The sequence below is a fragment of the Solibacillus sp. GQ1 genome (assembly GCF_059758555.1).
In genome coordinates, this window is record NZ_JCAXEX010000006.1 from 1 (window position 1) to 57,671 (window position 57,671).

62 protein-coding genes and 6 tRNA genes (1 of these 68 running past the window's edge) are annotated in these 57,671 nt (G+C 37.7%); 56 read left to right on the plus strand and 12 right to left on the minus strand.

Annotation, left to right across the window (positions count from 1 at the left end):
* Positions 1–271: 271 nt before the first annotated feature.
* The 27 genes from AC6CH1_RS17210 to AC6CH1_RS17340 all read left to right on the plus strand — a co-directional run bounded on the left by AC6CH1_RS17210 (position 272) and on the right by AC6CH1_RS17340 (position 20,441).
* Entirely contained in the window at positions 272–904 is a 633-nt protein-coding gene (locus tag AC6CH1_RS17210) for a FusB/FusC family EF-G-binding protein (RefSeq protein WP_251691076.1), read from the plus strand.
* A gap of 97 nt (positions 905–1,001) precedes the next feature.
* Positions 1,002–2,288 carry an alpha/beta fold hydrolase gene (locus AC6CH1_RS17215; protein WP_251691078.1) on the plus strand — a complete coding sequence of 429 codons (1,287 nt, stop codon included), beginning with the start codon at positions 1,002–1,004 and terminating at the stop codon, positions 2,286–2,288.
* A 163-nt stretch (positions 2,289–2,451) separates the two neighbouring features.
* Positions 2,452–2,527 (plus strand) — tRNA-Asn (locus tag AC6CH1_RS17220).
* Positions 2,528–2,656: 129 nt separating this feature from the next.
* Positions 2,657–2,731 (plus strand) — tRNA-Glu (locus AC6CH1_RS17225).
* A 45-nt stretch (positions 2,732–2,776) separates the two neighbouring features.
* Positions 2,777–2,852: transfer RNA gene (locus AC6CH1_RS17230), tRNA-Val, on the plus strand.
* Positions 2,853–2,882: 30 nt separating this feature from the next.
* Positions 2,883–2,966: transfer RNA gene (locus AC6CH1_RS17235), tRNA-Tyr, on the plus strand.
* A 13-nt stretch (positions 2,967–2,979) separates the two neighbouring features.
* Positions 2,980–3,054, plus strand: a tRNA-Gln gene (locus AC6CH1_RS17240).
* 16 nt (positions 3,055–3,070) lie between these two features.
* Positions 3,071–3,143, plus strand: a tRNA-Lys gene (locus tag AC6CH1_RS17245).
* 193 nt (positions 3,144–3,336) lie between these two features.
* A complete protein-coding gene (rocF, locus tag AC6CH1_RS17250; RefSeq protein WP_251691326.1) occupies positions 3,337–4,239 on the plus strand; it encodes an arginase in 903 nt (300 codons plus the stop codon).
* Between the two features lie 150 nt (positions 4,240–4,389).
* Complete coding sequence (sigW, locus tag AC6CH1_RS17255; RefSeq protein WP_251691080.1) at positions 4,390–4,953, plus strand: RNA polymerase sigma factor SigW; 564 nt, start codon at positions 4,390–4,392, stop codon at positions 4,951–4,953.
* A 13-nt stretch (positions 4,954–4,966) separates the two neighbouring features.
* Complete coding sequence (locus AC6CH1_RS17260) at positions 4,967–5,581, plus strand: anti-sigma factor family protein (RefSeq protein ID WP_251691082.1); 615 nt, start codon at positions 4,967–4,969, stop codon at positions 5,579–5,581.
* A 207-nt stretch (positions 5,582–5,788) separates the two neighbouring features.
* Positions 5,789–6,625 carry a diadenylate cyclase CdaA gene (cdaA, locus tag AC6CH1_RS17265; RefSeq protein ID WP_251691084.1) on the plus strand — a complete coding sequence of 279 codons (837 nt, stop codon included), beginning with the start codon at positions 5,789–5,791 and terminating at the stop codon, positions 6,623–6,625.
* Positions 6,618–7,634: a CdaR family protein gene (locus tag AC6CH1_RS17270; RefSeq protein ID WP_251691086.1), complete on the plus strand. Its 1,017-nt coding sequence runs from the start codon at positions 6,618–6,620 to the stop codon at positions 7,632–7,634. Before cdaA ends, AC6CH1_RS17270 begins: the two co-directional genes overlap by 8 nt.
* 83 nt (positions 7,635–7,717) lie before the next feature.
* Positions 7,718–9,070 carry a phosphoglucosamine mutase gene (gene glmM / locus AC6CH1_RS17275; RefSeq protein WP_251691088.1) on the plus strand — a complete coding sequence of 451 codons (1,353 nt, stop codon included), beginning with the start codon at positions 7,718–7,720 and terminating at the stop codon, positions 9,068–9,070.
* A 446-nt stretch (positions 9,071–9,516) separates the two neighbouring features.
* On the plus strand, positions 9,517–10,041 hold the full coding sequence (locus AC6CH1_RS17280; protein WP_251691090.1) for a type 1 glutamine amidotransferase domain-containing protein: 525 nt from the start codon (positions 9,517–9,519) through the stop codon (positions 10,039–10,041).
* A gap of 706 nt (positions 10,042–10,747) precedes the next feature.
* Positions 10,748–12,547: a glutamine--fructose-6-phosphate transaminase (isomerizing) gene (gene glmS, locus AC6CH1_RS17285; protein ID WP_251691092.1), complete on the plus strand. Its 1,800-nt coding sequence runs from the start codon at positions 10,748–10,750 to the stop codon at positions 12,545–12,547.
* A 307-nt stretch (positions 12,548–12,854) separates the two neighbouring features.
* Positions 12,855–13,967 carry an ABC transporter permease gene (locus AC6CH1_RS17290; protein ID WP_251691094.1) on the plus strand — a complete coding sequence of 371 codons (1,113 nt, stop codon included), beginning with the start codon at positions 12,855–12,857 and terminating at the stop codon, positions 13,965–13,967.
* On the plus strand, positions 13,968–14,645 hold the full coding sequence (locus tag AC6CH1_RS17295) for an ABC transporter ATP-binding protein (RefSeq protein WP_498318612.1): 678 nt from the start codon (positions 13,968–13,970) through the stop codon (positions 14,643–14,645). It abuts the gene before it with no gap.
* Between the two features lie 117 nt (positions 14,646–14,762).
* Positions 14,763–15,470 carry a ZIP family metal transporter gene (locus AC6CH1_RS17300; protein WP_498318614.1) on the plus strand — a complete coding sequence of 236 codons (708 nt, stop codon included), beginning with the start codon at positions 14,763–14,765 and terminating at the stop codon, positions 15,468–15,470.
* 92 nt (positions 15,471–15,562) lie between these two features.
* On the plus strand, positions 15,563–16,468 hold the full coding sequence (locus AC6CH1_RS17305) for an aminoglycoside phosphotransferase family protein (RefSeq protein WP_498318615.1): 906 nt from the start codon (positions 15,563–15,565) through the stop codon (positions 16,466–16,468).
* A gap of 45 nt (positions 16,469–16,513) precedes the next feature.
* Positions 16,514–16,723, plus strand: coding sequence for an ATPase (locus AC6CH1_RS17310; RefSeq protein ID WP_498318617.1), 210 nt, complete (start codon positions 16,514–16,516; stop codon positions 16,721–16,723).
* Positions 16,720–17,433: a class I SAM-dependent methyltransferase gene (locus AC6CH1_RS17315; RefSeq protein ID WP_498318619.1), complete on the plus strand. Its 714-nt coding sequence runs from the start codon at positions 16,720–16,722 to the stop codon at positions 17,431–17,433. The genes AC6CH1_RS17310 and AC6CH1_RS17315 overlap by 4 nt, the downstream gene beginning before the upstream one ends.
* Before the next feature lie 369 nt (positions 17,434–17,802).
* Entirely contained in the window at positions 17,803–18,135 is a 333-nt protein-coding gene (locus tag AC6CH1_RS17320) for an aminotransferase yhxA (protein WP_427713978.1), read from the plus strand.
* Positions 18,136–18,150: 15 nt separating this feature from the next.
* On the plus strand, positions 18,151–18,549 hold the full coding sequence (locus tag AC6CH1_RS17325; protein ID WP_251691109.1) for a DUF350 domain-containing protein: 399 nt from the start codon (positions 18,151–18,153) through the stop codon (positions 18,547–18,549).
* 17 nt (positions 18,550–18,566) lie between these two features.
* The gene (locus AC6CH1_RS17330) at positions 18,567–19,022 is read left to right on the plus strand and encodes an RNA helicase (RefSeq protein ID WP_498318621.1); all 456 of its coding nucleotides are present in this window, start codon (positions 18,567–18,569) and stop codon (positions 19,020–19,022) included.
* Positions 19,023–19,029: 7 nt separating this feature from the next.
* Positions 19,030–20,247 carry a glutathionylspermidine synthase family protein gene (locus AC6CH1_RS17335; RefSeq protein WP_498318622.1) on the plus strand — a complete coding sequence of 406 codons (1,218 nt, stop codon included), beginning with the start codon at positions 19,030–19,032 and terminating at the stop codon, positions 20,245–20,247.
* A 14-nt stretch (positions 20,248–20,261) separates the two neighbouring features.
* Positions 20,262–20,441 (plus strand): hypothetical protein, encoded by a 180-nt coding sequence (locus AC6CH1_RS17340; protein ID WP_427713970.1) that lies wholly within the window; start codon positions 20,262–20,264, stop codon positions 20,439–20,441.
* A 45-nt stretch (positions 20,442–20,486) separates the two neighbouring features.
* Here the strand turns inward: AC6CH1_RS17340 and AC6CH1_RS17345 are convergent, their stop codons facing one another.
* Positions 20,487–21,254 carry a sulfite exporter TauE/SafE family protein gene (locus AC6CH1_RS17345; protein ID WP_251691117.1) on the minus strand — a complete coding sequence of 256 codons (768 nt, stop codon included), beginning with the start codon at positions 21,252–21,254 and terminating at the stop codon, positions 20,487–20,489.
* 98 nt (positions 21,255–21,352) lie between these two features.
* On the opposite strand from AC6CH1_RS17345, the gene AC6CH1_RS17350 reads away from it, so the two are divergent.
* Both AC6CH1_RS17350 and psiE read left to right on the plus strand, forming a co-directional pair.
* Positions 21,353–22,240: a LysR family transcriptional regulator gene (locus AC6CH1_RS17350; protein ID WP_427713967.1), complete on the plus strand. Its 888-nt coding sequence runs from the start codon at positions 21,353–21,355 to the stop codon at positions 22,238–22,240.
* A gap of 112 nt (positions 22,241–22,352) precedes the next feature.
* Positions 22,353–22,781, plus strand: coding sequence for a phosphate-starvation-inducible protein PsiE (gene psiE, locus AC6CH1_RS17355; protein ID WP_251691121.1), 429 nt, complete (start codon positions 22,353–22,355; stop codon positions 22,779–22,781).
* A gap of 64 nt (positions 22,782–22,845) precedes the next feature.
* On the opposite strand, the gene AC6CH1_RS17360 is transcribed toward psiE, so the two are convergent.
* Both AC6CH1_RS17360 and AC6CH1_RS17365 read right to left on the minus strand, forming a co-directional pair.
* On the minus strand, positions 22,846–23,790 hold the full coding sequence (locus AC6CH1_RS17360) for an S-layer homology domain-containing protein (protein WP_427713965.1): 945 nt from the start codon (positions 23,788–23,790) through the stop codon (positions 22,846–22,848).
* 155 nt (positions 23,791–23,945) lie between these two features.
* Positions 23,946–24,914 (minus strand): DMT family transporter, encoded by a 969-nt coding sequence (locus AC6CH1_RS17365; protein ID WP_427713963.1) that lies wholly within the window; start codon positions 24,912–24,914, stop codon positions 23,946–23,948.
* 148 nt (positions 24,915–25,062) lie between these two features.
* Between AC6CH1_RS17365 and AC6CH1_RS17370 the strand changes: the two genes are divergently transcribed.
* The 9 genes from AC6CH1_RS17370 to AC6CH1_RS17410 all read left to right on the plus strand — a co-directional run bounded on the left by AC6CH1_RS17370 (position 25,063) and on the right by AC6CH1_RS17410 (position 35,173).
* Positions 25,063–25,923: a LysR family transcriptional regulator gene (locus AC6CH1_RS17370; protein WP_498318625.1), complete on the plus strand. Its 861-nt coding sequence runs from the start codon at positions 25,063–25,065 to the stop codon at positions 25,921–25,923.
* Positions 25,924–25,983: 60 nt separating this feature from the next.
* Complete coding sequence (locus tag AC6CH1_RS17375; protein WP_498318627.1) at positions 25,984–26,394, plus strand: hypothetical protein; 411 nt, start codon at positions 25,984–25,986, stop codon at positions 26,392–26,394.
* A gap of 60 nt (positions 26,395–26,454) precedes the next feature.
* Entirely contained in the window at positions 26,455–28,323 is a 1,869-nt protein-coding gene (locus AC6CH1_RS17380) for a helix-turn-helix domain-containing protein (protein ID WP_498318628.1), read from the plus strand.
* Positions 28,324–28,651: 328 nt separating this feature from the next.
* Positions 28,652–30,037, plus strand: coding sequence for an MFS transporter (locus AC6CH1_RS17385; protein ID WP_498318716.1), 1,386 nt, complete (start codon positions 28,652–28,654; stop codon positions 30,035–30,037).
* A 74-nt stretch (positions 30,038–30,111) separates the two neighbouring features.
* Positions 30,112–31,299 carry an amidohydrolase gene (locus AC6CH1_RS17390; RefSeq protein ID WP_498318630.1) on the plus strand — a complete coding sequence of 396 codons (1,188 nt, stop codon included), beginning with the start codon at positions 30,112–30,114 and terminating at the stop codon, positions 31,297–31,299.
* 130 nt (positions 31,300–31,429) lie between these two features.
* Positions 31,430–32,611, plus strand: a complete 1,182-nt coding sequence (locus AC6CH1_RS17395) for a M20 metallopeptidase family protein (protein ID WP_427713953.1) — start codon at positions 31,430–31,432, stop codon at positions 32,609–32,611.
* A 75-nt stretch (positions 32,612–32,686) separates the two neighbouring features.
* On the plus strand, positions 32,687–32,980 hold the full coding sequence (locus tag AC6CH1_RS17400) for a DUF5316 domain-containing protein (RefSeq protein WP_251691136.1): 294 nt from the start codon (positions 32,687–32,689) through the stop codon (positions 32,978–32,980).
* 104 nt (positions 32,981–33,084) lie between these two features.
* Positions 33,085–34,215 carry an S-layer homology domain-containing protein gene (locus AC6CH1_RS17405; RefSeq protein WP_498318632.1) on the plus strand — a complete coding sequence of 377 codons (1,131 nt, stop codon included), beginning with the start codon at positions 33,085–33,087 and terminating at the stop codon, positions 34,213–34,215.
* 136 nt (positions 34,216–34,351) lie between these two features.
* Positions 34,352–35,173: a methyl-accepting chemotaxis protein gene (locus AC6CH1_RS17410; protein WP_251691139.1), complete on the plus strand. Its 822-nt coding sequence runs from the start codon at positions 34,352–34,354 to the stop codon at positions 35,171–35,173.
* A 45-nt stretch (positions 35,174–35,218) separates the two neighbouring features.
* Here AC6CH1_RS17410 and AC6CH1_RS17415 read toward each other — a convergent pair whose 3' ends face one another.
* On the minus strand, positions 35,219–35,677 hold the full coding sequence (locus AC6CH1_RS17415; RefSeq protein ID WP_498318635.1) for a DUF2975 domain-containing protein: 459 nt from the start codon (positions 35,675–35,677) through the stop codon (positions 35,219–35,221).
* A 132-nt stretch (positions 35,678–35,809) separates the two neighbouring features.
* Between AC6CH1_RS17415 and AC6CH1_RS17420 the strand changes: the two genes are divergently transcribed.
* The 5 genes from AC6CH1_RS17420 to AC6CH1_RS17440 all read left to right on the plus strand — a co-directional run bounded on the left by AC6CH1_RS17420 (position 35,810) and on the right by AC6CH1_RS17440 (position 38,021).
* A complete protein-coding gene (locus AC6CH1_RS17420) occupies positions 35,810–36,229 on the plus strand; it encodes an ABC transporter permease (protein ID WP_498318637.1) in 420 nt (139 codons plus the stop codon).
* A gap of 34 nt (positions 36,230–36,263) precedes the next feature.
* The gene (locus AC6CH1_RS17425) at positions 36,264–36,713 is read left to right on the plus strand and encodes a GNAT family N-acetyltransferase (protein WP_251691145.1); all 450 of its coding nucleotides are present in this window, start codon (positions 36,264–36,266) and stop codon (positions 36,711–36,713) included.
* Between the two features lie 16 nt (positions 36,714–36,729).
* Positions 36,730–37,269, plus strand: a complete 540-nt coding sequence (locus tag AC6CH1_RS17430; RefSeq protein ID WP_498318638.1) for a GNAT family N-acetyltransferase — start codon at positions 36,730–36,732, stop codon at positions 37,267–37,269.
* Positions 37,270–37,351: 82 nt separating this feature from the next.
* Positions 37,352–37,483, plus strand: a complete 132-nt coding sequence (locus AC6CH1_RS17435; protein ID WP_498318717.1) for a DUF3953 domain-containing protein — start codon at positions 37,352–37,354, stop codon at positions 37,481–37,483.
* Positions 37,484–37,583: 100 nt separating this feature from the next.
* Positions 37,584–38,021 carry an NUDIX hydrolase gene (locus tag AC6CH1_RS17440; protein WP_498318640.1) on the plus strand — a complete coding sequence of 146 codons (438 nt, stop codon included), beginning with the start codon at positions 37,584–37,586 and terminating at the stop codon, positions 38,019–38,021.
* A gap of 195 nt (positions 38,022–38,216) precedes the next feature.
* Here AC6CH1_RS17440 and lepB read toward each other — a convergent pair whose 3' ends face one another.
* Genes lepB through AC6CH1_RS17455 form a run of 3 tightly spaced genes read right to left on the minus strand, consistent with a single transcriptional unit; the run spans position 38,217 to position 40,554 of the window.
* Complete coding sequence (gene lepB, locus AC6CH1_RS17445; RefSeq protein ID WP_498318642.1) at positions 38,217–38,777, minus strand: signal peptidase I; 561 nt, start codon at positions 38,775–38,777, stop codon at positions 38,217–38,219.
* A gap of 42 nt (positions 38,778–38,819) precedes the next feature.
* Complete coding sequence (locus AC6CH1_RS17450) at positions 38,820–39,992, minus strand: M20 metallopeptidase family protein (RefSeq protein ID WP_498318644.1); 1,173 nt, start codon at positions 39,990–39,992, stop codon at positions 38,820–38,822.
* Positions 39,993–40,011: 19 nt separating this feature from the next.
* Complete coding sequence (locus AC6CH1_RS17455; protein ID WP_427713933.1) at positions 40,012–40,554, minus strand: GNAT family N-acetyltransferase; 543 nt, start codon at positions 40,552–40,554, stop codon at positions 40,012–40,014.
* A 391-nt stretch (positions 40,555–40,945) separates the two neighbouring features.
* Between AC6CH1_RS17455 and AC6CH1_RS17460 the strand changes: the two genes are divergently transcribed.
* The gene (locus tag AC6CH1_RS17460; RefSeq protein ID WP_427713930.1) at positions 40,946–42,649 is read left to right on the plus strand and encodes a sensor domain-containing protein; all 1,704 of its coding nucleotides are present in this window, start codon (positions 40,946–40,948) and stop codon (positions 42,647–42,649) included.
* Positions 42,650–42,690: 41 nt separating this feature from the next.
* Here AC6CH1_RS17460 and AC6CH1_RS17465 read toward each other — a convergent pair whose 3' ends face one another.
* A complete protein-coding gene (locus AC6CH1_RS17465) occupies positions 42,691–43,092 on the minus strand; it encodes a PH domain-containing protein (RefSeq protein ID WP_427713927.1) in 402 nt (133 codons plus the stop codon).
* A gap of 80 nt (positions 43,093–43,172) precedes the next feature.
* Positions 43,173–44,384 carry an NAD(P)/FAD-dependent oxidoreductase gene (locus AC6CH1_RS17470; RefSeq protein ID WP_427713924.1) on the minus strand — a complete coding sequence of 404 codons (1,212 nt, stop codon included), beginning with the start codon at positions 44,382–44,384 and terminating at the stop codon, positions 43,173–43,175.
* Between the two features lie 123 nt (positions 44,385–44,507).
* Between AC6CH1_RS17470 and AC6CH1_RS17475 the strand changes: the two genes are divergently transcribed.
* The 4 genes from AC6CH1_RS17475 (at position 44,508) to AC6CH1_RS17490 (ending at position 47,087) form a co-directional block, all read left to right on the plus strand.
* Entirely contained in the window at positions 44,508–45,167 is a 660-nt protein-coding gene (locus AC6CH1_RS17475) for a phospholipid phosphatase (protein WP_251691164.1), read from the plus strand.
* 123 nt (positions 45,168–45,290) lie between these two features.
* On the plus strand, positions 45,291–45,605 hold the full coding sequence (locus tag AC6CH1_RS17480; protein WP_008405902.1) for a PadR family transcriptional regulator: 315 nt from the start codon (positions 45,291–45,293) through the stop codon (positions 45,603–45,605).
* 2 nt (positions 45,606–45,607) lie between these two features.
* Positions 45,608–46,654 carry a DUF4097 family beta strand repeat-containing protein gene (locus AC6CH1_RS17485; RefSeq protein ID WP_498318646.1) on the plus strand — a complete coding sequence of 349 codons (1,047 nt, stop codon included), beginning with the start codon at positions 45,608–45,610 and terminating at the stop codon, positions 46,652–46,654.
* Positions 46,655–46,730: 76 nt separating this feature from the next.
* Positions 46,731–47,087, plus strand: a complete 357-nt coding sequence (locus AC6CH1_RS17490; protein ID WP_498318648.1) for a hypothetical protein — start codon at positions 46,731–46,733, stop codon at positions 47,085–47,087.
* Between the two features lie 95 nt (positions 47,088–47,182).
* Here the strand turns inward: AC6CH1_RS17490 and AC6CH1_RS17495 are convergent, their stop codons facing one another.
* On the minus strand, positions 47,183–48,895 hold the full coding sequence (locus AC6CH1_RS17495; RefSeq protein ID WP_498318649.1) for an ABC transporter ATP-binding protein: 1,713 nt from the start codon (positions 48,893–48,895) through the stop codon (positions 47,183–47,185).
* Positions 48,892–49,626, minus strand: coding sequence for a MerR family transcriptional regulator (locus AC6CH1_RS17500; protein WP_251691172.1), 735 nt, complete (start codon positions 49,624–49,626; stop codon positions 48,892–48,894). The genes AC6CH1_RS17495 and AC6CH1_RS17500 overlap by 4 nt, the downstream gene beginning before the upstream one ends.
* Positions 49,627–49,973: 347 nt before the next feature.
* Between AC6CH1_RS17500 and AC6CH1_RS17505 the strand changes: the two genes are divergently transcribed.
* The 7 genes from AC6CH1_RS17505 (at position 49,974) to AC6CH1_RS17535 (ending at position 56,161) form a co-directional block, all read left to right on the plus strand.
* The gene (locus AC6CH1_RS17505; protein WP_498318650.1) at positions 49,974–51,527 is read left to right on the plus strand and encodes an NlpC/P60 family protein; all 1,554 of its coding nucleotides are present in this window, start codon (positions 49,974–49,976) and stop codon (positions 51,525–51,527) included.
* 127 nt (positions 51,528–51,654) lie between these two features.
* Positions 51,655–52,056, plus strand: coding sequence for a DUF948 domain-containing protein (locus AC6CH1_RS17510; protein ID WP_427713905.1), 402 nt, complete (start codon positions 51,655–51,657; stop codon positions 52,054–52,056).
* 355 nt (positions 52,057–52,411) lie between these two features.
* The gene (locus AC6CH1_RS17515) at positions 52,412–52,534 is read left to right on the plus strand and encodes a hypothetical protein (RefSeq protein WP_285848962.1); all 123 of its coding nucleotides are present in this window, start codon (positions 52,412–52,414) and stop codon (positions 52,532–52,534) included.
* Between the two features lie 593 nt (positions 52,535–53,127).
* Positions 53,128–53,691 (plus strand): alkyl hydroperoxide reductase subunit C, encoded by a 564-nt coding sequence (gene ahpC, locus AC6CH1_RS17520; RefSeq protein ID WP_087618112.1) that lies wholly within the window; start codon positions 53,128–53,130, stop codon positions 53,689–53,691.
* A 210-nt stretch (positions 53,692–53,901) separates the two neighbouring features.
* A complete protein-coding gene (gene ahpF / locus AC6CH1_RS17525) occupies positions 53,902–55,458 on the plus strand; it encodes an alkyl hydroperoxide reductase subunit F (protein ID WP_353056587.1) in 1,557 nt (518 codons plus the stop codon).
* Between the two features lie 100 nt (positions 55,459–55,558).
* Positions 55,559–55,852 carry an RNA polymerase alpha subunit C-terminal domain-containing protein gene (locus tag AC6CH1_RS17530; protein WP_427713899.1) on the plus strand — a complete coding sequence of 98 codons (294 nt, stop codon included), beginning with the start codon at positions 55,559–55,561 and terminating at the stop codon, positions 55,850–55,852.
* An 87-nt stretch (positions 55,853–55,939) separates the two neighbouring features.
* Entirely contained in the window at positions 55,940–56,161 is a 222-nt protein-coding gene (locus AC6CH1_RS17535) for a YczO family protein (RefSeq protein WP_251691182.1), read from the plus strand.
* A gap of 133 nt (positions 56,162–56,294) precedes the next feature.
* On the opposite strand, the gene AC6CH1_RS17540 is transcribed toward AC6CH1_RS17535, so the two are convergent.
* A complete protein-coding gene (locus AC6CH1_RS17540) occupies positions 56,295–57,167 on the minus strand; it encodes a MerR family transcriptional regulator (protein WP_251691184.1) in 873 nt (290 codons plus the stop codon).
* A gap of 177 nt (positions 57,168–57,344) precedes the next feature.
* Between AC6CH1_RS17540 and AC6CH1_RS17545 the strand changes: the two genes are divergently transcribed.
* A protein-coding gene (locus tag AC6CH1_RS17545; protein ID WP_498318652.1) for an MMPL family transporter crosses the window boundary here: on the plus strand, positions 57,345–57,671 show its beginning. It continues 1,875 nt past the right edge of the window; only the first 327 of its 2,202 coding nucleotides appear in the window; the start codon lies at positions 57,345–57,347; the stop codon falls past the right edge of the window.

Sequence of the window (57,671 nt, forward strand, 5' to 3'; positions counted from 1 at the left end):
CAAAAAGTCGCTGCTGATTTAGTCAGTAGTGGCTTTTTTATATTATTGAAGATAATATATATGGTATAAACAATATAAAGAGTAAACTCATAACACAATAAACCAAAGATGGAGTCTTAAATAATGACTGCCTTCTTTGGTTTTTTATTTGAATTAAATTATTTTGCATGCCTTATAAGAGAATTGCTTTAGTAGTTGACCATTAAAGCTGAAAGAAATACGATTAATGAATGTAAAAGTTCTTACAAGGCGAAACATTGGAGGAAGTAACATGACAGCACCATTTTTAACAGTAGTGGACTTACGATTAATCGAGCAACAAGTAAATAAGATACTGAAGGCAAAGCTAACATCGAATGACAAGAAAATTGTAGCGGCTATACGGGAACTGGCAATTACAGAGCTAAGAGGAAAACTGACGCATGTAAATGAAGATATTATTAAAGAAGTGGAAACGGTTGAGGATACTATCGGTGCAGAACTATTTTTCCAAAGCATAAAGTCGTATACTATTCCGTTTAAGTCAATTTCCGAGCAAGGTTTGCAAAAGCTATTTAAAAAGGATAAAAAGTTGAAGTTACCTAAACTAGAAATGATTGATTGGCAAGCAATCAGTTATCTGTCCTGGGTTGATAAAGGAACAAACCGCCAATACATTGTACTGGAAAAGGAAGGTCAATACACGGCATTGCGTGGGGTTGTAGACGCCCATAACCCTATAAAAGGTGTCTGTGCGATTTGTAATCAGCATAGTGCTGTTCATTTGTTTACAGCTACAGTAAAGGGCAATGGTGATAATTATACATCTTACAGTAACTACATTTGTGAAGACTCACAACTATGTAATCAAAAGGTCAGTGATTATGAAAAACTTCAGGATTTTGTTGCCCGTAATTTAATATGAAAGTAAAAGTCATCTTTATTGGTGGCTTTTTATTTTGAAACTTTTTCCTGTTCTAACCGTAAAGGGAATTAAGAACCGAATCGGGGAGGATAGAGCCGTGCGAAAGATTGCTTATAGTTTAGCTATTGTGTTATTGCTGGCAGCTTGTAGTAGTGAAAGTACAGATAAGTCAACAGCGGAGGAACAAACGAAGCAGGAGGTTGTGCATATGGAGGAAGCATTATTAGGAAAATGGCGGGGGATGATTGAAATTCCGCAGTCACCTCTTGAAATTATTTTAAATTTGAAAGAGTCGAGTGGAAGTCTTTCTGTACCAGCACAAGGAATCAGTGATTTTGCATTTGAATCAATTAAGTATAATGAGTCGGATGTGGCCATCACCATTAATTTAGGCGGATCTCTAATTAAAATTGCAGGGAAGCTAAAAAATGAAACGATAGAGGGAACGTTTACGCAAAATGGACAATCCTATCCTATTACGTTGAAGGCTTATACAGAGACACCTGTTACGTATGAGAAGCTATTGATTCCTGTTGCAGGCGGAGAGCTTAAAGCAGCATTGCAAATGCCGGATAAAGGAACGGGAGAACTTGTTATAATACATGCAGGGTCAGGCCCTACAAATAAAGACGGCAATACAATAGGAGCTGGTTCGAATAATAGTTTAAAGATGATTGCAGAGAGCTTAGCGGAGAAAGGGATTGCTTCTATTCGTTTCGATAAGCGTGGAATCGGTGATAATACGGCATTAATTAAAAAAGAAGAGGAATTAACATTTGATCTGTATGTAGAAGATGTTAAAGCAATTATTGATTATGCTAAAAAGGATGACCGCTTTAATGAAATTCATCTACTAGGTCATAGTGAAGGTGCTTTGATAATGACAGTTGCTTCACAGCAAAATGACGTGGCATCTCTTATTTCGATTGCAGGTATTGGCAGACCGGCAGATGAAGTTTTAATGGAACAATTGTCAGCAAGCTTACCTCCGAATTTATTAGTGGAATCGGAAAAAGCATTGCAGCAATTAAAAGCAGGCAAAAAAGTAGAGACAGTATCTGGACAGCTCCAATCATTATTTAGACCGTCTGTTCAACCATATATGATTTCATGGCTTAAATACGATCCCCAGCATGAAATAAGCAATGTTAACGTTCCAATTATCATCCTTCAAGGAAAAAAAGATATTCAAGTAACAGAAAAAGATGCAGAAAACTTATATGCAGCAAATAATCATGCCACAGTCCATTATTTTGATAAGATGAATCATGTGTTAAAAGATGTAGAAGGCGATCGAGACCAAAATCTTGCGAGCTACTACAACCCTGATTTACCGCTAACAAATGGTCTGATCGAGGAAATTACTAAGTTTATAAAGCAGTAATGGACGACAAATATTCATTAATATGAGGTTTTTTCAATGGAAGAGAAACATAATAAATAAAATGTTCAAATTATTTCAAAAAACTACTTGTATAAATTTAAAACGTTGCTATAATAATAAATGTACGAAAGATGCCTTGTACATCACTGTATAATAGTAGCGTTCCGAAGTAGCTCAGTTGGTAGAGCATCCGGCTGTTAACCGGCAGGTCGCAGGTTCGAGTCCTGCCTTCGGAGCCATTTTTTTGCCTTTTTACTATTACTTAATAAACAATAAAACTTTTTTAAAAAAGTTTTCGAAAAAGGCTTGCACTATATAAAAAATGATGATATTATAAATCTTGTCTTAAAGAGAACTTCTTATATAACGGCCCGTTGGTCAAGTGGTTAAGACACCGCCCTTTCACGGCGGTAACACGGGTTCGAATCCCGTACGGGTCACCATTTAAGGCTTCATAAAAAAATAAAGCAGTAACACTTGTTATGTATGGAGGATTAGCTCAGCTGGGAGAGCACCTGCCTTACAAGCAGGGGGTCGGCGGTTCGAGCCCGTCATCCTCCACCATTCAACTTTAACAGTGTTGCATCATTTGTCGGAGGGGTAGCGAAGTGGCTAAACGCGGCGGACTGTAAATCCGCTCCTTAGGGTTCGGCGGTTCGAATCCGTCCCCCTCCACCATCTATAAAATGTTTGGGGTATAGCCAAGCGGTAAGGCAACGGATTTTGATTCCGTCATGCCCTGGTTCGAATCCAGGTACCCCAGCCATTTTTTTATTTTTTATGAGCCATTAGCTCAGTTGGTAGAGCATCTGACTTTTAATCAGAGGGTCGAAGGTTCGAGTCCTTCATGGCTCACTTTTATTTTATAAACTTAGAAGTGTACTTAAATATCAAATAACAATCCTTTACTTATTCATAAGTAAAGGATTTTTTGCGTATAAAAAGGGAAAATCGTTTAGTTGCTCGAAATTTCTATAGGAGGGTGAGCGGAGAAGAGAAAAGAATAGAATAGGAAAAATTATATGACATGTTAGGGGATGCAGAAATGATGAATAAGAAAATTTCAATTGTAGGGGTACCATGTGATTATGGACAACAGCGCCGTGGGGTAGATATGGGGCCAAGTGCCATTAGATATGCAGGGCTGCAGCAGCGTTTGGCTGATCTTGGATATGAAGTCGAAGATGAAGGGAATATACAAGTTATTGAGGGGGATGCAGCTGTACATAAAGATGAAAAGCTGCTTAATCTGGAAGAAGTTATTAAGGTCAATACAGCACTTGCCGAAAAAGTATTGAGTGTTGTAAAAAAGGATTACATACCGCTTGTATTAGGAGGCGACCATAGTATTGCAATTGGCACATTGGCAGGTCTCTCGATGAAATATAAAAATCAGGGCATTATCTGGTTTGATGCCCATGCAGATTTAAATACACCGGAAACAACGCCATCCGGAAATATTCATGGGATGCCCTTAGCAACAAGTATTGGGCTAGGACATGAAAGGCTAACATCAATTTTACATGCAGAACCTAAAATCAAAGCCGAAAATATTGTTATAATTGGCGGACGTTCTATCGATGAAGGCGAACGGGAGCTAATTAAGTCCAGAGGCATTAAAATTTACACTATGCATGAAATCGATCGCCTTGGAATGACATATGTAATGGAAGAAACTCTAAAATATTTTAAACAATTGCAAATAGACGGTCTTCATTTATCACTTGATTTGGACGCATTAGATCCTTTATATACTCCTGGGGTGGGAACACCTGTAGCAGGTGGAATCACTTATCGGGAAAGTCATTTAGCAATGGAAATGATCCAGGAATCCGGCTTAATGACATCGGCAGAGTTTGTAGAGGTGAATCCTATATTAGATGAACGAAATAAAACAGCAGATGTAGCGGTTGCCTTAATCGGCTCTTTATTTGGCGAAACTTTAGTATGATTATTACGAAAAAATTCGATTGGTCGTTACGAAGTTTGTTATAATAAAGGCACATATTTATGGGTGGAAAAAATTTTTTAGAGAAAATGAAACCTTTTAAAAAGCAATCCGTATATATAGAACAGCTGAAAAGGTGGAGAGGAAAGACAAATGGATGCGTTAGTTAATAAAAGAATAAAGCAAGTGCTTAAAGGTGACCAAAACGCATATGCCGACATCGTTAACCTCTACCAGCACAAGCTGTATCAAGTGTGCTATCGAATGCTTGGAAATAAACAGGAGGCTGAAGATATTGCACAGGAGGCATTCATACGTGCCTATATTAATTTACATTCGTATGATCAAAATCGAAAATTTTCAACATGGCTTTACCGAATTGGAACAAATCTTTGCATTGACCGAATTCGTAAAAAGAAGCCCGATTATTACTTAGATGCGGAGGTAGCAGGAACAGAAGGGCTGGATATGTATTCGCAAATTGCCGCAGAGGAGCAGTTGCCGGAAGAGGCCGTTGAGCAGATGGAGCTTCAGGACCGAATACAATATGAAATCAGCCGCCTTCCCGATAAGTATCGATCGGTTATTGTATTAAAATATATTGAAGAACTGTCCCTACAGGAAATAAGTGAAATATTGGATATGCCTTTAGGAACAGTTAAAACGCGGATTCACCGTGGCCGTGAAGCGTTAAGAAAGCAGCTAAACAATTTGTAGGAGGAAGATACGCATGAAAACGTGTGCATCAGAATTCGTGGATTATATGCACGAATATTTAGATGGTGATATTAGTCGTGAGCATGAACAAATATTGAAGCAGCATATACAAACATGCCCTGATTGCCAACAACATATGCATGAATTAAGTGACACGGTTGCGTTTATCAAGAGTGCAGCACATATTACTGCCCCTCCGCGCTTTGAGGATCTAGTGATAAGTCGTTTACCGAAACGCAAAAGTTCTGCTGGCATCAAACGTTGGTTCCGTCAGCATCCTGTACTTGTAGCTGCAGCAGTATTCTTATTATGTATGAGTGCCACATTGTTAGGCAGTTTTCCGAATGATAATCAATTCTCTGTGACGAAACAGCCTAATTTAGTCGTTGAAGGGCAAACGGTGACAGTGCCGGTCGGTGAAGTTGTTAAAGGTGACATCGTTGTGAAGAATGGAGATATTATTGTCGAAGGGGAAGTGGACGGCAATATTACAGTTATCAATGGCAACTACATGGCATCTACGGCAGTTGTTACAGGGCAAGTAGAGGAAATTGATGAAATGTTCGAATGGCTTTGGTACAAAATTAAAGTTGGCTTCAATAAAGCGATTGCTGTTCTTAATGAATAATAACTTAGAACTATCATCACGGTAATTACAATAAGAAATAATATTTTCTTAATAAATCGGAACTTTTCCCAAAAAAATCCGTTCTAGTATAGAAAGAAAAGTCTACTCGTTCGGGTAGACTTTTTTCTGTTAGGAAAGTTAATCACTGACAGAATTGTGCTATACTAAAATCAAGATGGAATAGCAAGTAAAGGTGGGGGATGCCACATGCAAATAATTGAGCAATTTACAGACATTGCTGCTGTAGATATGATTTTTAAAGTACTGGACGTACTGCTCGTATGGTACGTAGTTTATAAAGCATTGACCCTCATTAAAGGAACGAAAGCCGTTCAATTATTGAAAGGGTTATTAATTGTGGTGTTAGCGAAATTTGCTACCTACGTTTTCGGTTTAGACACCCTTGATTGGTTACTACAAGAAGTAATTGATTGGGGTTTCTTAGCCATTATTATAATATTCCAGCCGGAAATCCGCCGAGCCCTTGAGCAGATAGGACGGGGTAAGATTTTCCAACGAACGAATAACCAGCAGGAAGATGAGCAGACACGCTTAGTCGAGGCGATGAAAAAATCTGTAAGTTATATGGCGAAACGTCGAATTGGAGCACTTATTTCAATTGAAAAAGATACAGGATTAAATGAATATGTAGAAACGGGCATCAAGATGGATGCCGCAATTTCTTCTGAATTAATGATTAATATTTTCATCCCAAATACACCGTTACATGACGGGGCCGTAATTATACAGAAAAACCAAATAGCCGCTTCGGCATGTTACTTGCCATTATCAGAAAGTGCATTTATTTCCAAAGAACTAGGTACTCGTCACCGGGCAGCACTTGGGTTAAGTGAAGTAACAGATGCAATTACAATTGTTGTATCCGAAGAAACAGGTGCGATTAGTATAACAGCTAATGGTAATTTACACCGTAATCTCACTATTGCAGAATTTGAAGAATTACTGCGTAAACTGTGGTTTGGTCCTGAACAAGATTCTAACTTAGCATCTAAGTGGACTTGGGGAGGGAAAAAGAATGGATAAAATATTTGATAGCTCATGGATGCTCCGTTTAACCGCTTTGTTTTTAGCAGTGGCACTATTCTTGTATATTCAAACAGAAGAAAAACGTGAAACGGACTCGAGCACATCCAATGAAACAGATGTCATCACAAATGTGCCATTGGAAGTGTATTATGATTCTGATAACTTATTTGTGACAGGGCTCCCTGAAACGGTCGATGTGAAAATTTCAGGACCGAAACAAATTGTAATGAAAACAAAGCTTGAAAAGGATTTCAAACTTTTTGTCGATTTAAACTCATTGTTAATTGGTGAACATAGCGTTACAATACATCAAGAAAACTTTTCGGAAAAACTGGATGTATCAATTGAACCAAGAATAATTAATATAACAATTGAGGAAAAGGTTACTGAACAGTTTCGCGTAGAGCCGGAAATGAATAACCGTCTTTTAGCTGAGAACTTCGTACTGAACGAGATGACGGCAGAACCGTCAAAAGTAGCGGTAACAGGAGCGAAAAGCGTCATTGATAACATAAGTTATGTAAAGGCGACGGTTTCAGGCGAGAAAGATGTGAATAAATCATTTGAGCAGGAAGCGGCTGTAAAGGTACTCGACCGTGATCTGAATAAGCTCGATGTCAGCATTAATCCGGATAAGGTCAATGTAAAAGTAGAAATTAATGAATATAGTAAAGAAGTCCCGATTAAGATAAACGAAATTGGGGAACCAGTAGAGGGGCTTACAATTGACAGTTTATCCCCGGAAAAATCTAACATAACGGTATATGGTTCGAAATCTGTAGTGGATTCATTAAAAGAAGTTGTCGTAGACGTGGATGTTTCAAAAATAAAAAAATCCGGTCCATACGAATTTAAAGTTGAGCTTCCAACAGGGGCTACCAAGTTATCTCAAGAAAAACTAACGGTACGCGCAAATGTGAGTGGAGAGCCGGTTCGTGAAAAGGAAAAAGATAGTGAAACAAAAACAGATGCAGATTCTAATGGTGAAGATACAGATGGAAACTAACTATCAATAAAACAAGCAATCCACTTTAGGTGGTAAATTTAAAAACGTATGGTATTTCAAGCGTTGAAGGAGAGAAAAAGTAAATGGGTAAATATTTCGGAACAGATGGCGTTCGCGGTGTCGCAAATAGTGAACTAACACCAGAGTTGGCATTTAAACTAGGCCGTATTGGCGGCTATGTGCTGACGAAGGATGCTAAAGATCGCCCGAAAGTATTAATTGGACGTGATACACGTATTTCTGGGGAAATGTTGGAAGGTGCACTTGTTGCAGGTCTTCTTTCAATTGGGGCAGAAGTTATGCGTTTAGGTGTAATTAGTACACCAGGTGTTGCGTATCTTACACGTGTTATGAATGCTGAAGCAGGTGTTATGATTTCAGCATCTCATAATCCTGTTGCAGATAACGGCATTAAATTTTTCGGTCCAGACGGCTTTAAATTAACGGATGCACAAGAAGAAGAGATTGAACGTATTCTTGATGCAGAAGAAGATACATTACCACGCCCAGTAGGTGCTGCTGTTGGTTCAGTAACAGACTACTTTGAAGGTGGACAAAAATATATTTCATACTTAAAACAAACAGTTGAAGAAGATTTTGAAGGATTACATGTGGCATTAGATTGTGCGCATGGTGCGACTTCTTCTTTAGCAACACATTTATTCGCAGATTTAGAGGCAGATATTTCAACAATGGGTGCTTCACCGGATGGACTGAACATCAATGAAGGTGTCGGTTCAACACATCCTGAAAAATTAGCTGCATTTGTCGAGGAGCGCGGCGCAGATGTTGGTTTAGCATTTGATGGAGATGGAGATCGTTTAATCGCTGTAGATGAGAACGGTACGATTGTTGACGGTGACCAGATTATGTTCATCATCGGAAAATATTTACACGGAAAAGGCCGCTTAAATAAAGGTACGATTGTTTCTACAGTTATGAGTAACATGGGCTTCTACAAAGCGCTTGAAGACAACGAAATGACAAGTGTTCAAACAGCAGTTGGAGACCGCTATGTTGTGGAAGAAATGCGTGCAAATGATTATAACTTAGGTGGCGAACAATCAGGTCACATCGTATTTTTAGATTACAATACAACAGGCGACGGTTTGCTAACAGGTATTCAGTTAGTGAATATTATGAAAGCAACAGGCAAAAAACTTTCTGAACTTGCAGGCGAAATGACGATTTACCCGCAAAAGTTAGTGAACGTGCGTGTAACAGATAAACATGCTGTAACACAAAATGAAAAGGTTGCCGCTGTCATCGCTGAAGTAGAAGCGGAAATGGCAGGCAATGGTCGTGTATTAGTACGCCCTTCAGGTACAGAGCCTTTAGTGCGCGTTATGGTAGAAGCAGCTTCTGAAGAGGCTTGCGAAAACTATGTAGCACGCATTGCAGATGTAGTACGTACAGAAATGGGTTTAGCTGAATAAATCAAATAAACACCACCGGTAGTGATGGAGACATTGCTATCGGTGTTTTTTTGTGATGGTTTTTCTAATATCGGGCTTAGAAAGTTCTAATAAAAAGGCGTTCTTCTAATAAAACTACCCAATGTTCCAAATGTTATCCAAGTATTTAAATATCCATATGAAACTTTCGAATATCGAATGCAATTCTTCTAATATCACCTATTGTTCTAATAAAAGAAGCATTAGATTAGCTCAAAACGACAAAACAACCTTTTTACCGCTTAAACCCAGTTATAAATTTTACCATTCTAATGAATACTGAACCTGTTCTACTATTTGCGGAAACCGATCTAAAACTACTTACATTTGTTCTAATAAAAGAACATAACTCATGTAAATATGTTTCATTTTCAAGAATTCGGGGAAACAAAATAAAGTATCCTAATAAGACGAAGGAGTGTTTTACATTGGCTAAAATTGCAACATTAATTACTGACAAGTTTGAAGATGTGGAGTTCACAAGTCCGAAACAGGCACTAGAGGCTGCAGGGCATACAATTGTAACAATCGATAAAGAAGGTAATAAATCGGTTACAGGTAAAAATGGCGAAGCAACAGTTCAGATTGATAAAGGGGTAGCAGAAGCAAACCCGCAGGACTTTGATGCGTTATTTATTCCAGGTGGTTTTTCACCGGATTTACTGCGTGATGATGAACGCGTTGTAGCATTTGCAAAGTATTTTATGGATGAAAAGAAACCAGTCTTTGCAATTTGCCATGGACCACAGCTGCTAATTACAGCGAAGTCATTAGAGGGACGAGATGCGACAGGTTATAAATCGATTAAAGTCGATATGGAATATGCAGGGGTAAAATTCCATGATGAAGAAGTATTTGTTTGTCAAAAACAGCTTGTAACAAGCCGTACACCGGATGATTTACCTGCATTTAACCGAGAAATTGTAAATTTATTGGAAGAGAAGGGGCTTTAATCGAGCTCTTTGCATACGATAGAAAATAGTGCATATCCCGTTTTGATGTCATGTGGAATGAGTCTTGTAATCAGTGGGAATGACAACGTTACTGCTGTTACAAACTTCATTTCCCAAATCAAAACGGGATGTTTTTCTTATGGGGAGAAATTCACATATGTAAGGCAACAGCCGCACTATTTTTAAGAAAAATTTTTTTCTGTGAAGCGCTTACAATGATAGCGTAGGATTGACGGTGAAATTGTTTATGTGTATGATGTAAATGCTCAGCAAATGGAAATCGTTGAGCTGCGCAAAAGGAGAGAAAATCGCGCATACAAAATCGGAAAACAATTATAGCGCCAGAACTAAGGAAATCGAGCGGACATAATCCTTAGTTGACGAGGTGGAGGTTTATCGAAATTTCGGCGGATGCCTCCCGATCGCACATGCCCGGTTGTAAATTTCGTTTTAAAACAGAGAAGTGATTTTCTGGACAGAAAAGCGAAACGGCATACAATTTAAAATAATATTTAGCTACATCACCTTTTTAAAAAAAGAGCAGGAATGTTACCGATGCGTGCTAGCTTTGCTAAACGAGAGCAAACATCACCTTCAGATTAACTTACCATAAAGTGCACTAGGAGAAAAAAGGTAGATTTCGTAGTCTACTTTTGTGTTGCCAAAATGTACTTTGATGTAGCAATTACATTGGAGGAAACGGATTATGTGTGGAATTGTAGGATATAACGGCGTATTGGACGCTAAAGAGATTTTATTAAAAGGTTTAGAGAAACTAGAGTACCGTGGCTATGATTCTGCAGGGATTGCTGTACACAATGAAGAAGGCGTAACAGTATTCAAAGAAAAAGGACGTATTGCAGATTTACGTAAAGCAGTTGATGGCGATGTGGAAGCAGCTGTAGGAATTGGTCATACACGTTGGGCAACTCACGGTGTACCAAACCGCTTAAATGCCCACCCTCATACAAGTGCTTCAGGCCGTTATACGCTTGTACACAACGGGGTTATCGAAAACTATCACTTATTACAAAAAGCTTATCTTAAAGGAATTCAGATGAACTCGGATACTGATACAGAAGTTATCGTACAGTTAATCGATTTATTTGCGAAAGAGGGCTTATCTACATTAGAAGCATTCCGTAAAACATTATCGTTAGTGCACGGATCTTATGCATTAGCGCTTTTAGATAATGAAGATGTGGAAACGATTTACGTTGCGAAAAACAAATCACCGTTATTAGTAGGTGTGGGTGAAGACTTCAACGTTATTGCTTCAGACGCAATGGCGATGCTGCAAGTAACTGACCAGTTTATCGAATTACATGATAAAGAAGTTGTAATCGTTCGTAAAGATAAAGTTGAAATTACAACATTAAATGGACGCATTATTGAGCGTGCACCATATACAGCACAATTAGATGCTTCTGATATCGAAAAGGGAACATACCCTCACTATATGTTAAAAGAAATGGATGAACAGCCAACTGTTATCCGCAAAATTATTCAAGCATATGAACAGGGTGAAGATGTTACGGTTGATGCAGAGATTCTAAAAGCAATTGCGGAAGCTGACCGTCTTTATATTATTGCGGCAGGTACTAGTTACCATGCAGGCTTAATCGGGAAACAGTATTTCGAGAAAATTGCTGGTATTCCAGTAGAAGTACACATCTCAAGCGAGTTTGGCTATAATATGCCGTTACTATCGAAAAAACCATTATTTATCTTCATTTCACAATCAGGTGAAACTGCGGATAGCCGTCAAGTATTAGTAAAAATCAAAGAGCTTGGCTACAAAGCGTTAACTGTAACAAACGTGCAAGGATCAACACTTTCACGTGAAGCGGATTATACATTACTATTACATGCCGGACCGGAAATTGCTGTAGCATCTACAAAAGCGTATGTTGCGCAAGTAGCTGTTTTAGCAGTAGCTGCCTATGCAGTTGCAAAAGAATTAGGAATGGAACTGGACTTTGACTTAAAACAGGAGCTGGCGATCGTTGCAAACGGCATCCAGACTATTATCGATTCTAAAGATGAAATGGAGCAGATTGCCGAAGATTATTTAAAAATCGCGCGCAATGCATTCTTCATCGGTCGTAATATGGATTTCTGTGTATCATTGGAAGGTGCATTAAAACTTAAAGAAATCTCATACATTCAGGCAGAAGGTTTTGCAGGTGGTGAGTTAAAACACGGTACAATTGCATTAATCGAAGAAGGTACACCAGTCTTCGCTTTAGCAACACAAAAAGGTGTGGCGCTTAACATTCGCGGTAACGTGAAAGAAGTAGTGGCGCGCGGTGCCAACGCATGTATTATTGCAATGGAAGGCATGGAAGAAGAGGGCGACCGTTTAGTCATTCCTTCAGTACATGAATTATTAACACCACTTGTATCTGTTGTACCATTACAATTAATCAGCTACTATGCTGCCCTTCACCGTCGTTGTGACGTTGATAAACCTCGTAACCTGGCAAAATCAGTTACGGTTGAATAGGATAGAATATAAAAAACCGTTCGCTTATCTATTAAGTGAACGGTTTTTTTGTATATTAATATAGCTAATTACCTTCAGCGAAATTTCTATATAAAAAAATTAAATAGTTTATATAAAGTTTACATTTGAGGACTATACTAAAAAATGAAATGGAAGAAAATTATATTTATCCAATTTTTAATAACTATAATTTACTATCGGATTATAGTTTTTAAAAGGAAGATAATTTATTTAGAGGTGATCAATTTTCTAGTAATTAGAAGAGTTGAAAAGATCGGTTGATATATATTACTAAGGAGGATTTAGAATGTTTTTAGCAATTAAAGAAATGAAACACGCAAAAAAACGTTTCATGATGATTGGCGCAATTATTATGCTCATCGCATGGCTTGTTTTTATTTTATCGGGATTAGGTAATGGTTTATCGTCATTAGCTGCAGCAACGATGAAAAATATTGACGGAGATCTTTTTATTTATGAAGAAGGCTCTGAAGCAACTATGATGAAAACGAAGGTAGCAGGTACAATTGCCGATGACGTTGAAGGACAGTATGGTGTCAAAGAGGCAGCGAAGTTTGGACAATCAACTGTTATCGTGAAATCACCTGATGCGAAAGAAAAAGTAGACGTAGCATTCCTTGGAATCGAACCAGGTAAATTTATCGAGCCAAAAGTCGTAGCAGGTAAACAAATGACTGCTGATGACAAAATGGGTGTAATCATTGACGAGTCATTACAAGAAAAAGGCTACGAGATTGGCGATACAATTGAAGTAACAAGCTCAAGCATTGAATTAACTGTAGTCGGCATTACAAAAGGGGAAACGTTTAACCATTTACCAAGTGTATTTGTAAACTTAGACGTTTGGCAAAGCTATGCATTTGCAGCACCAGGATCAGATAATGGTCTAGAGAGTCCAGTAGCAATGATTGCGTTACAAGGTGCAGACATTGACGCTGAAAAGATCGAAAACAACTTTGATGAAATTGAAACATTTACAAAATCAGAAGCTGTAATGGGGATGCCGGGTTATAAAGAAGAAAGCGGTACAATCTATATGATGCTTGCCTTCTTATTCATCATTTCAGCCGTTATTATTGCGGTATTCTTCTATGTATTCATTTTACAAAAAACACAGCAGTTTGGTGTCATGAAAGCAATTGGTGCCTCAAACAGCTTTATTAAAAAATCAATTATTTCACAAGTATTTGTGTTATCACTAATCAGCATTATTGCCGGCATTGTATTGACGTACTTAACAGCTCTTGTTTTTCCAGAGGGAATGCCGTTTAACTTAGACTTTAAAATGGTTATTTTATATGCGATTGTGTTATTAATTGTATCTGTTTTAGGTTCTGTTATTTCAGCTCGCCAAGTGACAAAAATTGATCCTTTAACAGCGATTGGGAGAGTGGAATAAATGACAGGTTTAGTACTAAAAAACGTAACGAAATCATTCAAAGAAGGGGACTCTACAGTGGATGCACTTAAAAATGTATCCCTTACAGTAAACCCGGGTGAGTTCATCGCTATTATCGGTCCATCAGGTTCAGGGAAAAGTACACTTTTATCGATTGCGGGGGCATTACTTCAGCCATCGACAGGCGAAGTGCTTGTTAACGGTACAGATATCGGCAAGATGAAAGAAAAAGATTTATCGGCTTTTCGTTTAACAGATGTCGGGTTCATTTTACAAACATCAAACTTAATTCCGTATTTGACGGTGTTAGATCAGTTGCTGCTAGTGCGTAAAATGAAAGGCAAAGTAAAAGCAGAAGATACAAAATTTGCGAAAACGTTATTAACGGAGTTAGGGATGGGCGATAAGTTCAATAAATTTCCGAATGAGCTATCTGGTGGGGAACGTCAGCGTGTTGCGATTGCCCGTGCGTTTGTGAATAATTCAAACATCATATTAGCAGATGAACCAACAGCAAGCTTAGATTCTAAGCGTGCATTTGAAGTCGTAAAGCAAATCCGAAAAGAAGTTAAAGAACGCAACAAAGCTGCTGTCATGGTAACTCATGACGAACGTATGCTGGAGTTTTGCGATAAAGTGTATCGTATGGAAGATGGACTGTTAACTCTGGAAGGATAATCAAATTATATTTAACCGTATTTAAAGTAAACTCATACTTTAAATACGGTTTTTTTATTTTCATAAATTATCTGCATTAGCCATACGACTAACTATACTCAGTGAAAGGTGATAACGATGTGGCTACTAGGTTTTTTATGGACTTCTGCAGGCATATTCATTGGTGGCATGGTCGCTTGGCTTTTTAAAGGAATTAACCAAAAGGCACATATTATTTATGCGCTTTGTACAGGGGTAATTCTAGGTTTGATCAGTTTTGAAATACTCCCGGAAGCTGTGGAATCAGGCGGCTGGTTAAGTACAATGATTGGATTTGTTCTAGGGATGATGCTATTCAAAGTGCTACATAGTAGATTGCACTTTAAACAAGACAAAGAAAGTCACGCTAAAAAGAAATTATATATTCGAACTGGCATATTGTTAATGCTTAGTTTTGCAATTCACAATTTACCGATTGGAATAACATTAGGGGCCAATGAACAACCCGAGCTTACTAAGGCATTACTGCAAACACTTTTGTTTCATAGTATTCCCGAGGGAATAATTTTGTTTATCCCTTTAATTTTGGCTGGATTCAACATATTTACTGTTTTAATAATTTCACTTATCGTATCGATTCCAGTAGCTATGGGGGTTTATATCGGTAGCTTTCTTGTTCATCCTTTACTTAATACTATCTTCATGAGTTTTGCTATGGGGATGATTTTTATAGTTACTGTTTCAGAAATCTTATATCCGGCACTTCATAAATCTTCAGCATTCAAAATTTTATGCGGCATATTTATTGGGTTTGGAGTAATCGGATATTATCTGTATTTCCTTTAAATTTTAGAACATCGATTTTAACTAATTTGGAAAATTATGTACGTACATATGTTAAACTACTAAAAGCAATTACTAACAAATGGAGGAAATCTATGGTCGATATAAAAAACTACGATACATTCAAGAAAATTGAAACGATCCATAAAGGATGGTCGGACGATAAAAAGTACTATATTGAAACAGTTACAAATGAGAGACTGTTGCTTCGCATATGCGATATCGCAGAGTATGAAAAAAAGAAAAGTGAATATGAAATTATAAGTAGCTTAGCTGAAAAGGGCTTGCCTGTTTCACGGCCTGTCGATTTTGGAGTTTGTGACAAAGGCAAAAGTGTCTACACGATTTTCGTATGGTGTGACGGTGAAGACGCGGAGCAGATACTGCCTAACCTGACAGAAGCCGAACAGTATTCAATAGGAGTAAAATCAGGGCAAATACTGAAGGGAATTCACAGCATTCCTGCACCAGCAGAGCAGGAAAATTGGGGAACACGATTTAACCGTAAAGCGGACAGTAAAATTAAAATGTACCAGGACTGTAATATAAAAATAGCTGGTGACGATAAAGTTATTCGGTATATTGAAGATAACAGACACCTCCTGGAAGGAAGGGAGCAATGTTTTCATCACGGTGATTTCCACGTCGGAAATATGATTATATCCCCTCAGAAAGAGCTGTATATAATTGACTTTAACCGCAGTGACTATGGAGACCCGTGGGAAGAGTTTAACCGGATAGTGTGGAGTGCGGATAGCAGCCCGTACTTTGCTACAGGGCAGCTTAAGGGATATTTTTACGGAACACCACCGATGGAATTTTTCTCTCTACTTGCTTTTTATATTAGCAGTAATATGCTGTCATCTATTCCTTGGGCTGCAAATTACAGTGATCATGATTTAAACATAATGAAAAATCAGGCAAAAAACGTTTTGGAATGGTTTGACGGTATGAACGATCCTGTACCGACTTGGTATAAAGGAGAATTAAATTTGGGTTGATTAAAAGCTAATGGACAATAAATAAAATAGAACGGAGATGAAATAATGGGGAAAGTATTTTGGATTCCGTTAATTGCCTCGTTTACAACAATGGCCGTATTATATTTTATCGGTTATTTAGCTGACTTAAATTTTCTTATATTTAAAATTTCACTCTCACATACTGAAATTGCGTTACTGCCAATATTTGTTGGGGCAGCAGTAGGAATAATAACTGAACGGATGATTAAAAGGAAAGCAGGAGGATTTGAATGATTGCTTATTACTACGATCAGCTTCATACATGGGGGAAAGAAGACAATTTTTTCATGGAGCTTCTACAGGTAACAAAAGCTAAAAAGATTGCCGACCTGGGCTGTGGTACGGGACGGTTAACGATGGAATTGGCAAAGGCCGGTTATGAGGTAACTGGAATCGATCCAAATGAAGAAGCCATTCTTCGAGCTCAAGGCAAAGATAATACACAATCGGTATCATGGATGATCGGCGATAGTCAGGACTTAACAACTAACGGATATGATGCCGTAATCATGACAGCGAATGTTGCGCAGGTCTTTATTTCGGAAGAGAGCTGGAATAGTGTACTACAAGATGTATTCACAGCTTTGAAGACTGGCGGGCACTTTATATTTGATGCACGGAACCCTCAAGCAAAAGCATGGGAAGAATGGCAAAAAGATGAGACGGTAGACGAACTTCTAGATGTTCATACAGGGGACCCTTTGCTGTATTGGGATGAATATGAAGGGTTAGATCGGAATGTTTTTACCTTTTATGAAAAAATTAAAAATGTTAATACGGATATTACACACGAAGCAAAGGTTCAGCTAATATTCCGTAGCTTTGAAGAAATTTCAGCCTCACTTAAAAGAGCAGGCTTTTCTACAGTGAAAGCTTATGAAGATTTCAAATTACAGCCGGCTACTAATCAGGCAAAGTCGTTTATATTTCATTGTGTGAAATGAGTTGAATACAAAAGTTGATACTGGATTAGGAGGGGGTTTTTTGGTTAACTTATTGGAAAATGCCTTTCAAATTTCAGGAGCGATCCTCCTTATATGTGGTATATATTTTTATTGGCATTTTAAAAAAATGAAGAAGGAAAAAAAGCTAACAACATCTGAACGCGTGGCCTATATAATTACACGAATCGCGATGTTTGTTTGTGCAGGGAGCTATGTTCTTCTGTTTCTAAATAATTAACATATATTATAAATCCTGTTTTCTTGTACAGGATTTTTTTATTCTACAAAAGTACCAAAATAAATTTATAGAATCTTTTTTTACTGCTGTTACGTACGAATAAATAGGAAAGGGAATGGAGGCTAAGACAGATGGAGAAGACGAAGAAATTGATGGCCGGCGTTTCAGCAACTGCACTTACTTTAAGCTTGGCAGGCTGCGGTACTTCAAATAGCAGTTTACCGCCAAAGCCTACTGACCAAAGTTGCAGGGATTGGGACTGGTCGGAAGAAGAAGGCGTATGGCGATGTGACGAGAGCCGTTCAGGATATTACGGCGCCTACTATTATGGGGGTAGATATTTCAATAATAGATCTGCACTAAACAGTGACAGCAGCTACATAAATTATAAAAACAGCGATAGCTTTAAAGCCGCAAAAACAAGTTCGGGTTTTGGCAGTGGCACAAAAAGTTTCGGAGGATAGGGGAGACAAAATAACATGAACGGGTATTTAAACTTTTTATCATATCTTGGTGTGTCTTTAGGTTTGTTAATAATCGGAATGGTGCTGTTTGCGCTCAGCACACCCAAGATTAAAGAATTTCAGTTAATTGCACAAAGGAATGTATCGGCCGCAATGCTACTAGGTGGTAAAGTAGTCGGACTGTCAATTGTATTAGGTGCAGCTGCCGAGTATTCGATTTCTTTAATGGATATGGCAATATGGGGAGCGATTGGAATTGTAGCACAAGTAATTGTATTTTTCCTTGCTGAAGTTATGACAATCCGATTCAGTATTCAAAAGGCGATCGAAGAAGATAATCGTGCAGTCGGAACAATGTTATTGTCGTTATCAATTGCGGTTGGGTGGATTGTAGCGAAATGCATATCTTATTAATTTAAGGAGCGGAAACAGTGAAGCGTTTAATTTACTATGTAGATAAGGGAAATGGCCATTATGAGCCGTTTTATGAATATACGGAAACAAATGTAGGACTTGATGAGTTTTATGCAAGACAGCTGTGCACCTATTTTATTATGCGCGGTACACAGTATGAGCTCGTATCGAATGAAATGGAAGAAGATATGGAAGTCTTGGTTTTAAAGGAGATGGGCCGCAATTTATCCGGCGAGGATGAGAAAAGCTTTCGTGAACGGGGCATACATATAGAATTTAGAAAACCGAATGAACGTGAAAATTATCATCTGTTGTCGCGTATTCCTTGTGATACTCATTTTGAAGTGATCCGCTACTTATTGAAAGATGTAGTGGATATACCGTCCATTGGGCAAATGCTCGTTACATCTACAGAGATTGATGAAGATCGTGGTGTTTATGTAATTTACGTAACAGAGATGAAAGTGAGCTGAGCAATTCATGACGAACAGCGAACGCAGCCAGTTTTATGCGAAGATTGGCCAATTTTGGGCAGATTTATATGACGAGGAGTACGCCCTCTATGATCTTTATGAAATAACAGATGAAGAGGTCGAAAAGATCCGTATAGCTACAGAATGTGCCGGGAAAATCTATTTTAAGACAGCCCATTTATTACGTAATATTCCGGATGAAGCACTTCTTGAAATGGGGTATCCGGAAGAAACGCTTTCTTTTCTACGCATGAAAACAATGGAAGCCGAAAGTGTAATTGCCCGCTTCGATTTTATTGCACATAACGGCGGCTATAAATGTATTGAAATGAATGCTGATACACCTACCTTTATTAAGGAATTATTTGTTGTAAATGACCAAATTTGCAAAGAATTCGGTAGAGAAAATCCGAATACCGAAATGGAAGGGCTGTTAAAAAGCAATGTGCGAAAAAGTGTTGCCCAAAGTATATTTTCCCCTGATGCACATATTGTATTTACCGCACATGATGACAATATAGAGGATTATCTTACTACGCTTTACATTATGCAATTTGTGCCCGGAGCAAAATTTACGCCTTTACATCAGTTGCGAATACAAAAAGGTGTGGGATTGTTTGATGAAGACGGAAAGCGGATCGACTTACTGTACCGTCCGACATTTCCGATTGAAAATTTGATTCAGGACGAAGATGGAGCGCAGAATAGAATAGGATTGTGGTTAATAGAACTGATAGAGCTGAATTTGCTGACGATCCTCAACCCACCTTCTGCATTTTTACTGCAAAACAAAGCAGTACAGGCCATTATCTGGGGATTGCATGAAGAACGAAATGTATTTTTCACATCCGAAGAGCATGAATGGATTGCTGAATACTTTTTGCCGACGTATTTGGAAGACACCCCATTCATCGAAAAAGGTCTACGCTATGTAAAGAAACCGGTATATGGACGCGAAGGGGATACGGTGGAAATTTATGCTGAAGACGGAAAGCTTATAAAAGAAGATGTCCAAAAAACGTATAATCACTATACAAAAGTGTACCAGAAATTTATCGAGCAGCCGAAAACAATATTCCGAAGCGAAAAGGGAGTACAAACAGGAGAATTATTGGTTGGCAGTTTTTTAATAAGCGGAAATCCAGCCGCAATAGGGTTGCGTGTTGGCGGGATGATTACAAATAATTTATCGCATTATTTGCCGATCGGATTGAATAGAGAGTAGAGGTGTCATAAAACTTGAGCAATCGATCTATTGCTAATTTATCGTTTATATTATGTGCGGTTATTTTATTAAATAATTTATCAGTCGTTGTACTACATACGGAAATTTCCAAAGTGACATTCAATCTGTCTTTACTTTTATTGGTTATGTTATTTATCAATGGCATAGTACATAAGAAAAAGGCCAGTAAATAAATATGGCTGGGACAGATTTAACAAAAGCTTGTCCCAGCCTCAATATTAAAATAGTAAATCCGATATAACTTGGACAATTAAAAGGAAAAATATAATTGGCAGCAGAATCTCTACCCATTTCCCTTTTAAATAAGGAATAATTTTCAGACCAATATGTGAGCCGACAATCGATCCGACAGCTACTGGAACGGCGACTCCCCAATTAACAATGCCATAAAATAAGTAAAATAGAAAAGCAGTTGTACAGCTTGCAAACATTAAAAAGCGAGTCATTTCTGCCGCCATTACATAGCCGACGTGTTTCTTCAGAAAATATGTAATGTTTAGCAGTGCAGATCCTGTTCCTAGCCCGCCATCATAAATACTAATAAAAAACGGCACGATTAAATTAGTTTTCTTTTCGATGTCCGGCTGTTCGTCTCCAACTTCCTTCTTCTTCTTTTTTATAACAAAAAAGAACATCACGATTAACACAGTACAAGCAACAATATTCATCGTATGTTCTGCTAATCTTGTTGCTAAAAACGCCCCGCTTATACCGCCCATTGCAGCAACGAGCATAAAAGGAACCATTTTTTTCAATGATACTCTTTTTTTCTTCGTCAAAACAATGACAGTAGAAAATGAAGATATGCCAGTTGCAAATTTATTTATTGCGACTGTCGCATGAATCGGTATGCCAACTAACAATAAGGAAGGAAGCAATACGAATCCTGCAGCTCCAAACATGACCCCTACAATGGAAGCAAGTATGCCGATTGCGAATAAGATGAGCCCATCTACTGATAACCATTCTATTAATAAGTTCTCCATACAAATCCCTCCTATTCACAAAATACTGCTATACTACTCATAAAACAAATATATATATTTTGTATATTCATAAATATAAGTTATGAGTGGGTGAGAAAATGAATTTACATGCGCTAAGAATTTTCACAAATGTTGCTAAGCAGGGCAGTATAACAGAAGCAGCGAAATTCCTTCATATCAGTCAGCCTGCTGTTACTGTGCAAATACGTAAACTTGAAAGAGAAATCGGTGTTAAACTTATAGAAGGAAAAGGTAGAGGGATTCAGCTGACATATGAAGGCGAATTTCTTTATGAGCAAGGGTTACGGTTATTTCATCTGGAAGAACAGATTGATGAAAAGTTTAAAAACTTTTTGGAAAAGAAAGAGAATATAAAAATTGCTTCGTCCTATATTTCGACGAATTATATTTTACCGCCAATCATTGCAGGCTATAAATCGGAAAACCCAAATATTGATATGTATGTATCATTAGGAAATGTTCAATCTGTTGAGCGTCTTGTCCTCGATTATAAAGTCGATTTTGGTTTCGTTGTGCAAAGCAATATCGGTCATGAAGATATAAACTTTGAAAAAATAATGGATATCCCGTTTTGGTTTGTTGTCCATCCAACGCATCCTTTGGCAAATAAAGTAGTATCGATTTTTGAACTAAGTGAACAAGATTTTATATATAGGGAGCGAGGCAGTTCAACACTGGACTTGATGGAGGCTATTTTTTATACACATAATTGCCCGTTACCGAGGTTCGGCTTACAAATAGAAGGTGTACTGGAATCGATTAAAGTTGTCGAATCGGGGTATGGAATGGCTATTGCCCCAGCCTGCAGTGTAAAAGAAAAGTTATCGCAAGGCAGCATTGCACGCATTTTTGTAGATCAGGTGGAAATCAGCCAAAGCCTATTCAGTTGTACAAGAAAAGTGGATAAGATGGAACATCCTTTTATTCAATATTTGAAAGCGAACTTAAGCGATTTAGAAGTTTAAATTATATAAAAATCTATGCAGGAAAATTTTTTGAAATAGTAATCGCTTACAAAATTGACACACCTATAATGATGGAATAATCTGAAAATATAACGTCTGGAGGTGTGAATAAATGAAGTTTTTATCCAACCCTAAGCCTTATAAAGAAATCATTCCGAAAGTGCTGCAAGTGATTTTGAATATTGGTTTAACAGTAATGGCGTTGGCTCTTTGTGTTATGCTTATCATCGAAATGGTTGAGCTTTTAAAGTTCATATTTAACGGGGAAAAGCATGAATACAAATACTTTCTGGCAAAAATTTTAGTATTCTTCCTGTACTTCGAGTTTATCACGATGATTGTGAAGTATTTTAAAGAGGATTATCATTTCCCGCTTCGTTATTTTATGTATATCGGAATAACGGCAATGCTCCGACTCATTATTGTCGAACATGACTCCGCAATAGATACACTCATTTTTGCAGGAGTGATTCTGATCTTGATTATTAGTTACTACATTATCAATATTACACCGAGAGAGAGGCCGAATAGAAAAGCCTAAGCATTAACTTAAAAAAAGGCTAATCAATATGATTAGCCATCTAGCCGATATAATTTAACTCCTGTTAATTAATCTTCTCAACAGCCAATTGCCACTTTCCGTTCGCATCTTTTGAAACAGCCATTTTCACGTTAATATCTTCGAACAAAATATCTCCTTCTTTATAGATCATCGTAGCCATAGTCACAGCATTTAAATATCGTATATCTCTATAGGAGGCTAAATATTTAACAGTTGCATTATTTGTTAGTGTTTTGATTTTTTCCATTGCAATGTCTTTAGAAATACCTAGACGTTCAAAGTCATTGAGCAGGCTGTTTTGGTTAAAGAAATACAGTTCGCCATTTGCAGCTTTCACAAGCATATTTGCAAACTGAGAACGTTTAATCGGTGTACTTGGTTTGAAATTTCCGTCGTCGTAACCACTTAAAATTCCGATTGTTTGAAGTGTTGCGATTTCCTGTCCCCAAGGATACGTAAAGTCATTTCCGTTAAATATATCAGATGGGGAAGCGCCACTGTCTTTGTAATCTTGCAATTTAATTAATGGAATTTCATATGCTTTTATAATGACTCCGGCAAATTGTCCCCGCGTTAAGGGCTGGTTAATACCGAAAGCTCTCGGAGAGGAAGAAGAATTATTCACATAATATCCGCGCATAATCCCGTTCCAGTCCAGCTTATTAATGTAAGGATAAAATTGATCTGTTTTTGGCACATCGATAAAGTTCGCACCACTGTACCATTCCGTATGCTCAATTTCTTTTAAGCGGTCATCCAATACTTTTGCAAGTATACTTGCCACTTGTCCCCGTGTAATATTTTCATATGGTCTAAATTGAGGCAATGTCCGGCTAATTGCTTTATGATTTAACAAATACTGAACAGAGGGATAAAAGTTGTCCGATTCTTTGACGTCTTTGTAATGAACGGTCGTTGCATTGACGTTTATCCCTACCGGAAACATCAAGCCCAGTGCAATACTAATAGAGGCAATCGTTTTTCTCACTTTTCCAACTCCTTTAAATAAAATTATAGTACTTTAACCAAAAGATAACATTATAAGGAAACTATTACAATGAACTATAAAAGTCCGAAATTTAAATAAGCGCATCTATCTTATTTGATAGATACGCTTATTTATATTAAGCCCTAAAATTGTAGTTAAGAAACCCCTTCACTCCATGTAGAATGCATCGAATGATTGGTTCTTTTCTTGTCACGCATTCGTACATACATATTGTTAGATAAAAGCGCAATGATAATCAACACTGTTCCGACAATATCAAACACCGTTACCGCATTCCCTTGAACAATGGAAATGAATAGTGTTGTGACAGGAACGAAATTGATGAACAGTAATGCATTCAAAGGAGACAAGTAGTTGACGCCAATGTTCCAGCCCAATAATGCAATGACACCCGGGAAAATAATCATAAACAGTAAGTGTGGACCTACTGCAACTACATCGTTTACATCTGGCACAGATAAAGTGCCGAACATTGTCGCACCTAAAGTAACGAATAGCGCGGTTACCGTTCCAAGTAAACAGCTCAATGTAGAATAGCGCAAAGCAGACCAATGACTGAACTCATTGGCACCCATTGTATAAATCACCCATCCGACGACAGCGATAAAGATAAAAAGGGAAGGGATAAACTGACCTGTCGTGCCTAAAAATGCCTGAAGATCGCCTTTTGTAATAACTAATACCGCACCGATAAATGATAATAATACACATAGTAATGTAAACAGCGATGGACGGTGTTTAAAAATCATCCATGAGATGACAATCGAAATCATCGGCATCAGTGATTCCATTATAGAGGCTGTCATAACACCGGACTGTCCGAGTAAATCCTCGCCCCAGAAAATAAGCAAATTATAAACAGTAAAGGCCATCGTACCGAAAAACCAAAGCTGCAGGCCTTTTCCTTCCATACGGAAAGCTCTCTTACCTTCTTTCCATAGTAGCAGTGCAATCAAAATGATCGTCACAGCGCCATATCTGAAAATCGTAAAGTAAAAAGGGTCTATATGTTTAAATGCATCATGTGCAACCGGAAACATGGCCCCCCATGATACTGCAGCTATAAAACAAAGAATAGAACCTATTAAAACGCTGTTTTTCAATCTTTATTAACCTCTTTTCACTAAATAGTCACGATTACTATCTTACAATCATACAAACATCTCGTAAAATGAATTAAATTTATTGTTAGTATCATTATTAGAGATACCATAGTAGAGTAATGGTAGTGAAAAGGAGTTTGAAATCATCATGGAATTTAAAGACTTGGAAATTTTTCAACTTGTTGCCGAGAAGGGAACTGTAACAGAAGTAGCGAAAGAGTTAAATTATGTCCAATCGAATATAACATCAAGAATCCAGAAACTTGAATTAGAATTGAACACGCCATTATTCAATCGACATCGACGAGGGATGACTTTGACGCCTGAAGGGAAAAACTTGCTATCTTATAGTAAAAAAATATTGTTATTGACGGAAGAAATGAAAAGAGCCGTCCTTAATAAAAATGAACCAATCGGGAAGCTTGAAATAGGTACGGTCGAAACGGTTTACCATTTACCAAACATATTAACTTCCTATATGAAGAGTTATCAAAATGTCGATTTGTCATTAATAACAGGGGTAACAGAGAAATTGGAGCAAAAAGTACTGGATTATAAATTGGATGGAGCGTTTATAACCGCATCGAATATTCATCCGGATCTTGAATCATATGAAGTATTTGATGAAGAACTTGTATTAATTTCAAACTCACCTTATCTGAAGTTGGGAGAATTAGAAGGCATCCCGTTCCTATGTTTCAGAAAAGGCTGCGGATACCGGGCACGTCTGGAAACATGGTACCAGGATCAAAATATCAGTCCTCAAAAAGTGATGGAGTTTGGTACACTGGAAACGATTATACGCAGTGTTTCAATGGGACTAGGGGTTTCATTTGTCCCAAAGTCAGCTGTTGCACATCTGGAGCAGAGCGGGACTATTTATTGTCACTCATTGCCAAGTGAGTATAGTAAAGTAAAGACGGTCTTTATTAGGAGAGCGGATTCCTATTTGACGGCAACGATTGAAAAGTTTATTGAAACAATTCAACATAATAGACAAATCGTATAAAAGGAACAAAACTTCCCACATTAGGAAAACTAACTTAAAGAAAAATAGTGAGGTGAACAGATGAGTAACCAGCTATCTGAATTTCAAATTTCCTTAAAGGAGATTCATTATTTATCACCAAGAGTAAATCAGGGGCTTGAGTTAATATTTGTTGTTGAAGGGCAGATTACTGTCGAGACAGATAGCCATTTTTATGAATTAAATGAACTTGATTTATTGGTTATTAATCGGAACGAACTCTTTCAGATAAAGGGAAATCCTGATAATTATGTGCTCAGTCTAACAATTTCGGATGCATTTATCGACCGATTTTATACAAATTACCGTGATAATCGCTTTGAATGCTACTCAAAAGAAGTGCATATGGGGCGCGAAAAAATGCTTAATAATCTTCGTAAGTGGCTTATTAAGTTAATTATTTCCTATTACCGTCAAGATGAAAGCCACCAGATTGAGTTTCAAAAATATTAATGTGATATCTTGCTTACGCTCATACGCGGCTTTAAGAAAAAAGGGAGCTCCTCAGAAAAATTGGATACAAATGATCAGCGGCTTACGCAAATTATCGATTACTTGGAAAGAAATTATGATCAGCCGATTACGTTGGAGGAAATGGCCCGAAAATCCTATTTGTCGACAGCTTATTTATCCCGTTATTTTAAACAAAAGATGAATATGGGGTTCAGTCGTTATTTAATGACAATCCGTCTAAAGCATAGTGTAAAAGATTTGCTCTATACGAATGATACGGTATCACAGATCTCGATGAATAATGGATTTCCCAACACGAAATCATTTACGACCCTTTTTAAAGAAAACTATGGGATGACACCGCATGTCTATCGGGAGAAACATCCTGTAGATAAGAAGGATTCATTTAAAGAGTACCCGCTGGAAGATGCGGAACAGCCAGTACATTCACCTGAAATTTTAGGCAAGTTAGGGGTTATTTTAAATACACTTGATCAATCGTATAAAAATACACAATCGAAATTTGAAGAATTGTCATTGGATATAACAGCACCTGGCAATATTCCTATTTCAAGGCCCAAACATATGGTTATTGCGCATGAGCTGAAGGAATTACAAAAGGAAAATATCCGTGCACAAATTTTAATGGCGAAAAGAGAAATCGGGGTAGATTTTGTAGGAATCAGTAATTTACTAAAGGGAGAAGCGATTTCAGCTGAGATTGAAACGGATGAAATCATTCCGACAAGTTCACAATATTTTAAAACCGATATTGCCCTGGAATTTTTAAAGCAGCAAAACTTGGCACTTTTCGTAAGAATTGATTATCAGGAATTATCGATGGATGAAGAAAATTATCTCAGAAAGCTGGAGCATTTTTTGAAGCATTGTCTGCAATTATATGGTGGTTCCTATTTAAGCGCCTGGCATTTTCTCTTTTATGAACCATACAATACTATCGTGGCAGCAGATGAGCTAAAACGGGTTTATTTTAGGTTATACCATTTGATAAAAGGCATTGTACCGGATATTCATGTCGGTATGTTTTTACCTTTTTCCTTTGAAAAGGAGAAGACAAGCGAAGCGCATATATGGCTGTTAAAAGAGGCGAAATTTGTAGATTTTATAGGGTATCATTCGAATCAAAATGATGTTGTAGATTTTAAAGAGTTGAACGATGACCGCTTTTTCCTGACAAAAGATTATTTGAAAGAAAAAACAGAAAAAATAAAAGCGTATTTAAAGAAGAATGGAATTAAAAAGCCGCTTCATGTCATTTCATGGAATACTCTTTCCGGAAATACACGCCTGACAAACGGCCGCTTTTTCCGCGCAGCATTAGTATTGGAAAATATACTGGACATAGCAGATGAGGTGGAATCAGTAGGTTTTTGGATTAATACGGTTGTACATGAAAGTGAGAGTGACGGCCAACGTATCCGGATTGAAGGGCTAGAACTTTTCCATTATTTTGATGGAAAAAGACCGGCATATTTTGCATTAATGTTTGCAAAAAGGCTAAACGGTAAGATTGTTGCCCAAGGACCTGATTACATGATGACAAAAAATGAACGTGGGTATCAGTTAGTGCTCATGAACAGTAAAACCGTGAATCCTTATTATTTAATTGAGGAAACGTTTTTGCAAATGTTCAATAAGGACTTATTTGTGAAAATTAAAGGAATGGAGCCTGGCGAATATCAAGTGCGAAAATACACGTTTGACCGTGAGCATGGCGCACTTTATACAAATTGGATTGATTTGAATAGCCGCTATGGATTGGATATGGAAGTCATTGATTATATTAACAGGTCAAGCTATCCTCAACTTGAAATTTTTGATGAAAAAATTATGAGTGATTGGTCTTTTTATTCATACTTAACGGTGAATGCCATTCATTTTTTTGATATAAGAAAAGCTGTTTTATAAAAAGATTGTTGCGAGCGATACGCAGCAGTCTTTTTTTATTTAAGTAAAAAATTGACGGTATATTTTTGCTGCTCCAATTGTTTCCGTAAAAAATATACAGACTCGTATACATGTTATACGCAAATAATAACTTTTTGACATTTAGGTTTCTGTATAAACTAAAGACATGAAGTATTGATCAGGCTTTAACGGCTAAAGAATATTCTCGAGAAAATAAATCATTATTGTTAATTGTTAAAGCGTTGTTGAAATATTTCTTTTAATAATGAGGAGTATGATTAAAAGAGATTTGAAGACATTATAATAACGCGGGAAATTTTATAGGAGGATTATTATGAACACATACAAAGGTACGAATAAAATGATCATCGGAATTGTGTTTGGTGTTATTACATTCTGGTTATTTGCTCAAGCAATGGTAAACGTTGTACCAGCTGTTCAAGAGGATTTAGGCATTTCGCTTGGTACGATTAATATAGCGATTAGTTTATCGGCATTATTCTCAGGAATGTTTATCGTAGCGGCAGGTGGTCTTGCTGATAAAATAGGTCGTAAAAAAATAGCGGTCATCGGTTATTGGCTAAGTATTCTTGGTTCACTCTGTTTAGTATTGGCGCAAGGTGCTGTTTTATTAATAATCGGCCGAATTATTATCGGTCTATCAGCTGCATTCATTATGCCGTCTACAATTGCTTTAATCAAAGCTTACTTTGAAGGCGCGGACCGTCAAAGAGCATTAAGCTACTGGTCAATTGGTTCATGGGGAGGTTCCGGTGTTGCATCATTTGCAGGTGGTGCCATTGCGACTTCATTAGGATGGAGATGGATTTTCATCTTCTCGATTGTATTCGCTCTAGTTGGTCTGTTTTTATTAAAAGACACACCTGAAAGTAAACAGGAGTCTTCAGGAAAATTCCGTTTTGACTACGTCGGTCTAGGCATTTTTATTGTCACAATGGTTGCATTAAACATTTTAATTACGTATGGTGCAGACTTTGGCTGGACAAGCGGCATTTCCTTGATTTTAATGGCAGTAACAGTAATTGGATTAATTACATTCATTCGAGTAGAGATGAAAAAAGAAGTTGTACTAATCGACTTTGCAGTATTTAAAAACAAAGCCTATACAGGTGCAACGGTATCGAACTTTTTACTTAATGCAATAGCGGGTACATTAGTAGTAGCCAATACGTATGTGCAGGTAGGACGTGGATTTAATGCTTTCCAATCAGGCTTACTTTCCCTTGGCTATTTAGTGACGGTACTGGCAATGATCCGTGTAGGGGAGAAAATACTTCAACGTGTTGGTGCTAAAAAACCGATGATTTGGGGTGGAATAATTACTACGGTCGGTGTTGCATTAATGGGATTAACATTCTTGCCGGATGTAGCGTATACAATCGCGGTATTCGTAGGATTTGCTTTATTCGGTCTTGGCTTAGGTATTTATGCAACACCGTCAACAGATACATCTGTATCCAATGCACCTTCTGACAAAGTTGGGGAAGCGGCAGGTGTATATAAAATGGCAAGTTCTTTAGGTAGTGCGTTCGGTGTAGCCATTTCCATGACAGCATACGGCGCGGCATCTGCAAACGGCAACCTGGAAATGGCCACAACAACAGGGATCATCATTAACGTCATATTCGGTGTCCTTTCCATCTTATCAGTTTTATTCCTAGTTCCGAAAAACGCGGGGAAATCAGTCGATTAATTAGAATGATGTAAACGCCTTGTCAAAGGCGTTTACATTATTTTCTTCAAAATTTAAGTTCAGGAGTGGTAACCATGAAACAAAAACTAATGGAGATGCTGGAACTTCGTAAAGATGAAATGATTCAAATCCGGAGACATTTACACCAGCATCCTGAAATATCGTTTCAAGAAGAAAAAACTGCACAGTACATTCTCGACTTTTATAAAGGAAAAGATGTAGAAATTCATTCAAATGTCGGAAATGGCTACGGAATTATTGTAACGATTAAAGGCGGCAAGCCAGGCAAAAATATCGGGCTTCGCGCAGACTTCGATGCATTGCCGATTACCGAAGAAGCAGATGTTCCATTCAAATCTGTTAATGAAGGAGTAATGCACGCATGCGGCCATGACGGACATACCGCATATTTACTTGTATTGGCGGATTGTTTGATCGAATTGAAAGATGAGATACCAGGGACAATTAAAATTATTCACCAGCATGCAGAAGAAGTTCCGCCAGGCGGAGCGAAAAGTATCGTAGAGTCAGGGCTGCTCGATGATTTAGATAATGTTTTCGGGATTCACTTGCTGCCAATGGGACCTGCAGGATTTGTCGGTTATAATTCAGGTTTTGCCTTCAACGGGCGTGCCTACTTAAAACTGAAAATTCAAGGACGCGGCGGACATGGCTCCTCACCACATTTGGCAAACGATGCGATTGTTGCCGGTGCACACTTTGTCACTGCTGTGCAAACAATTATTAGCCGCCGTTTAAGCCCCTTTGATATCGGTGTTATTACAATTGGTTCCTTCGACGGTAAAGGGACATTTAATGTGATTAAAGATAGTGTAGAACTTGAAGGCGATATTCGCTATATGACGATAGAAACGAAGGAAAAAATTGAAGTGGAAGTAAAAAGATTAGTAAGAGGTTTGGAAGAAGAATTCGGTGTCACTTGTGAGTTGACGTATGAAAACGACTATCCGCCATTATACAATGACCCTGAATTAACAGCGAAAGTAGCAGGATATTTAGTAGGGGCGAATGATCCGATTATTACAGAGGTGAAGGAAGTGCCGCCAATGTCGCCATCTGAAGACTTTGCCTATTATGCAGAGAAGTTCCCGTCTTGCTTCTTCTATATTGGTTGTTCGCCAAAAGGAGTAGAAAAACCTTATTACAATCATCATCCAAAATTCGATATTGACGAAGTTGCGCTTCTGGTCGCGGCTAAAGCGGTCGGACATGTCGTATGCGGCTATTATGAAGAAAATTAATAGTAAAAAGGAGTTTCGGATTCATGCCGAAGCTCTTTTTCTTTGGATAAATCTGTCTTACCGAACATCTCATGTAACAAATGTATATACTAATTTGATGCATAAGAACGAGTGAAAAGGATGTGTTCAAGTGCTTAACGAGTGGCATGCGGAAGTGGAGGAAGTGTACGATCAAATGGTTGCTTGGAGAAGGCATTTGCATGAGAACCCTGAACTGCCATTTCAAGAGGTACAAACGGCCAGAATGGTAGGGGATATTTTAGCAGGTTATGGAATTAAAGTGCAACGGAATATTGGCGGGCATGGCGTTGTCGGAATTTTAAAAGGGGGGAAAACAGGGCCGACGATTGCATTAAGAGCTGACATGGATGCGTTACCCATTCAACAGAAAAATGAAGTGCCCTATAAATCCCAGGTCCCGAATGTTATGCATGCATGCGGTCACGACGCACATACAGCAACATTGCTTGGGGTAGCAAAAATACTAAGTAAATATGAAGACCAACTCCATGGGACGATTAAATTTATTTTTCAACCAGCGGAAGAGCAATTTCCGGGGGGAGCGATTCAAATGTTAAAAGAGGGTGTGCTCGAAGGGGTAGATGCAATCTTTGGAAATCATGTCCTATCTTCCGTCCCATTAGGAAACTTTACGGTACCAAAAGGGAGTGCTACCGCTTCCAGTGACTATGTAAAAATTAGAATAATCGGTAAAGGCGGACATTCTTCCGCTCCTCACACTTCCGTCAATCCAATTGTGATTGGCGCACAAATTATAACTCAAATCCATTTGTTAATGAGTCAAAAACTTGATCCGGTACAACCGGTAGTGGCAGCAATTACTGTGTTCAACTCCGGGGGTACAATAAATGTGATTCCCGAAGAAGCTGCAATTGAGGGGACAGTTCGTACATTTAACCAGGAACAACAGGAAAAAGTCCAAACACTTTTAACACATATTCTTAATAATGTCACAGTAACTTATGGTGCTACTTATGAGCTGGAATATACAAGAGGATATCCGCAATTAGTCAATACCGAGAAAGAAACAAAAGTTGTAAGAGATTTGCTTGATAATATTAACCATTTAAATGTCGTCGAGATGCCCCCCATTATGGCAAGTGAAGATTTTGCGTATTATTTGCAACAAGTTCCCGGAGTATATTTTTATACTGGTTCAGCTACAGATGCCCCCACTACACAATTTCCTCATCACCACCCAAAATTTAATATCGATGAACATGCAATGAAAAACTCGGCGAAAGGATTTTTAAGTATTGTACATTATTACTTAATTCCAGACGATGCCTGACAAAATTCCCATAATATCAATTTATTTTGAAACCATTTCCAAAAGAATGCGGTATATAGGGAAAGGGGGAATAATATGAAATTTTTTCTAATCGGTACAGGGGTGTCTTTAATAGGAATTTTGCTTTGTATTATTATTTGGGATGTTCATATGATTTCCAATATTACGAGCGGGATTGGTTTTGTCTTTCTTATTGTGGCATGCATTTTTTCCGGTGCGTTTGTCAATGGTGACCGGATGCGGGCAAACATGGCAATGGAAACGAAAGAAAGCTGGATTCAAAGAAATAAGATTGCATGGCGTTCCCTGACGATGGCAGTTCCTAACTTTGCTGTCGCATTCTTCTTTTACTACTATTTAGGCTACTAATTTATTTCTCGAATATATTACCAAAATATACTTGTATTCATATAAACTCTGTTTAAGTAATATGTTAAGGTATTATAGAATTTGGAGAAGTGGGGTTAACTAGATTGAAGGTACTTCAATTAGCAATTTTATTAGTTTTTACAGCTTGTTTTATAACTGTAACGCCAGCGTCGGCAGCAGAAAAAACGACCGATCAGTATTACATGGATGATGTAAGTTATGAACATGGTGCATATGAGCAGTTGGAACGTTTCTTATATGCAGATATTATCGACGGATACGAAGAACCGACAGTTTATGAAGAAGATGGTGAAGTATACGAATATACTTCAATACTCTTAAAGCCTGAAAATAGTATTACGCGTGCACAGTTTACGAAGATTTTAGTGAACGCAATGAACTTGACAAACGGCGATATTCAGAAAGAATTCTCTGATGTTAAGACATCTGCATGGTATTATGATTTTGTTCAAATTGCGAGCAGTAAAGGCATTATTACCGGAAAAGAAGATGGTACATTTAAACCGAACGATAAAATTACACGTGCTCAAATGGCAGCGATGGTTTATCGTGCATTTAATGGAACAGTTGATTTTTCAAAAACAGGAAAAATGTTTAACGATGTAAATCCAAATAGCTATTCTTATGAGGCGATTGTGAAAACAGCAGGTGCCGGTATTGTAAATGGCTACGGAGAAACATTTAAACCGAATGATTATGCAAAGCGTTCTCACGCAGTATTGATGATTGACCGTGCGCTGCATTTAGAGAGTGGTGAAGCAGAAGATGAAGCTTCAATCATTGCGACAGTGAATCGCTATATTGATAAAGAATTTGAGTTTTCTTCAGACAAGGAAAACGCAGAAGGTATGGATGCGCTCTATCGTGAAACAACAACAGGCTACTATTTAGCTTATTCACTTGATAGCCAATTGCTATTGGAAGATGCAGATTTTTCAACTGGTTCGAGTTCATCCCAAAAAATCGGCGAGTATTCAAGTAAGTTGATTACACTGAATAAACGTTTTGCCGCAGTAAAAATTGATGATTTAAAAGTTCATATTAAGATGACTGACCCGGAAATCAATTTTAATCTTGAGATGACATTAGATTTATCCGGTACGGCTTACTTAAAGAAAACAGAAGACGGTCTGTGGAAAATCTATAATCTGGTCTATGATGAAGAAGATTATGATAATATGCTGACTGCAGCTGCAGCGATGGAAGAACAATAGTAATTCCCCCTTCTTTTATAGAGAAGGGGATTTTTTTATGAGAACATATAGCAGAGTTTATTCATGAACATTTCGAAAGATTACGATATTAAGGTATTATTATCTATTATATAATACATTCAAAGGGGAGATGGGCATGCATACAAAATTACAAGCAGTGGTAGATACGATGGAGTTATATCAGGCAACTTTTCCGGAAGATGCTTGTATCGTTGTAGCGAATAAAGAAGAGGTTGTCGGATATCAGCCGGGTCAGTTCATTGATCTGAAAATTACTGTAGGGATGAAATTGGAGAATTTCCGAGGTACCGTAACAGAGCGGGCATTGACATCCAAACGTTTTTTAAGAGAAGAGAAGGGTCCCGAAAAATTCGGGTTTGCTTATATTTCAACAGCACAGCCTATTTTTGATGGCGGAGAAATAATTGGGGTCGTGAGTGCCATTATTTCAAATGGAAAAATGGATTCCATGCGCCAATTAGCAACAGAGTTATCGAGTGCGGTAGAAGAAATGACGGCTACGAATGAAGAGTTAACCTCAGCGAGCATGGACGTATCGAGCCGTTTGGACGGGCTTGTCACATCTACAGAAACGATGACCGCAGATATCGGGGAAATCAATCACATGGTCGAGCTTGTAAAAGGAATTGCATCGAAATCACAAATTTTAGGATTAAATGCATCGATTGAAGCTGCACGTTCTGGCGAGCATGGAAGAGGCTTTGCAGTTGTAGCGAAGGAAATTCAAAAAATGGCGCAGAACAGCAAAGAAAGCGCAGAAAAAATTGCTGCGCAGCTTAATAATATTCGCGTTTCCATTGAAGATGTAAGTGGAACAACAAGCCAAATCGCAGCGTTTACAGAACAGTTTGCTACAAGTATGCATGAACTGAATGATGCATATGGAAGTGTGAACGGCACGGCAGAAAAGCTATTGGAAATTAGTGAAATAAAATAATAGAACTCGAACAACCACTCCGAAAGATTATCGGAGTGGTTGTTTTTAATTCACATTCAATCGACTTTTTATAAGTACATATTTTAAAAATGCGGCACCTGTAGCAACAAGAATCGTAATTAAAATGATAACAATACCGATCAACGCCACTAACGGAGGCAGTGCATTTGTATAATCGAGCAGGAAGAAGCCCGAAATATATAAAACAAGAATGATATAGGCGCAATATTTTATATAGTTTAATCCTTGTTCAAGAAGACTGGAAAAAACTGATTCCCGCTCAATAAGTGTAATCATCTTCAATGTTTCATATAGCGCATAGAAAAATGGAATTGCGGTCGCATACATACCTAACAAAATCGGATATTGCAGGTAGGCGACTTCCGGATTTAAATGCGCAGTTTCCTGAGCCACACCCGGTAAAATAAATACACATAATGATAATACAAGTACACCAGTTGAAATAATAAACGTTCTTAAAAAGATTGAATTTAATTTCTGCATATTAATCCCCCTTCCATTCAGATATATGAAAAACAGACGTTAGAAAATTCGGAAAGTTTCCGAGTGCAAATAATGATTTGCTACTCCTATATATTCCATTAATTGTTACAATAAGTAAAAGAGGTGAATGGAATGTTCGGTACGGAGGATTATAAAAAAATAGAAAAGTATAGAAAACATTTCTTAATTTTTAATCTCATGACGATCCTGTTTTTTACGGGAATATCTTTTACTAAGGTTATTCCAAATTTAATGGGGTTTGATTTAGTTTCTACATTTATAGTTTTCCTTATCTATATTGTTGTTGCGAATGTCTTTGTCGGGATTTTTGTTCGCAAAACGCAAATGGTTTTTTTCATTTCGCTACTATTCAGTGCTCTTGGAATGGGCTGGCGTCTATGGCTTGAGTGGGGAGAATTCAGTTTAGTTGAACATACAAATATTGTTGTGATGATAGGTTATCCAAGTATTACAGCACTTATAATTACACTTATTTATGCTGTTTCAGAAAAGTTCAAGACGAAAAAGCTCGTCATTATGGATAGGAAATAAAAGAGCATCAAAAAAATCAGAAAGGTGGATATGAATGGAATACCGATTGGCTACTAAAGATGATATGGAATTATTAATAGATTTACGTAAGCGATTATTAGTGGAGGAAGGGCAAACCGTATCTTCCAATATCGATGAACAATTAAGGAGCTTTTTTGAGAAGCAATTGAACTCTGACCAAATTGTTCAATGGATTATTGAGGAAGAGAAAGGTGCGATTGCTACAGGGGGCATTCAGTTTATTTCCTTTCCCCCTAGTTATTCCAATCCCACAGGCATTCGCGGGTATATTTTGAATATGTATACAACACCGGAAAGCAGAGGTCGGGGGCTTGCGAAACAGTTGGTTGAGCGGTTACTGGCAGAAGCTCAAGAAAGAAATGTACATCACATATTTTTGATTTCTTCACCGATGGGCAAGCCGTTATACAAAAAAATCGGTTTTAAGGAAAATGATATTTACATGGAATATTTCATTAAATAGTTTAGGGGATGAGGAAATGATTTTAGAAACGGAAAGACTTATATTAAGGCCATATGAAGTTGAATTTTCGGATGCTATTTTTGAAGTAGTAAAGCATAGGGAGATTGCGGACACAATGGTCATGATTCCGCATCCTTATCCACGCGAAGTTGTCGGTCAGTGGATTTCCTATTTGCAAAAAAGCTTTGAGCAAGGGACAGCCTATGAGTTTGCTGTGTTTTTAAAAGAAAATGGCCACTATATCGGGAATTGCGGGCTCGTTACGATTTCAAAAAATCACCGTAATGCAGAGGTGGGCTATTTTATTGATGTCTCGGAGTGGGGTAATGGCTATGCAACAGAAGCATGCAAAAAAATAATTGATTACGGATTTCAGGAACATCAATTAAATAGAATTTACAGCCGATGCATGGTTAGAAATATCGCTTCAAGAAAGGTAATGGAGAAGTCCGGTATGGTTTGGGAAGGACGCCACAGACAGGAATTTTTAAAAGATGATATATATGAAGATATGGATTACTTAGCTATTTTAGCGGAAGAATATTTTAAGGAATAACTTAATTACATATCATGCATTGATTGGTATTTATAGTTTGGTTACAGAACGCTTCCACCTGCAGCCGCTTATGTTTGTCTTTATGAGTGCGATGTATGGAATAATAGGATATAGAGAGTACAGACGGACTCAAAATAAACAATCAGGAATTCTCTTTTGGGTTGTGTCAGTAATTTTATTTGGCGTTGCGTTTGTATCGTTGTTTGTTAATTAGGAAATGCAGGATTTAAGAAAGATGCTCTTAATGGCAGGGTTTTAAATTTCCTCTATAGAAACTTTTAAAATAAGCGATATAGATACTTTTAAAAGGACTGATGAGATTGGAACAAATTCAGCAAGTAATAAATACAACCCCTAAACATATTGTGTCTGCAGCTACGATTATACTGAACAGTAAAAATGAGATTCTGCTTATTAAAGGACCTAAACGAGGATGGGAAATGCCGGGCGGTCAAGTGGAAGAAGGCGAATCTTTGACAGCTGCAGCGATTAGGGAAACAAAAGAAGAATCGGGAATAGATGTGGAAATACTCAAATTCTGCGGTATTTTTCAAAATTTAGAGAAATCTATATGCAATACGCTTTTCCTAGCGAAACCAATTGGGGGGACACCGACAACTTCACCGGAAAGTCTGGAAGTCGGGTATTTCCCAATTGAAGAGGCCCTGGAAATGGTGACATTCGGAAACTTTCGACAAAGAATAGAATATTGTTTGGACACAACGAAGCACCCGTTTTTTATTGATTTTTAAATCGGTGAAACGGTATGAATCGCAAAGGACGTGGTAAACGTGAAGATAAGGAGTAATCAGCTGTACAAGCTTGAATTATAGGAGAAGGGAGTGTAAAAGTGAAATAGCTTTTGCACTCCCTTTTTGTCGTTGCCGTTATTCGGTCTGATTAAAAAAGCCGCGACTGTTACTTAAAGCAATCGCGGCATAGCTGTTTTATTTTACTAAACCCAATGAGTCGAGCGGGTAAAAACGGATAGATGTAGAGCCAAGAATATGTTCCTTTGAGACAAGACCGATGCGTGGATCTCGGCTGTCACTACTTTTACGGCGGTTATCACCCATAACAAAATAATAGTCATTCGGAATTTCAGATACCCCAACTAAATCTTCCAGCGTGAAATCAGGAGTCAAGTCACCAGGATCGTTAAGAGCAGATTTATATTCATCCAAATAGGGCTCGTCGACTTCCTGACCATTTATATAAAGTACATCGTCTTTATATTCGATATGATCACCTGGAAGTCCGATAATCCGTTTAATAAAATATTCGCTTTCTAAGCCATCGAATACAATGACATCGAACCGATTGAAATCATGAAGCGATTTCCCGATTTTATTGACGATAATTCGGTCTCCGTCTTCATATGTCGGCATCATGGAAGCACCTTTCACGTCAATCGGAGTGAAAATAAACATACGAATAGCTACAACAAACAAGGCGGTTATGGCAATAACTTTAATCCATTCAAAAAGCTCGTTCTTTTCTTTTTTCATTTTTTATTACCTCCATAGAGAATCTGGCAGTTCAAGTCTAAATTATTTTATAACCCCATGAAGCTTTAATGCCTCCACAAACACATTGGCAATATTCAACATTGACTGTTCATCCACATCGAATCGTGGGTGGTGATGCGGGTAGACTGCATTGATCTCCGGATTGCCGCCGCCTGTGAAGAAAAACGTGCCGGGCTTTTCCTGTAAATAATAGGTGAAATCTTCTGCTCCCATGCGAGGTGGGGCATTCAATACTTGCAAGTCTGGCAAATTTATTGAGACAGCTTCGCGAAGCATAGCTGTTTCAGTCGGGTGATTATATACGGCGTCATAGCCGCGAGTATAGTTAAATTCAAGCGTAGCACCGTACTGAATTTCAATCGCTTTGCATAAGTTGTTTAACTTTTGCTCTACCATATCGCGAATCGCCGGATTGAATGTACGAACAGTCCCTGTTAAATGGGCTTTATCAGGAATGACATTGCCAACTGTGCCACTTTCAATTTTTCCGATTGTAATAACAGCAGATTCAATCGGGTCAGTATTTCTGCTGACGATTGGCTGCACACCAAATACAAACTGTGCTGCTGCAACGATAGGGTCGATTGTTTCGTGAGGAGATGCGCCATGCCCGCCCTTACCTTGAATAGTGAGTTCAAAAAAGTCGGCAGCTGCCATTGCGTAGCCTTCACAAAACAGCACAGTGTCTAATTCGCTCCAGGATGAGACATGAGAACCGTATACATAGTCGACACCATTTAGGCAACCTGCCTCTACCATAGCCTTTGCACCACCTGGTACGACTTCTTCCGCAAATTGATGGATGAATACGACATTGCCATGAAGTGCGTCCCGGTTATCAGCAAGTGACTTTGCCAAACCGAGCAGTGCGGCTGTATGGATATCATGACCACAAGCATGGCTTACTCCATCGACTTTTGATTTGTAAGGTACTTCTTTTTCATCTTGAATCGGGAGTGCGTCAAAATCTGCGCGAAACGCAATTGTCGGTCCATCAAAAGCACCCTCTAAATAGCCTACAACTCCATTACCGCCAACATTTTCTTTCACTTCAATCCCATAAGAACGAAGCTTTTCGGCAACGAGTTTTGGTGTATTAACTTCTTTAAATGAAAGCTCCGGATACATATGCAGATGTCTTCGGATTTCGACCATATCCTCATAGTTTGCTTGCAGTTTCTCTTTTACGCTCATCTTCTCCACCCCTGAAAAATTATTCTTTATTCAATGCTTCCCATTCTTCTCTGAGTAACCCCATGCGAATCGAGTCATAATAGTGCCCTTCGTAATAGCGGACTTTACGGATTCTTGCTTCTAGCTGCATCCCCAGTTTTTCGCCAACACGAATCATGCGTTCATTGCCTGACCATGTCGTTAAACCAACACGCACTAATGGCATTGTATGAAATAAATGCGCAATCCATAATTTTAATGCCCGTGTTCCAATCCCTTTTCCCCACGATTGCCCTTCATGTAGAACTATGCCCATTTCAATCCACTTTGAAGGTTCGTGTTCCCAGTAGTAGGAGATAATTCCTCGAACGACACCGGATACTTCAATAACCCAAAAGCTGTTGTCACCAATCCAATCCTGCCTTGTCTGGATAAATTGTTCATAAGGAATCGCTCTATGCGGATAATACGGCGCATCCCATTTTTTCCATTCGGGCTGCTCATCTTTATAAATTAGTTCCCATAAACGCTCCATATCTTCCTCAATTATTGGTCGGATGATTAGTTCCTGATCTGTATACATCGTTTTCCTCTTTTCAAATAGTTTTATATTATGTTTATATTCGATTGAAAAGAGTAGAAAGATTACTTTTCAATCACTTTCATAAATGTTTTCATTTTTATCAATCCTTTCAATGGAAATTACTATAATCTTATCAGAATATTCCGGTAAAAGGAGGGGGATGTTGAACATTTAATAGAGAACCTTGATAAAAAATTTCTAGTAAAATTCAGATAGAAATTGAAAAACACTTAAAAAAGAGAGAGAAAAAGTAAAAAATTATAAAAAATAGTCGAAATTATCTAAAAGAACTACCAAAATCGTTAATTAAGAACTATAATTATGGATTAAAGAGTTCAAATTTTTAGAAAATACATTAGAAAAGAATCACTAAATAGAAGTTGGTGGATATATGGTGAAAACAGAAGATACAAATGTACTAAGTTCAATGCAACTGACGGTAGAAGAATTACAAAATATTAAAGTTGCATTAGACGAGTCGTCCATTTTGGCTGTTACAGATCAACGAGGCATTATCACGATGGTAAATGACCGATTTTGTAAAATCTCCAAATATGAACGTTGTGAACTCATTGGTAAAGATCACCGACTTTTAAATTCAGGCTATCACCCAAAATCTTTTTTTAAGGAAATGTGGCGTACGATAGGTTCGGGTAAAACGTGGCATGGGGAAGTATGCAACCGCGCAAAGGATGGTTCAACATATTGGGTACAGACGACGATTGTGCCTTTTTTGAACGAAAAAGGAAAACCCTATCAGTATATTTCGATTCGTACAGATATTACCGCACAAAAGAAAATTGGGGAAATGATACATATTGCACACCATGATGACTTGACAGGACTGCCAAATCGCCGGATGTTGCTTAATGATTTAAAAACGTTGATCGAAGTTGAGCAACAGCCATTTTCACTTATGTTATTTGATGTGAACCGATTTAAAAACATTAATGATGGCTTAGGGCATCGAGTTGGAGATCTGTTTTTAGTAGAAATTGCGGAGCGAACAAAAACATTGAATAGCCCGCTTATGACTTTTTATCGATTAAGTGGAGATGAATTTATCTGTATATTAAGAGATGCGACACTACTTGAAAATGCTGCAGAAGATATACAAGCGCTATTTAAACACCAATTCAATTTAAATAACTATGCATTTTATGCATCGATCAGTATCGGAGCTGTAAATTACCCGGAGCATGGTCACTCAGCACAAGACATATTAAAATATGCAGATATTGCGATGTATGAGGCGAAAAAAAGCAATAATAAAGGGTTTGTCATTTATAAAAAACAACAGCGCTTTTCACATAACCAACTACTGACATTGGAAACAAAGTTACATGATGCCATTAAAAATCAGGCATTTGAACTGTATTACCAACCGAAAGTGAATCTACAAACAAATAATATTGAAGGTATGGAAGCACTCATTCGGTGGTTTGACGATGAACTTGGTTTTGTACCACCGGATCAGTTCATCCCATTTGCAGAAGATTTTGGACTGATCAGTGACATTAGTGAGTGGGTTATCGCTAAAGCCGGTCGCCAAGTAACAGAATGGAATAAGCAATATAATTTGAATCTTCGAGTAGCTGTTAATATTTCGCCAAGCCATTTGAAAGCGGATAATTTTATCGAGCGTTTAAATCAAATTTTACAGGAGCATGAGATTTCACCTAGTGCACTGGAAATCGAAATAACAGAAATGAGTTTTTTAGATCAAAATTCAGATTTGCTCAATACAATCAAACATTTAAGTGAAATGGATATTACGTTAGCTATTGATGACTTTGGGACAGGATATTCTTCATTAAGCTATTTGAAGAAATTCCCGGTAGATTTATTGAAAATAGATCGTACGTTCATCCACGAAATGTATAAAAACAACGCAGATATTGCCATGGTTTCAGCGATGATTTCCTTGGCACGTGCACTTAATTTAAAAGTAGTTGCGGAAGGTGTCGAAGAACATGAAGACTTGCACCTTTTACGGGAGTTTGATTGTGAATTTGTACAGGGTTACTATTATAGCCGTCCATTAACGATTGATGATTTTTCGCAACGTTTAAGTGAAAAGGGGATACTCGTGTAAAAAATCCACGCAGATTGATCATTCAATTTGCGTGGATTTTTTTATGATTTGACTGTAATACTTGGATTGATTTCAAGAAGCTTATTTACAAACAGCTCCCTTTCCTTTGGAGATACAAGAATGACTTGAATATGCGGATCAAAGGTTATTTCAATACGGTCGATTGACATAGCCGGAGCTGATAGAGGATTTTTCGATGGACGTAAGCTGCGTATTTGTTGAATAGGAATTCGCTTTTTATAAATACCGGCGTATACGATGAGTTCGTCCTTTTCGATGACGTATTTTGTACCAAAAAACAGTATGCATAATAAGACAATAACGAATGCTGTTACGAGCAGTAAAACAGCACTTGGCTCGGTAATGACCCCGTATATCATTGAGATTGGCACAAGAATAAATATAATAGCCATCCAAATATCCACCTTCGATTTAAAAACCATGAAAAAGCCTCCCTTCTACTTATAGCTTATAACAAAGAGGCAAAATTTAAAAATGCAATTCTAGCAATAGGAGTTTTTGGTTATTTAATTCCATATTTTCTGTCCAATGTCACAAGACGTGCATCGTCATTAGGGCGGTTCATGACTAAATCGGCAATAATTTGAGAGCCAAGCATACTATAAACCGTGCCGTTACCTCCAAATCCGAGCAGGTAATAATGCTTCGGCTGTTCTGGATGCTGTCCGATAAAGGGGAGATGGTCTAATGATTCACCGAAGGAAGCACAGTATTTGTAGGGTGCATGGAAGTTCTCGTCAGGCAATAATTCATGAAGTTTATCAAGCAGCACGTTTGCCATTGCGTCCACTGTTGTTTCATGTTTGGCAGGCTCGGCTCTCTTTTCGTCTAATCCCCCAATTATAATGCGGTGATCCACTGTTTTTCGCATATATAAATACGGGCGAGCAGTTTCCCAAATGAGTGCATTTTCATACCAGCCCTCAAAGCCGGGTTTTTGCTCTGTTACAATCGCATAAGAGCGGTTAATGTCAGCACCCTTCATTTTTCCATAAGGAAGACGATCGTAACCGGTTGTGTATACAATACGGGATGTTTTAAAGATTCCGTTCATTGTATGCAAAATAATCTCATTTCCCTCATCCTCAATAATATTGGCATACGTATTTTCAAATAAATCCAGCCCTTTAGCGATAAGCTGCTCAGTTAATGAAACAACGAATTTATAAGGGTTCATTTCCGCATCATTATGTGTGTACAAAGCTGCAGGTGCTTTAAAGGGCAAGCGCTTTTCTACGACAAGTTCATTCCAAAGTTCAGCAGGGAATCCGTGCTTTACTAATATTTCACATTCCTTTTCAAGCTTTGACACATCTTTTTTTTCACTGGCAAAACAGATACTTGGACGTCGAATGAAATCAGCCTGATCTTTTAAAGGTTGCGCAATTTTTTCGAGCTGGTCAACTGCTTCAAAGCAAAGTTTATAAAAACGTACAGCATCCTCTTCTCCGATTAAATCACTTAGTTCATGTAATTGAATATCATTTGAATATTGGAGTAGTCCTGTATTGGCAGAAGTACTGCCGGAGCCGAGCTTGTTTCGTTCTAAAACGGCTACCGTTAAGCCCTCATCAATTAGTGCTTTCGCCGTTAGTAGTCCACTCATTCCGGCACCTACGATAATTGCATCATAATGAGGTTTAATTGGTGGGTTTGTGTGTGGTTCTTTTAAAAGTGTCGTTGGCCAAAACAATAAACCATTGTGTAATTCCATAAATAGTCCCCCCTTGTATTATGTAAAGAATATTTCCCGCTCGTTTCTGTTTCTAATCTTGAAATTTTTAATAACTTAATTTAGGGGTAAAGGGGAAAGATAGAAACTAAGAGGAGGGATATGATGGATCCTTATATTTTCGGATTTTTCACGATTGCCTATATTGCCATCTTCGTCTGGGGAATGGCAAAACATAAAAAAACTGCATCTGCCATTTTGTTTTTGGTTATTGCTGCCCTGATTTATGATAATGCAATATTAGCGTTAGGCCATCTCATCGGAGAGGGGAGCCTTCTTGAAACCCTGAGCTATGGCCGTTTTTGGCTTCATGCAATATTTACACCAACTTTAATACTTTTTTCATTGTTTGTAATGAAAGAAGCAAACCTTCATTTTGCCTATAAGAAATGGGTTCCTTTTACATTTGGCGTTTTATGGATTGTTGCCATGATTATTGAATATTTTGCGGAACTGAGTGGACTGGAATTAGCTCCGGAGGAATCATTTGGTGTACTTAGCTACAGTACAACAGCAGCAGCATCCGGACCGCCACCAATGATTTTGATTGTCCTTGTCGCCTTATTAATCGCTGCAATCATGCTAGTCCGGAAAAGAAAATGGTGGTGGATGCTTGTCGGTACAATCGTTATGACGATCGGTAGCGCAGTTCCGATTGATATTGGCAGTGACGCGATTACAAATGCCTTCGAGTTAGTATTAATTGCGACGTTAATGTGGACGGCAATCCATTATTCGAACGACAGACCTTATAGAAGGTTTTAACGAACAAAAATTGTGCTGAGGATAAATCTTAAATCTTAGCACAATTATTTTTTGTTCACTACCTTGCAATGGATAGTAGTGTTTGTTACACTATTGTATATTAAATAGTAGTGAGGTGAAATAATGAATCCTCAATTTAAAAAAGGTGTGTTGAATTTATGTGTCCTCGCTTTATTAGAAAAGAAAGATATGTATGGATATGAGCTTGTGCAAGCAATTTCTACACAAATTGAAATATCAGAAGGAGCGGTATACCCGCTGTTACGCAGGTTAACAAAAGACGGTCTTTTTACAACATATTTAATGGAATCAACAGAAGGCCCGCCGCGTAAATATTATCAGATTACCGAACTAGGGATTGAACAACTACAGAGCTTACGTAATGAATGGGAAAGTTTTATTTCGGGTGTAAATACTTTAATTCAAGGGAGCAAATAAAAATGAATGAACAACAGTTTTTAGATTTACTTGATAACCATTTAGTAAAATTACAACAGCAAGAAAGAGATGACATCCGCAGAGACTTTGAAGAATACTTCGAAAATGGCCGTGCAGAAGGAAAAACGACTGAAGAAATTATAAAATCATTCGGCAGTGTTGAAGAACTGTCAGAAGAGCTCCTTGCTTCATATGATGAAGAGGATTTCATGGAAAATGTGGCGGTTGTGAAAAATGATAAACCAATCCCGTATCAAAATGTAGAAATCGAAGCAAACGGTGTAAATGTTGTAATTGTTCCAACTGACGCTAACGAGGCACTTATTGAAACAAAGGATAAGGACCAGTTGACTGAAGCATCTATGCTAATAAAAGATGACACACTTTTCATCTCTATAAAGCGTCAGGAGCAGGTCCGTCGTTTTTGGTTTATTACGATAATAGGGACGATCAATACAATAGATACAGTGGTTTATCTGCCTAAAAAACAGTATGAAAAGCTTGTGATTCATAATGACAATGGACGGATTAAGGTGTCTGAAACTATCGCACAGCAATTTTATCTAAAATCAGATAACGGCCGTATTTTAACAGACCATATTCAAGGGAAAGTTCTTGATGCTCATTCGGCTAACGGGCGAGTGGTGCTCACAGAAACTAACATTGAACATGTTAAAGCAAGTTCCAATAATGGCCGGATTATCGCAGAGGATGTAACGGGTCAAGAGCTTCAGTTTGAGTCAGATAATGGACGTGTCGAAATTAAGAATGTTTTAGGGAAAATCAAAGCACAGTCACGAAATGGCCGGATTGTTGCACAGTTAAAAACTGTCCAATCACCATTAAATTTTGAATCTGATAATGGTCAAATAGTATTGAGTACAGAAGGAAAGCTTCAAAATATTGAAATTGATAGTTGGACTGCTTGGGGATCCGTATCTATTTATAATGAAAAAAAATCGCATTATTCGCACGGTACAAGAGAAAACACCATACAATTAAAAACAAGCAACGGGAAAATAACAGTTGAGGATCTTTTAGCTCAGTAATCTATGTAAAAGTTAGAAACTCATCGGCATAATCCGTATAATAAAACTAATGATAGTTGAAATGGAGTCGTTAACGATGAAAACATATAGCTTTAGATTATTTGGTGGCTACAAGGTGATACTTGATAAAACAGAAATAACAATTGACTATGCTGGTGAAAAGTTTCTATTTATAAATAAATCTAAACCTCGGATGAAAACTATTTCATACGAAGATATATTGAGAGTGGATTATAAAGAAGCCGGTATGACATTCGGTTATGTGCGTCTGATTACAGCGGAAAATGCCCCATATGTAAGCAGTACGTATGTTGCTCAGCATGACGAAAACGCCTGGATGGTTGAAAAAGATGAAATTAGTTTTTTAAATGAAGTATTGGATATCTTGAAAAAACATTGTAAACATATACAGTTTGCTCAATTGAAAGCTTAGAAATAAAATACAGCACGTCAAAAGTAAATTAACTTTTGGCGTGTTTTTCTATAGAGGAAAAAGTGCTGCGAAGTTTCCTTCGAGCACCTTTCATGCTAAATCACTTGCATTTTAGACCATAGCTGCTTGTAGTATGAATGTGAGATAATAAGCTCTCCATGAGTACCTGCACCTGACAGCTGCCCGTCTTCAAATAATAAAATCTGGTCGGCATTTGTAATTGTAGAAAGACGATGTGCGATAATGACAGTCGTTCGGTTTTTCATCAATGCCTGTAAAGCAAGCTGGACTTCACGTTCAGATTCATTGTCCAAATTCGATGTCGCTTCATCAAGCAGTAATATTTGAGGATTGCGTAGAATTGCACGGGCAATCGCAATCCGCTGCTTTTGTCCTCCTGACAGTTTAATGCCGCCTTCACCAACTTCTGTTTCGATTCCTTGTTCAAGTGCAATTACAAAATCGTAGGCATAGGCGGCTCGCAATGCTTCCACTACCTGTTCGTCATTTGCTTCGTTTTGACCATATAAAACATTTTCGCGGATCGATCCATTCATAAGGGGCGCGTCTTGTGTCACATAACCGAACAGTTTCCGCCATTCGTATAAATCATACTTTTCAATATTTGTCTGTCCATATAAAATTTTGCCCTCTGTTACTTCATAAAAGCGCTCAATTAACGAAAACATCGTCGTTTTCCCGCCGCCGCTACTGCTTACAAATGCGGTAGTTTTGCCAGATGGAATCGTAAAGTTCATCCCTTTTAAAATAGGCTGCTCGGCATATTGAAACTTTACATTTTGAAAAATGATATCTTGTGCCACCGCAGGAATTGAAAGACCGGATATCTTTTCGGTTGCCTGAGCAATGATTGATTGAATACGTTCTGTTGCACCAAGTGCTTTCTGTAAGGCTGTGAAAAAAGTTGCCATTTGTGTAAATGGAATGATGATTTGCACAAGGTAAATCATAATCGCAACAAGTTCCCCTGAAGAAATTGCTCCTGAAGATACTTGTGTGCCCCCATATCCGAATAAAAGAATCAGCACAATCATCATAATGAGCGTCATAATCGGTGATAAAATAGCGAGGATTTTGGCCTCTTTTAAACCAAAATGGTAAAGCTGTTCAATCCGGTTTTCACCCCGTTCTTTTTCCAATGGTTCGGTTTGAGAAGATTTTACAAGTCGGATATTAGATAATACCCGTCCAAGATGCCCACTGAATAAAGCGAGTTCGTCTTGATTGGCTTTAGCGATTTTATGCATTTTTTGTCCAAGTGGCAATGTAACAAATATCGCAAGCGGTACGGCTATTAGCATAAGAAGCGTCATTCTCCAGTCAATCCAAAGTAAAATTGCAATCGCACCGATTATAGAAAAAATGCCCGATACAAAGCTTACTAGATGATCTGTTACAAGTTCTTTTACGACGCTTGTATCTTGTGTAATACGGCTCATCGTTTCCCCGGATTCGTGGGCATCAAAGTAAGGGGTTTTTAAATGTAAAATATGCTGCCAAAGTGTATTTCGTAAATTCGCGACTATCCGTTCCCCGAGCATACGCATTAGAAAATAAGTCAACCCACTAAGAACCGCCTGTATGACTAAAATTAGAGCAACGGCAGTGACCGCTGTCCAAGCAAAACCTATAGTCGAAAAATCGTTGATCATATTCATCGTAAATAATGGTACAGCAAGTGAAGCGAGTGTTTCGATAATACTTAATATAAAAACAAAGATGACGAGTTTTTTGGGGAATTTGCTTTTTTTAATGAGTTCCCATAATTGCTTTAGCTGAACGTTCATGTAATAACCCCCTCTAGTATTTTCAATCGTGCAGCTTGATCCAAGAGCCAATTTTCTTCCTCACTAGAAAGCGGAATTGTAAATAACCAATTATCAAAATCAATATTTGGATGTTTTTCAAATTCCTGCGCTAAACTTTTCGTCAGTTCTGGCGGAATAATGGAAAATAACTGTTCGATCAGTTGTGTTAGTTCCGTGTCTTCTGGCGGATGCAGGAAAGCCTGTTTAATTTCATAGAGACTTTCAATATAACGTCGATTAATTTCGATAAAATTCATATCTAAAAAACTGTATATCTGTTCAATTAGCGGCTCCGGAATATACTGTCTTAAATAATCCTTCTGGGCATCCTCTGTCAGTAAACTATGAATGATGAGCAGTAATGTAGTGGGGTCGACAGCCGTATTTTCCTGGTGAATGTGAATTGCTGTATCAATTGTTGCAAGCATTTGTTCCAGCTGTTTTTTCTTCTTTATTAACTGCAACTTTTGATGTTCCAAAGATTGAAGCAAAGAATCATCTTTTTTGAGCAGCTCTTTAATTTCCTCTAGAGAATAATCAAGATATTTGAAAGTCACGATCTTTTGGACAGTGATGATATTAGCATCATTATAATAGCGCTGTCCGCCTTCAGAAATACTGGCAGGTATTAATAAACCCTTTTCTCCGTAATAACGCAAAGTACGAATCGTAATGCCGGTCTTTTTAGAAAATTCCCCGATTGAATACATTTCCCTCACTCCTTATATGTAGTATAAAAGCTGACGTAACGTAACATGCAATGAAAAGATTCGAAAAAATTAAAATGATGAATTTGCGATAAAAAATAATGTGCAAATTTATCGAAAGTTGTCACATTATGTTCCACGTGAAAAAAAATTGACTAAATATGAACTAATTAATTTAGAGGGGATAATAAAAATTTGTAAAAATCTAAAAATAGTAGCGAAATAACATAGAAAAAAATTACAATAAATACTATTATTTAGAAAGGAAGGGTAAGGGCGTATAGAGATTGATAGGTAAATTTTTATATTATGGAGGTTAAGGAAAAATGGAGAGTAGGAACATAAAAAGAATGAGGAAAATTTTACTTCAAATTGGGGTGATTTGTTTCCTGTTAGCAGCAGCTACAAATATAGGCTATGCCCAAATGTTTTCGGACGTAAAAGATGACTCTAAATTAAATGAAGAACTTACAGTGTTAAATAATTTAGGTGGAGTGGTACTGTCACCAAACGATAATTTTCGTGCAGATGATCCGATTACACGTTATGAAGTGGCTGAGTTTATCGTACGTACACTGCAAATTGATTTAGAAATGAGTACAATTCCTACATATTTAGACATTCCTGCAGAGGATTCGCGAATGCCTGTCATTGCAGCAATAACTGAGCTTGGCATGATGACAGGGTTTGAAGGTAAATTTAATCCGGATGCAAAATTATCGCGTGCACAGGCGGTAAAGATTTTGGTACCTGCGTTTCAGTTAAGTGGATCGGAGGCAATTCCATATACGGATATTACAAAAAATCATAGTGCTGTACCTGCAATTCAAGCATTAATAGCAAATAAAATTGTATACCCGGCAAAAAATCAAAAATTCAATCCGAGCGAAATGATGACTCGCGGGGATTTTGTTTCTTACCTTGCAAGAATTATTGAGCCATCATTAAGACCTACTGAACCTGAACAGCCTGTGTTCCAAAGCTGTGTAAAAGAAACAGCGAAAAAACGTTATGTAGTTGATGTTGCAGTAACAAATTTATGGAATAAACCTAACCAGGCGCGTGCTGTTGATTATCCTTCGACAAAAAACCCGGTAGAAATGCAAAAATGGATCTCATCATTAAGTTTATCTCAAAAGAAATGGCTTGTTGGACGTACAGATACCCAAGCGTTGTATGGCGATGAAGTATCATTGCTTGAAACAAAAGGGAAATGGCAACGTGTCGCGGCAAAAGATCAATATGTACCATATTTAAAGGCAGGTTATCCTGGATGGGTTCCACAATCTCATGTTGTGGCAACGAACAAAAATTATGATGATTGCGGCATTGCGATTATTACTGCAGATAAAACGAATCTTTTAGAAAAAGATGCGAAAACGAAATTTTTACAAATCAGTTATGCAACAATTTTGCCGGTAATTGATGAGACTTCAAAGTACTATTATGTAGAAACACCGGGTGACGGGGTTAAACTACTAAAGAAAAGTGCGGCAAAATCTTATGCATCCTATAGCGATGTTCCAAAACCGACAGCTAATACAATCATTAACGAAGCGAAGCGTTATTTGGGCTTACCATATCTTTGGGCAGGAACCTCTGCCTGGGGCTATGACTGTTCGGGTATTTTATATGCGGTATTCCGCACACACGGCATCATGATTCCGAGGGATTCATTCTATCAGGCAACAGGTGGTAAAGCTGTTGCGAAGAAAAATTTAAAGCCTGGGGACCTTGTATTCTTTGCGTATAATGGCGGCAAGGGGAAAGTGTACCATGTTGGCCTTTATATCGGTGACGGCAAAATGTTGCATGCACCACACTACGCATCGAAAGTGAAAATCGAATCAATGAACAATGGTGTTTATAAAAAGAACTACTCAGGTGCAAGACGTTATTTATAAAAGGGCATGAATAAAATAAAAATTTTCCGTTTCTTTTTAACTTACATGACAAAATATTTAGTGTATTGTTAGGAGTAAGTTGGGTATATGTAAGGAATAAAGGAATTTTAATAAGGAGGCATATTTTATGAATCCGTGGTTAATAGCAGCCCTCGTTATATTGGGAATTGCTGTAGTTCTGTTAATCGTCTGTATTATTGTTGTAATTGGACCAATAAAAAGAGTTGTTACACTGCTGTTGGCACATGCTGAAGGAATTAAAAAACAGCTGAATCCTATTCAAACCGAAACAACGAAATTAACAACAACAGTCAATCGTATGATGGCAGATATTGAATATAAAAAAGAATCTGTCCAGTCTGTCATTCAATCCGTCAAACATACAGGTGAAGTATTGGACCAAGTGAGCGATGTGTCACACGATGCGACTGTGAAGGCTATGAAGAAAGCAAACAATGATCCGTATCTACAAGCTGAGGTAGAACGTTGGACCAATACCGCAATGGGTATTATTCAGCGAAAAGCATAATAGGAAAAGGGATGTACAAATTTTCTGTACATCCCTTTTTTGTTACATAAAAAAAGAAATAAATATAAACGTAATTTCTTATGTAAGCGTTATTATTCTGTACTAGAACAGAACTTGCTAGCTTATCTTCTATTCTTCTCTTTTTTATTTAAAACATGAATTTCAGGACTTTCACAAAGTGTTCAAAGAAATCAGATAAATTATGAACGTATTGTGAAAATAGGGGTTAGGAGGTTTCTTTTTAATTAAAATAGAGTAAAATAGAAAACAGCAAGTGTGTTATATAACAATCTACAACTGTCACGGGAGAATCGACTATTTATAATACAGTGTTATAAAAAAGGAGAAATGAAACATGTGGGTAGTAACAGTATTTAATGATATAAACGATATTCGTATATTCGAATATACGACGAAAATTGAAGCGACTTCAAAATTAGAAAAATATAAAAACGCAATATTATCATATACAAAATAAAGAATGGAAAGGGAGCGGTAAAATATGTGGGTAGTAACAGTGTTCAATAATCCTAATGACATTCGTATGTTCGAATACACAACTAAAAGCGAGGCTGCCGCATTTTTAGCTAAGTATAAAAATGCTGTCCTATCGTTTACCAACTAGTTAAAGAAAGGTTGATGCAGAAAGTGAAAGCTTTCTGCATCGACTTTTTTTATTTGGAAGGGAATACTGAGAGTAGATTGGTCCGTTTTCTCGTTTATTGTATTAAGGATACGTTAAACGAGAATGGCGACTATTATAAAGAGTGCTTGCTGCAGGTTGTAGCTGGAGAGGATAATATTATAAATTTAATAACTATAATTGAGTGAGGTGAATATACAGAAATAACGCTTTAAAGACATGATTTTGTTTTTAAGTACTATTTTGTTGCGTAGAAATTCCTTTCTTGTTCTTATGTGACGTGAATTTGTGATTTATATAGAAGAATTCACGGAATTTAAGTTGTAGAAGGTTGACGAAATATAACTAATATAAGATAATTTTAGATGGTAATAATAATTATTTTATAATAATTATTTCATTGATATTTATATAGGAGGAATTTTAAAATGGCATTAATCGGTAAAGAAATCGCACCATTCGCTGCGAAAGCATTCCAAAAAGGTGAATTCATCGACGTAACTTCAGAAAACTTCAAAGGACAATGGTCAGTAGTATGCTTCTACCCAGCAGACTTCACATTCGTTTGCCCAACTGAGTTAGAAGACTTACAAAACGAATATGCTACTTTAAAATCTTTAGGCGTAGAAGTTTACTCAGTATCTACGGATACACACTTCACACATAAAGCATGGCATGATACTTCTGAAGCAATCGGTAAAATTGAGTACATCATGATTGGTGACCCATCTCATACAATTTCTAAGGCGTTTGACGTGTTAAACGAAGAAGATGGTTTAGCAGAGCGCGGTACATTCATCATCGATCCAGATGGTGTTGTACAAGCATTAGAAATTAATGCTGGCGGTATCGGCCGTGACGCTTCAATTTTAGTAAACAAAATTAAAGCAGCTCAATATGTACGTAACAATCCAGGTGAAGTTTGCCCAGCTAAATGGGAAGAAGGCGGCGAAACGTTAACGCCAAGCTTAGATCTAGTAGGTAAAATCTAATCTGAGTAGTAAATAACAAACAAGTAAGCGACAAAAACAACCGTTATGGCTTGGTTTTGTCGCTCTGTTTTTAACTGGAGAAAGAAAGGTAAGCTCTCTATCTTTAAAATTAATTGGAAAGAGGTGAGAGGCTTGCTGTATTTGAGAGAGAATAATCCACTTATTTTTCGGGAGGGAACAATAAGTGGTATTCATACAGCAGCTTGTGCAGTGTTAGATAATCAGATTAAAGCGCAATTAAAGCAGTATTTATCAATGCTGGAAGGTGATTTACTAATTAAAGTGAGTGTTAGTGATGACAAAACATCGCAAGAAATGCTCAATTTAGTTGAAGAGTTGGAAAAGATGTCTCCTCGTATTACGGTGCAACATGCATTATTAGAACGTACACCAAGTTTCAGTATCAATAAAATAGACGAAAGTGAATCTGGTATTACTTTTGCTGGATTACCACTTGGTCATGAATTTACATCATTAGTTTTAGCACTATTACAAGTTTCAGGCCGTGCACCAAAAATCGATGCAGCTGTTGTAAAACGCATTCAGGCGATAAAGCATCCATTGAAATTTGAAACGTACGTGAGTTTAACTTGTCATAACTGTCCGGATGTTGTGCAGGCACTAAACATTATGGCAGTGTTAAATCCGAACATCTCGAACACAATGATTGAAGGTGGAGCATTCCAGACTGAAATTAAAGATCGAGACATTATGGCGGTGCCTACTGTATATTTAAACGGCGAAAACTTCGGCGGCGGTCGTATGGAGTTGGAAGATATTTTAACGAAGTTGGGTGAAGTATCGGACGGCTCAGAATTTGCAGATAAAGAAGCTTTTGATGTATTAGTAGTGGGTGGCGGTCCTGCAGGTTCTGCGGCTGCTATTTATTCAGCACGTAAAGGAATTCGTACAGGTATCGTAGCAGAACGCTTCGGTGGTCAGGTTAACGATACGTTATCAATTGAAAATATTATTGGGACAAAGGCTACAGAAGGCCCTGCATTTGTTTCGAGCTTGGAAGCACATGTATTGGACTATGACATCGATGTGATGAAATCACAACGTGCAGCAAAAATCGAGAAAAAAGATCTAATTGAAGTGACGTTAGAAAATGGAGCGGTATTAAAAGGGAAAACAGTTATCCTTTCTACAGGGGCTCGTTATCGTCAACTTGAGGTGCCTGGTGAGGAAGAATTTAAAAATAAAGGCGTTGCGTATTGCCCTCATTGTGATGGTCCGATTTTCAAAGGGAAAGATGTTGCGGTAATCGGTGGCGGTAACTCAGGTGTAGAAGCGGCAATCGACTTAGCGGGTATTGTAAATCATGTTACGTTACTACAACGTAACAGTGAGTTGAAGGCGGATAAAGTGCTTCAAGAACGCGTTCGCAGTCTAAAAAACGTTACAGTTATTACAAATGCTTCAACTACTGAAATTACAGGAACTGATAAAGTAAATGGTTTAACGTATAAAGACGTTGTTACAGGTGAAGAAAAGCATATCGAATTACAAGGTGTATTCGTTCAAATTGGTTTATTGCCAAATACAGAGTTCCTTGAAGGCGCAGTAGAGATGAATGCGCATGGTGAAATTATTATTGATAAGCACGGTGCAACTAATGTTCCGGGGATCTTTGCTGCAGGCGATTGCACAGATACGGTTTACAAGCAAATTGTTATTTCAATGGGCTCTGGGGCAACAGCTGCTTTAGGGGCATTTGACTATATGATCCGTAATGTTGATTCACGTGAATTTGTAGAAGCATAATATAAAATCCGTTGTACGTAAAATCGTGCAACGGATTTTTTTTTAAGGGTAGAATAATGGTGATTAGATAAGAATTTAACTGAAACAGGAGTTGATGTGAATGGTGGAAAGGGAACGGACATTGCGTATTTGTCCAATGGGTCACCGGTATTATAAAAGTACAGATTGTGGAACTTGCCCTAAATGTGAGCAGGCGAATAAACCATCAGAAGGATTCTTATCTCGTTTATCCTCACCTGCGCGTAATGCATTAATAAACGCAGGCATTACAGAGTTGGAGCACCTTGCTGAATATACGGAAAAAGAAATTTTACAATTACATGGGATTGGACCTTCTTCCTTGCCTACATTAAAACATGCGATGGCCGAGAAAAACGTAAATTTTAAAAGTTAAAAAAGGGTTTTGCTTAAAACTAAAAGTGTAATCATCTCTATTTTCGGGTAATAGATAAGAGACTATTCGAAAAGGAGGCTTTTATAAATGAAAGACGATAAAATAAAGCATAAAAAGCTCGACAATCCGGATTTATTGAATACCGAAAAGGAAAGCATTTTCGATATAGATGAGGAAATGAAATTTGTGGATCCAATTCCGATGGAAGAATTGAATGACCAAGTAAAAGATGAGAAATATCGTGCGAACACGAAGACTACTTCCGGTAGTGAGCGTAAAAACCAGCCGGACGAAACGAAAGACGCATAAATTTTAAATAATAGTAATTACAAAAGGATTGACCATTTTGCAAATTAGGCAAAGTGGTCAATTTTTCTTTTCGGAAAAGTGAGCAAAAAGCTCGCTGTAAACAGAAATACAGCGAGCTTGGTATGGAACATTGCTAAAGGTTGGCGGGAGGAAGGATATCATCAATTGTTCTTGCCAATTTTAATGCTTTTAACTGGAATTGTTCATAAAAAAGTTCTGTTCCTGCGCCACCGATATAAAAAGAAATATGCTCGTGAACTTGTGCCAATTTTTCAAGTGTATGAATGGACTGGGCAAATTCATTGTAAGCAATCTCGGTAGATCCTGTCAGCAGTACAATGGCAGGCTTCTTTAATGCGATAGCGGATTGAATTGCTGTTGGAGCCGGTGAAGGGCCGAGCATTAGTGTGCGGTAACCCCGCAACATACATTGGATAAGCAGAATTTGCATTGGAATTTCATGTCTCTCTCCAGGTAGACAGCTCCCTAATGCTAGTGGCGCATCGTCCGGAACATAAAAATGTCGACGAAGGTGGCTTAAAAAGTCACGTACTGTTTGACTGCTTATTGCTTCTTGGTATTCACCCCATGCTTTTTCGCACCAAAGCTGTCCAACTTCATGAAGGAAGGGAACGACAATGTCCCGTATCAGCTTCTCTACACCGAATTTATGGTGAGCCTGTTCGAGCAAATGCAGAATTTCATGCTCGTTTGCTTCGGTGCCGGCTTGAATTAGTGCCTTGTGGAAAAACGATACAGGATCAGCTTCTGGTACATCCTTATTTTTGATATAGTGATCTACCGCTTGTTTAATCGTCATACCGCTATTTATATATTGTTTCAGCTGCATTAACGTTTGAACTTCATCTTCCGTATATACGCGGTATCCATTGTCTAATCTATCAGGTTGAATGATTTGATAACGATCTTCCCATTTTCGGATCAGTTGTTTAGAAAGATTCGTTAAGTTGGATACTTGTTGTATCGAGTAAGTTTTTTTAGTCATATTTTACCACCTCCTAAAAGGAATCCTTGTTAAACTCTATTCAACCGAAAAAGAAAGTACTTGTCAAATGTTTTTCGTGTGTTGTACAATGTTTGTATAATATGGAGTAAGGGGTATTATTAAAAAGCATAATTACTTTGTAATATTTGGAAGAGGAAAATAAGAGGAGGTTATGTGATGTCTAAACATCCATTGGAAAAATGGGGAAGTGTAATGGGGGGTAAGAAAACACGTTGGATCGTTTTGGCTTTATGGATTATGTTTGCTGTTTTATTTGCACTTATCTTCCCGCAAATTAATAGTGTTGAAAACTTTGTGGGCGATGAAATCCCTGATACTTATACATCAATTCAAGCGGGAAAAATTATGGAGGAAGAGTTTTCTTCTGATAGTGGGATTCCGCTATTAATTACTTGGTATAACGAATCAGGTCTTACAGAAGAAGATTTGACAAATATTAAAGGGTTATACAAACAACTGGCAGATGAACCGTTAGATGGGCAG

Coding starts and splice junctions, on each gene's coding strand:
- sigW (WP_251691080.1), top strand. CDS start 4,390: ATGGATGCGTTAGTTAATAAAAGAATAAAGCAAGTGCTTAAAGGTGAC.
- AC6CH1_RS17370 (WP_498318625.1), top strand. CDS start 25,063: ATGGAATTTAAAGACTTGGAAATTTTTCAACTTGTTGCCGAGAAGGGA.
- AC6CH1_RS17415 (WP_498318635.1), bottom strand. CDS start 35,677: ATGCAGAAATTAAATTCAATCTTTTTAAGAACGTTTATTATTTCAACT.
- AC6CH1_RS17210 (WP_251691076.1), top strand. CDS start 272: ATGACAGCACCATTTTTAACAGTAGTGGACTTACGATTAATCGAGCAA.
- AC6CH1_RS17290 (WP_251691094.1), top strand. CDS start 12,855: ATGTTTTTAGCAATTAAAGAAATGAAACACGCAAAAAAACGTTTCATG.
- AC6CH1_RS17335 (WP_498318622.1), top strand. CDS start 19,030: ATGACGAACAGCGAACGCAGCCAGTTTTATGCGAAGATTGGCCAATTT.
- AC6CH1_RS17260 (WP_251691082.1), top strand. CDS start 4,967: ATGAAAACGTGTGCATCAGAATTCGTGGATTATATGCACGAATATTTA.
- ahpC (WP_087618112.1), top strand. CDS start 53,128: ATGGCATTAATCGGTAAAGAAATCGCACCATTCGCTGCGAAAGCATTC.
- glmS (WP_251691092.1), top strand. CDS start 10,748: ATGTGTGGAATTGTAGGATATAACGGCGTATTGGACGCTAAAGAGATT.
- AC6CH1_RS17500 (WP_251691172.1), bottom strand. CDS start 49,626: ATGTATTCAATCGGGGAATTTTCTAAAAAGACCGGCATTACGATTCGT.
- AC6CH1_RS17400 (WP_251691136.1), top strand. CDS start 32,687: ATGAAATTTTTTCTAATCGGTACAGGGGTGTCTTTAATAGGAATTTTG.
- rocF (WP_251691326.1), top strand. CDS start 3,337: ATGAATAAGAAAATTTCAATTGTAGGGGTACCATGTGATTATGGACAA.
- AC6CH1_RS17495 (WP_498318649.1), bottom strand. CDS start 48,895: ATGAACGTTCAGCTAAAGCAATTATGGGAACTCATTAAAAAAAGCAAA.
- lepB (WP_498318642.1), bottom strand. CDS start 38,777: ATGAAAAAAGAAAAGAACGAGCTTTTTGAATGGATTAAAGTTATTGCC.
- AC6CH1_RS17320 (WP_427713978.1), top strand. CDS start 17,803: ATGGAGAAGACGAAGAAATTGATGGCCGGCGTTTCAGCAACTGCACTT.
- AC6CH1_RS17410 (WP_251691139.1), top strand. CDS start 34,352: ATGCATACAAAATTACAAGCAGTGGTAGATACGATGGAGTTATATCAG.
- AC6CH1_RS17350 (WP_427713967.1), top strand. CDS start 21,353: ATGAATTTACATGCGCTAAGAATTTTCACAAATGTTGCTAAGCAGGGC.
- AC6CH1_RS17270 (WP_251691086.1), top strand. CDS start 6,618: ATGGATAAAATATTTGATAGCTCATGGATGCTCCGTTTAACCGCTTTG.
- AC6CH1_RS17490 (WP_498318648.1), top strand. CDS start 46,731: ATGAAAACATATAGCTTTAGATTATTTGGTGGCTACAAGGTGATACTT.
- cdaA (WP_251691084.1), top strand. CDS start 5,789: ATGCAAATAATTGAGCAATTTACAGACATTGCTGCTGTAGATATGATT.
- AC6CH1_RS17465 (WP_427713927.1), bottom strand. CDS start 43,092: ATGGTTTTTAAATCGAAGGTGGATATTTGGATGGCTATTATATTTATT.
- AC6CH1_RS17475 (WP_251691164.1), top strand. CDS start 44,508: ATGGATCCTTATATTTTCGGATTTTTCACGATTGCCTATATTGCCATC.
- psiE (WP_251691121.1), top strand. CDS start 22,353: ATGAAGTTTTTATCCAACCCTAAGCCTTATAAAGAAATCATTCCGAAA.
- AC6CH1_RS17540 (WP_251691184.1), bottom strand. CDS start 57,167: ATGACTAAAAAAACTTACTCGATACAACAAGTATCCAACTTAACGAAT.
- AC6CH1_RS17345 (WP_251691117.1), bottom strand. CDS start 21,254: ATGGAGAACTTATTAATAGAATGGTTATCAGTAGATGGGCTCATCTTA.
- AC6CH1_RS17440 (WP_498318640.1), top strand. CDS start 37,584: ATGAGATTGGAACAAATTCAGCAAGTAATAAATACAACCCCTAAACAT.
- AC6CH1_RS17420 (WP_498318637.1), top strand. CDS start 35,810: ATGTTCGGTACGGAGGATTATAAAAAAATAGAAAAGTATAGAAAACAT.
- AC6CH1_RS17530 (WP_427713899.1), top strand. CDS start 55,559: ATGGTGGAAAGGGAACGGACATTGCGTATTTGTCCAATGGGTCACCGG.
- AC6CH1_RS17295 (WP_498318612.1), top strand. CDS start 13,968: ATGACAGGTTTAGTACTAAAAAACGTAACGAAATCATTCAAAGAAGGG.
- AC6CH1_RS17430 (WP_498318638.1), top strand. CDS start 36,730: ATGATTTTAGAAACGGAAAGACTTATATTAAGGCCATATGAAGTTGAA.
- AC6CH1_RS17480 (WP_008405902.1), top strand. CDS start 45,291: ATGAATCCTCAATTTAAAAAAGGTGTGTTGAATTTATGTGTCCTCGCT.
- AC6CH1_RS17485 (WP_498318646.1), top strand. CDS start 45,608: ATGAATGAACAACAGTTTTTAGATTTACTTGATAACCATTTAGTAAAA.
- AC6CH1_RS17300 (WP_498318614.1), top strand. CDS start 14,763: ATGTGGCTACTAGGTTTTTTATGGACTTCTGCAGGCATATTCATTGGT.
- AC6CH1_RS17375 (WP_498318627.1), top strand. CDS start 25,984: ATGAGTAACCAGCTATCTGAATTTCAAATTTCCTTAAAGGAGATTCAT.
- AC6CH1_RS17435 (WP_498318717.1), top strand. CDS start 37,352: ATGAGTGCGATGTATGGAATAATAGGATATAGAGAGTACAGACGGACT.
- AC6CH1_RS17450 (WP_498318644.1), bottom strand. CDS start 39,992: ATGAGCGTAAAAGAGAAACTGCAAGCAAACTATGAGGATATGGTCGAA.
- AC6CH1_RS17305 (WP_498318615.1), top strand. CDS start 15,563: ATGGTCGATATAAAAAACTACGATACATTCAAGAAAATTGAAACGATC.
- AC6CH1_RS17390 (WP_498318630.1), top strand. CDS start 30,112: ATGAAACAAAAACTAATGGAGATGCTGGAACTTCGTAAAGATGAAATG.
- AC6CH1_RS17460 (WP_427713930.1), top strand. CDS start 40,946: ATGGTGAAAACAGAAGATACAAATGTACTAAGTTCAATGCAACTGACG.
- AC6CH1_RS17535 (WP_251691182.1), top strand. CDS start 55,940: ATGAAAGACGATAAAATAAAGCATAAAAAGCTCGACAATCCGGATTTA.
- glmM (WP_251691088.1), top strand. CDS start 7,718: ATGGGTAAATATTTCGGAACAGATGGCGTTCGCGGTGTCGCAAATAGT.
- AC6CH1_RS17505 (WP_498318650.1), top strand. CDS start 49,974: ATGAGGAAAATTTTACTTCAAATTGGGGTGATTTGTTTCCTGTTAGCA.
- AC6CH1_RS17455 (WP_427713933.1), bottom strand. CDS start 40,554: ATGTATACAGATCAGGAACTAATCATCCGACCAATAATTGAGGAAGAT.
- AC6CH1_RS17315 (WP_498318619.1), top strand. CDS start 16,720: ATGATTGCTTATTACTACGATCAGCTTCATACATGGGGGAAAGAAGAC.
- AC6CH1_RS17510 (WP_427713905.1), top strand. CDS start 51,655: ATGAATCCGTGGTTAATAGCAGCCCTCGTTATATTGGGAATTGCTGTA.
- AC6CH1_RS17325 (WP_251691109.1), top strand. CDS start 18,151: ATGAACGGGTATTTAAACTTTTTATCATATCTTGGTGTGTCTTTAGGT.
- AC6CH1_RS17425 (WP_251691145.1), top strand. CDS start 36,264: ATGGAATACCGATTGGCTACTAAAGATGATATGGAATTATTAATAGAT.
- AC6CH1_RS17310 (WP_498318617.1), top strand. CDS start 16,514: ATGGGGAAAGTATTTTGGATTCCGTTAATTGCCTCGTTTACAACAATG.
- AC6CH1_RS17515 (WP_285848962.1), top strand. CDS start 52,412: ATGTGGGTAGTAACAGTATTTAATGATATAAACGATATTCGTATATTC.
- AC6CH1_RS17470 (WP_427713924.1), bottom strand. CDS start 44,384: ATGGAATTACACAATGGTTTATTGTTTTGGCCAACGACACTTTTAAAA.